Origin of the sequence: Agromyces cerinus subsp. cerinus (assembly GCF_900142065.1) — a bacterium.
Lineage (GTDB): Bacteria > Actinomycetota > Actinomycetes > Actinomycetales > Microbacteriaceae > Agromyces > Agromyces cerinus.
In genome coordinates this window covers 857,455-912,761 of record NZ_FSRJ01000001.1, presented here as the reverse complement: position 1 = coordinate 912,761, position 55,307 = coordinate 857,455, and the positions used below count along the sequence as shown (strand labels likewise).

At 68.8% G+C, this 55,307-nt stretch carries 56 protein-coding genes and 1 tRNA gene (1 of these 57 running past the window's edge); 26 read left to right on the top strand and 31 right to left on the bottom strand.

The annotated features are described in order from the left end of the window. Positions 1-74 precede the first annotated feature (74 nt). The gene (locus tag BUR99_RS04095) at positions 75-560 is read left to right on the top strand and encodes a nucleoside deaminase (RefSeq protein ID WP_074259031.1); all 486 of its coding nucleotides are present in this window, start codon (positions 75-77) and stop codon (positions 558-560) included. Positions 561-731: 171 nt separating this feature from the next. Then, positions 732-1,517 (top strand): metal-dependent hydrolase, encoded by a 786-nt coding sequence (locus BUR99_RS04090; protein WP_074259030.1) that lies wholly within the window; start codon positions 732-734, stop codon positions 1,515-1,517. 65 nt (positions 1,518-1,582) lie between these two features. Here the strand turns inward: BUR99_RS04090 and BUR99_RS04085 are convergent, their stop codons facing one another. From BUR99_RS04085 to BUR99_RS04075, 3 genes are read right to left on the bottom strand one after another with little or no spacing between them, the layout of a single operon-like run. After that, positions 1,583-2,521 (bottom strand): winged helix-turn-helix transcriptional regulator, encoded by a 939-nt coding sequence (locus BUR99_RS04085; protein ID WP_074259471.1) that lies wholly within the window; start codon positions 2,519-2,521, stop codon positions 1,583-1,585. Between the two features lie 13 nt (positions 2,522-2,534). Next, positions 2,535-3,479, bottom strand: a complete 945-nt coding sequence (locus tag BUR99_RS04080) for an NAD(P)H-dependent flavin oxidoreductase (RefSeq protein ID WP_074259029.1) — start codon at positions 3,477-3,479, stop codon at positions 2,535-2,537. Next, positions 3,476-5,089 (bottom strand): class I adenylate-forming enzyme family protein, encoded by a 1,614-nt coding sequence (locus BUR99_RS04075; RefSeq protein WP_074259028.1) that lies wholly within the window; start codon positions 5,087-5,089, stop codon positions 3,476-3,478. Before BUR99_RS04075 ends, BUR99_RS04080 begins: the two co-directional genes overlap by 4 nt. Positions 5,090-5,127: 38 nt before the next feature. On the opposite strand from BUR99_RS04075, the gene BUR99_RS04070 reads away from it, so the two are divergent. The 7 genes from BUR99_RS04070 to BUR99_RS04040 all read left to right on the top strand — a co-directional run bounded on the left by BUR99_RS04070 (position 5,128) and on the right by BUR99_RS04040 (position 14,352). Then, on the top strand, positions 5,128-6,327 hold the full coding sequence (locus BUR99_RS04070) for a thiolase family protein (protein ID WP_074259027.1): 1,200 nt from the start codon (positions 5,128-5,130) through the stop codon (positions 6,325-6,327). Further along, positions 6,320-6,814, top strand: a complete 495-nt coding sequence (locus BUR99_RS04065; RefSeq protein ID WP_084183569.1) for a PaaI family thioesterase — start codon at positions 6,320-6,322, stop codon at positions 6,812-6,814. The genes BUR99_RS04070 and BUR99_RS04065 overlap by 8 nt, the downstream gene beginning before the upstream one ends. A 33-nt stretch (positions 6,815-6,847) precedes the next feature. After that, positions 6,848-8,566, top strand: coding sequence for an aldehyde dehydrogenase family protein (locus BUR99_RS04060; RefSeq protein WP_084183568.1), 1,719 nt, complete (start codon positions 6,848-6,850; stop codon positions 8,564-8,566). Between the two features lie 19 nt (positions 8,567-8,585). Beyond that, positions 8,586-10,052, top strand: a complete 1,467-nt coding sequence (locus tag BUR99_RS04055) for a carotenoid oxygenase family protein (RefSeq protein ID WP_074259025.1) — start codon at positions 8,586-8,588, stop codon at positions 10,050-10,052. An 84-nt stretch (positions 10,053-10,136) separates the two neighbouring features. Further along, entirely contained in the window at positions 10,137-11,873 is a 1,737-nt protein-coding gene (locus BUR99_RS04050) for a class I adenylate-forming enzyme family protein (RefSeq protein ID WP_074259024.1), read from the top strand. After that, positions 11,870-13,051 (top strand): thiolase family protein, encoded by a 1,182-nt coding sequence (locus BUR99_RS04045; protein WP_074259023.1) that lies wholly within the window; start codon positions 11,870-11,872, stop codon positions 13,049-13,051. The genes BUR99_RS04050 and BUR99_RS04045 overlap by 4 nt, the downstream gene beginning before the upstream one ends. Positions 13,052-13,110: 59 nt before the next feature. Further along, complete coding sequence (locus BUR99_RS04040; protein WP_074259022.1) at positions 13,111-14,352, top strand: acetyl-CoA acetyltransferase; 1,242 nt, start codon at positions 13,111-13,113, stop codon at positions 14,350-14,352. Positions 14,353-14,373: 21 nt separating this feature from the next. Here BUR99_RS04040 and BUR99_RS04035 read toward each other — a convergent pair whose 3' ends face one another. The 3 genes from BUR99_RS04035 to BUR99_RS04025 are packed head-to-tail and all read right to left on the bottom strand — an operon-like array spanning position 14,374 to position 17,455. Then, positions 14,374-15,453, bottom strand: a complete 1,080-nt coding sequence (locus BUR99_RS04035) for a phosphotransferase family protein (protein WP_234980726.1) — start codon at positions 15,451-15,453, stop codon at positions 14,374-14,376. After that, entirely contained in the window at positions 15,450-16,673 is a 1,224-nt protein-coding gene (locus BUR99_RS04030) for an acyl-CoA dehydrogenase family protein (RefSeq protein WP_074259020.1), read from the bottom strand. Before BUR99_RS04030 ends, BUR99_RS04035 begins: the two co-directional genes overlap by 4 nt. Then, on the bottom strand, positions 16,670-17,455 hold the full coding sequence (locus BUR99_RS04025) for an SDR family oxidoreductase (protein WP_074259019.1): 786 nt from the start codon (positions 17,453-17,455) through the stop codon (positions 16,670-16,672). Before BUR99_RS04025 ends, BUR99_RS04030 begins: the two co-directional genes overlap by 4 nt. A 117-nt stretch (positions 17,456-17,572) precedes the next feature. Between BUR99_RS04025 and BUR99_RS04020 the strand changes: the two genes are divergently transcribed. The 3 genes from BUR99_RS04020 (at position 17,573) to BUR99_RS04010 (ending at position 19,675) form a co-directional block, all read left to right on the top strand. Continuing rightward, on the top strand, positions 17,573-18,202 hold the full coding sequence (locus BUR99_RS04020; RefSeq protein WP_074259469.1) for a TetR/AcrR family transcriptional regulator: 630 nt from the start codon (positions 17,573-17,575) through the stop codon (positions 18,200-18,202). 97 nt (positions 18,203-18,299) lie between these two features. Next, on the top strand, positions 18,300-19,085 hold the full coding sequence (locus BUR99_RS04015) for a tyrosine-protein phosphatase (RefSeq protein ID WP_074259018.1): 786 nt from the start codon (positions 18,300-18,302) through the stop codon (positions 19,083-19,085). A gap of 116 nt (positions 19,086-19,201) precedes the next feature. After that, positions 19,202-19,675 carry a hypothetical protein gene (locus tag BUR99_RS04010; RefSeq protein ID WP_143231431.1) on the top strand — a complete coding sequence of 158 codons (474 nt, stop codon included), beginning with the start codon at positions 19,202-19,204 and terminating at the stop codon, positions 19,673-19,675. Between the two features lie 12 nt (positions 19,676-19,687). On the opposite strand, the gene BUR99_RS04005 is transcribed toward BUR99_RS04010, so the two are convergent. Further along, positions 19,688-21,163, bottom strand: a complete 1,476-nt coding sequence (locus BUR99_RS04005; protein WP_074259016.1) for an MATE family efflux transporter — start codon at positions 21,161-21,163, stop codon at positions 19,688-19,690. A gap of 195 nt (positions 21,164-21,358) precedes the next feature. Between BUR99_RS04005 and BUR99_RS04000 the strand changes: the two genes are divergently transcribed. After that, positions 21,359-21,550: a hypothetical protein gene (locus BUR99_RS04000; protein WP_074259015.1), complete on the top strand. Its 192-nt coding sequence runs from the start codon at positions 21,359-21,361 to the stop codon at positions 21,548-21,550. Positions 21,551-21,583: 33 nt separating this feature from the next. Here BUR99_RS04000 and arfB read toward each other — a convergent pair whose 3' ends face one another. Next, a complete protein-coding gene (gene arfB, locus BUR99_RS03995; protein ID WP_074259468.1) occupies positions 21,584-22,021 on the bottom strand; it encodes an alternative ribosome rescue aminoacyl-tRNA hydrolase ArfB in 438 nt (145 codons plus the stop codon). A 117-nt stretch (positions 22,022-22,138) separates the two neighbouring features. On the opposite strand from arfB, the gene BUR99_RS03990 reads away from it, so the two are divergent. Further along, on the top strand, positions 22,139-22,531 hold the full coding sequence (locus tag BUR99_RS03990) for a nitroreductase/quinone reductase family protein (protein ID WP_159440947.1): 393 nt from the start codon (positions 22,139-22,141) through the stop codon (positions 22,529-22,531). A 66-nt stretch (positions 22,532-22,597) separates the two neighbouring features. Here the strand turns inward: BUR99_RS03990 and BUR99_RS03985 are convergent, their stop codons facing one another. The 4 genes from BUR99_RS03985 to BUR99_RS03970 form a co-directional block, all read right to left on the bottom strand. Next, entirely contained in the window at positions 22,598-23,764 is a 1,167-nt protein-coding gene (locus BUR99_RS03985) for a hypothetical protein (protein ID WP_143231429.1), read from the bottom strand. Continuing rightward, positions 23,761-25,317, bottom strand: a complete 1,557-nt coding sequence (locus tag BUR99_RS03980; protein ID WP_074259012.1) for a sulfatase-like hydrolase/transferase — start codon at positions 25,315-25,317, stop codon at positions 23,761-23,763. The genes BUR99_RS03985 and BUR99_RS03980 overlap by 4 nt, the downstream gene beginning before the upstream one ends. Positions 25,318-25,364: 47 nt before the next feature. Continuing rightward, a complete protein-coding gene (locus BUR99_RS03975; RefSeq protein ID WP_074259011.1) occupies positions 25,365-26,168 on the bottom strand; it encodes a trimeric intracellular cation channel family protein in 804 nt (267 codons plus the stop codon). A gap of 638 nt (positions 26,169-26,806) precedes the next feature. Next, positions 26,807-27,646, bottom strand: a complete 840-nt coding sequence (locus BUR99_RS03970) for an alpha/beta fold hydrolase (RefSeq protein WP_074259010.1) — start codon at positions 27,644-27,646, stop codon at positions 26,807-26,809. A 47-nt stretch (positions 27,647-27,693) separates the two neighbouring features. Here BUR99_RS03970 and BUR99_RS03965 point away from each other — a divergent pair, with 47 nt between their 5' ends. The 3 genes from BUR99_RS03965 (at position 27,694) to BUR99_RS19850 (ending at position 31,665) form a co-directional block, all read left to right on the top strand. After that, a complete protein-coding gene (locus tag BUR99_RS03965) occupies positions 27,694-30,549 on the top strand; it encodes a helix-turn-helix transcriptional regulator (RefSeq protein WP_084183565.1) in 2,856 nt (951 codons plus the stop codon). Between the two features lie 115 nt (positions 30,550-30,664). Further along, positions 30,665-31,489: an alpha/beta fold hydrolase gene (locus BUR99_RS03960; protein ID WP_074259009.1), complete on the top strand. Its 825-nt coding sequence runs from the start codon at positions 30,665-30,667 to the stop codon at positions 31,487-31,489. Positions 31,490-31,494: 5 nt separating this feature from the next. Next, positions 31,495-31,665: a hypothetical protein gene (locus BUR99_RS19850; protein ID WP_200802659.1), complete on the top strand. Its 171-nt coding sequence runs from the start codon at positions 31,495-31,497 to the stop codon at positions 31,663-31,665. Positions 31,666-31,702: 37 nt separating this feature from the next. Here BUR99_RS19850 and BUR99_RS03955 read toward each other — a convergent pair whose 3' ends face one another. The 3 genes from BUR99_RS03955 to BUR99_RS20205 are packed head-to-tail and all read right to left on the bottom strand — an operon-like array spanning position 31,703 to position 34,204. Then, the gene (locus BUR99_RS03955) at positions 31,703-32,701 is read right to left on the bottom strand and encodes an ATP-grasp domain-containing protein (protein ID WP_074259008.1); all 999 of its coding nucleotides are present in this window, start codon (positions 32,699-32,701) and stop codon (positions 31,703-31,705) included. Further along, positions 32,698-34,044, bottom strand: coding sequence for a peptidase MATCAP family protein (locus BUR99_RS03950; protein WP_234980725.1), 1,347 nt, complete (start codon positions 34,042-34,044; stop codon positions 32,698-32,700). The genes BUR99_RS03955 and BUR99_RS03950 overlap by 4 nt, the downstream gene beginning before the upstream one ends. Further along, positions 34,037-34,204 carry a hypothetical protein gene (locus BUR99_RS20205; protein WP_159440946.1) on the bottom strand — a complete coding sequence of 56 codons (168 nt, stop codon included), beginning with the start codon at positions 34,202-34,204 and terminating at the stop codon, positions 34,037-34,039. The genes BUR99_RS03950 and BUR99_RS20205 overlap by 8 nt, the downstream gene beginning before the upstream one ends. A 339-nt stretch (positions 34,205-34,543) precedes the next feature. On the opposite strand from BUR99_RS20205, the gene BUR99_RS03945 reads away from it, so the two are divergent. Together BUR99_RS03945 and BUR99_RS03940 are read left to right on the top strand one after the other, a co-directional pair. Beyond that, positions 34,544-34,930: a hypothetical protein gene (locus BUR99_RS03945; RefSeq protein WP_074259007.1), complete on the top strand. Its 387-nt coding sequence runs from the start codon at positions 34,544-34,546 to the stop codon at positions 34,928-34,930. 45 nt (positions 34,931-34,975) lie between these two features. Next, positions 34,976-35,302 (top strand): DUF7882 family protein, encoded by a 327-nt coding sequence (locus tag BUR99_RS03940; protein ID WP_074259006.1) that lies wholly within the window; start codon positions 34,976-34,978, stop codon positions 35,300-35,302. A gap of 43 nt (positions 35,303-35,345) precedes the next feature. On the opposite strand, the gene BUR99_RS03935 is transcribed toward BUR99_RS03940, so the two are convergent. Beyond that, positions 35,346-35,618: a hypothetical protein gene (locus tag BUR99_RS03935; RefSeq protein WP_143231427.1), complete on the bottom strand. Its 273-nt coding sequence runs from the start codon at positions 35,616-35,618 to the stop codon at positions 35,346-35,348. After that, positions 35,615-35,779 (bottom strand): hypothetical protein, encoded by a 165-nt coding sequence (locus BUR99_RS20200; RefSeq protein WP_159440945.1) that lies wholly within the window; start codon positions 35,777-35,779, stop codon positions 35,615-35,617. Before BUR99_RS20200 ends, BUR99_RS03935 begins: the two co-directional genes overlap by 4 nt. A 270-nt stretch (positions 35,780-36,049) precedes the next feature. Here BUR99_RS20200 and BUR99_RS20380 point away from each other — a divergent pair, with 270 nt between their 5' ends. The 3 genes from BUR99_RS20380 (at position 36,050) to BUR99_RS03925 (ending at position 40,121) form a co-directional block, all read left to right on the top strand. Continuing rightward, the gene (locus BUR99_RS20380; protein ID WP_200802658.1) at positions 36,050-36,214 is read left to right on the top strand and encodes a hypothetical protein; all 165 of its coding nucleotides are present in this window, start codon (positions 36,050-36,052) and stop codon (positions 36,212-36,214) included. 693 nt (positions 36,215-36,907) lie between these two features. Beyond that, a complete protein-coding gene (locus BUR99_RS03930) occupies positions 36,908-38,557 on the top strand; it encodes a SulP family inorganic anion transporter (RefSeq protein ID WP_084183564.1) in 1,650 nt (549 codons plus the stop codon). Positions 38,558-38,672: 115 nt separating this feature from the next. Beyond that, positions 38,673-40,121: a DUF1254 domain-containing protein gene (locus tag BUR99_RS03925; RefSeq protein WP_084183677.1), complete on the top strand. Its 1,449-nt coding sequence runs from the start codon at positions 38,673-38,675 to the stop codon at positions 40,119-40,121. A gap of 283 nt (positions 40,122-40,404) precedes the next feature. On the opposite strand, the gene BUR99_RS03920 is transcribed toward BUR99_RS03925, so the two are convergent. Next, on the bottom strand, positions 40,405-40,863 hold the full coding sequence (locus BUR99_RS03920) for a DUF6325 family protein (protein WP_074259003.1): 459 nt from the start codon (positions 40,861-40,863) through the stop codon (positions 40,405-40,407). Between the two features lie 268 nt (positions 40,864-41,131). On the opposite strand from BUR99_RS03920, the gene BUR99_RS03915 reads away from it, so the two are divergent. Both BUR99_RS03915 and BUR99_RS03910 read left to right on the top strand, forming a co-directional pair. After that, a complete protein-coding gene (locus BUR99_RS03915; RefSeq protein WP_074259002.1) occupies positions 41,132-41,455 on the top strand; it encodes a carboxymuconolactone decarboxylase family protein in 324 nt (107 codons plus the stop codon). A gap of 169 nt (positions 41,456-41,624) precedes the next feature. Beyond that, positions 41,625-43,898, top strand: coding sequence for a winged helix-turn-helix domain-containing protein (locus tag BUR99_RS03910; RefSeq protein ID WP_074259001.1), 2,274 nt, complete (start codon positions 41,625-41,627; stop codon positions 43,896-43,898). Between the two features lie 113 nt (positions 43,899-44,011). Here BUR99_RS03910 and BUR99_RS20495 read toward each other — a convergent pair whose 3' ends face one another. The 12 genes from BUR99_RS20495 to rplU form a co-directional block, all read right to left on the bottom strand. Next, on the bottom strand, positions 44,012-44,353 hold the full coding sequence (locus tag BUR99_RS20495) for a hypothetical protein (protein ID WP_234980724.1): 342 nt from the start codon (positions 44,351-44,353) through the stop codon (positions 44,012-44,014). Next, entirely contained in the window at positions 44,239-44,553 is a 315-nt protein-coding gene (locus BUR99_RS20715; RefSeq protein ID WP_455423297.1) for a DUF7507 domain-containing protein, read from the bottom strand. Before BUR99_RS20715 ends, BUR99_RS20495 begins: the two co-directional genes overlap by 115 nt. Before the next feature lie 155 nt (positions 44,554-44,708). Then, positions 44,709-44,784, bottom strand: a tRNA-Ala gene (locus BUR99_RS03895). Between the two features lie 93 nt (positions 44,785-44,877). Beyond that, positions 44,878-45,252, bottom strand: a complete 375-nt coding sequence (rsfS, locus tag BUR99_RS03890; RefSeq protein WP_056009113.1) for a ribosome silencing factor — start codon at positions 45,250-45,252, stop codon at positions 44,878-44,880. 34 nt (positions 45,253-45,286) lie between these two features. Beyond that, positions 45,287-46,396 carry a hypothetical protein gene (locus BUR99_RS03885; RefSeq protein WP_074258998.1) on the bottom strand — a complete coding sequence of 370 codons (1,110 nt, stop codon included), beginning with the start codon at positions 46,394-46,396 and terminating at the stop codon, positions 45,287-45,289. Between the two features lie 35 nt (positions 46,397-46,431). Further along, entirely contained in the window at positions 46,432-47,031 is a 600-nt protein-coding gene (gene nadD / locus BUR99_RS03880; protein WP_074258997.1) for a nicotinate-nucleotide adenylyltransferase, read from the bottom strand. Between the two features lie 16 nt (positions 47,032-47,047). Further along, the gene (locus BUR99_RS03875) at positions 47,048-47,269 is read right to left on the bottom strand and encodes a hypothetical protein (RefSeq protein ID WP_074258996.1); all 222 of its coding nucleotides are present in this window, start codon (positions 47,267-47,269) and stop codon (positions 47,048-47,050) included. A 51-nt stretch (positions 47,270-47,320) separates the two neighbouring features. Then, positions 47,321-48,589, bottom strand: a complete 1,269-nt coding sequence (locus BUR99_RS03870; protein WP_074258995.1) for a glutamate-5-semialdehyde dehydrogenase — start codon at positions 48,587-48,589, stop codon at positions 47,321-47,323. Positions 48,590-48,598: 9 nt separating this feature from the next. Then, complete coding sequence (gene proB / locus BUR99_RS03865) at positions 48,599-49,417, bottom strand: glutamate 5-kinase (protein WP_074258994.1); 819 nt, start codon at positions 49,415-49,417, stop codon at positions 48,599-48,601. Continuing rightward, the gene (gene obgE / locus BUR99_RS03860; RefSeq protein WP_074258993.1) at positions 49,414-51,015 is read right to left on the bottom strand and encodes a GTPase ObgE; all 1,602 of its coding nucleotides are present in this window, start codon (positions 51,013-51,015) and stop codon (positions 49,414-49,416) included. Before obgE ends, proB begins: the two co-directional genes overlap by 4 nt. A gap of 72 nt (positions 51,016-51,087) precedes the next feature. Beyond that, positions 51,088-51,345, bottom strand: a complete 258-nt coding sequence (gene rpmA / locus BUR99_RS03855; RefSeq protein ID WP_056009138.1) for a 50S ribosomal protein L27 — start codon at positions 51,343-51,345, stop codon at positions 51,088-51,090. Between the two features lie 18 nt (positions 51,346-51,363). Continuing rightward, positions 51,364-51,672, bottom strand: a complete 309-nt coding sequence (gene rplU / locus BUR99_RS03850; protein WP_074258992.1) for a 50S ribosomal protein L21 — start codon at positions 51,670-51,672, stop codon at positions 51,364-51,366. Positions 51,673-51,938: 266 nt separating this feature from the next. Here rplU and BUR99_RS03845 point away from each other — a divergent pair, with 266 nt between their 5' ends. Then, entirely contained in the window at positions 51,939-52,232 is a 294-nt protein-coding gene (locus BUR99_RS03845) for a DUF4031 domain-containing protein (RefSeq protein WP_074258991.1), read from the top strand. Here the strand turns inward: BUR99_RS03845 and BUR99_RS03840 are convergent. Then, positions 52,221-54,917, bottom strand: a complete 2,697-nt coding sequence (locus BUR99_RS03840; protein ID WP_074258990.1) for an Rne/Rng family ribonuclease — start codon at positions 54,915-54,917, stop codon at positions 52,221-52,223. The two genes, BUR99_RS03845 and BUR99_RS03840, sit on opposite strands and share 12 nt — an antisense overlap. Before the next feature lie 273 nt (positions 54,918-55,190). Between BUR99_RS03840 and BUR99_RS03835 the strand changes: the two genes are divergently transcribed. Further along, a protein-coding gene (locus BUR99_RS03835; RefSeq protein WP_074258989.1) for a vitamin K epoxide reductase family protein crosses the window boundary here: on the top strand, positions 55,191-55,307 show its 5' end (the start). It continues 510 nt past the right edge of the window; 117 of the gene's 627 nt are visible here — the first part of the coding sequence; the start codon lies at positions 55,191-55,193; its stop codon lies beyond the right edge, outside the window.

Genomic DNA, 55,307 nt, shown 5'->3' with positions numbered 1-55,307 from the left:
GGCATTCGCGGCGCGTTCACATCGAATCCGAAGACACGGTTCCGCGGCACCCCGAATCGCGGCAGACTCGATCCGTGGGCATCACCGACGAAGACCTGGCGTTCCTCGAGCGCGCCGTCGCACTCGCTCGAGAGGCCGCGGCCGACGGCGATGGCGCCTTCGGTTCCGTGCTCGTCGACGACGCCGGCGTCGTGCGTTTCGCCGACCGCAATCGCGAGACCTCCCTCGGCGACGAGACGCGGCATCCCGAGTTCGAGATCGCGCGTTGGGCGGCGACGAACCTGACGGGTGCCGAGCGGGCCTCCGCCACCGTCTACACCTCGGGCGAGCACTGCCCGATGTGCTCCGCGGCGCATGCCTGGGTCGGGCTCGGGCGGATCGTGTACGCGGCTTCGGCGGCGCAGATCGCCGAGTGGCGCCGAGCGGCGGGCATGACGCCGTCTGCGGTCGCCGTACTCGCGATCACGACCGTCGCGCCGGGACTCGTCGTCGACGGCCCGGTCGAGCGGTTCGCCGGCGAACTCCGGTCGTTGCTCGTCGGCGCGGCTCCGGCGTCCTGACCTGCCGCATCGGTCGAACGCGACCGCTCACCCGGCTTCGAGGGCCGGTGTCGGCGCGGGGCGATACGGTCGGTTGAGTCGGTCTCAGACCGTGGAGTGACGAGCGGTGTGCGCACGTCGAGTACCCGCATCGGGTGACGATGCACGCCATCGAAAGGACCACCCGCCGCGATGAAGGGCGTCAACCATGCCACGAGCGGCGCCGCCGCCTGGATCGCCGTCACGGGCGCGATGCCGTACCTCACGAGCGGTGCATACCCGCTCGACCCGGTCGGGGTCGTCGCGGGATCCTTCATCTGCGCGGGTGCGGCGCTCCTGCCCGATGCCGACCACCACAGCGCCACCATCGCGCAGTCGGTGCCGATCCTCGGCCGGCTCACCGCCGGTGCCGTGGGGGCGGTCGCCGGCGGTCATCGCTACGGCGCGCACTCGCTCATCGCGGCAGCCGCCGTCGGTGTCGGCGCGTGGGCGCTGACGCTCCTGACGCTGACGACCGATCGACTCGGCACGTTCTCGGTCGGCATGATGATCGGCTCCGCCGCGCTCATGTGCTTCGCCGTGAAGGCCCGCGACATGGTGAACTCGTGGCTGACCGCATGGTCCATCGGCGCGGTGTTCGGGCTGCTGCTCGTGCTGCTCGCACCCGACAGCGTCCAGTGGTTCCCACTCGCCGTCGTGGTCGGGTTCGTCGCGCACCTCGCCGGGGACTTCCTCACCACCGGCGGCCTGCCCGGCCTGCTCTGGCCGATCATGCCGCGCCCGCCGAAGTTCTTGCGACGCACGCCGATCATCAGCCGCATCTGGCGCCCGAGCGGGCACGTCGCCCTGCCCGTGCTCGGCGACACGGGGTCGGTGCGAGAGGTGGCGCTCGGAACGGGCCTCGCGCTCTACGTGCTCATCGGGGTCGTGCACGAGACCGTCCGCTGGTTCGGCATCCATCCCGCGGCGCTGCTCTGACACGGGGGCGCGAGTCGCGATTCGCACGCCCCGAGGGTTCGGAGCGATGCGTGGCCGGCGCCGCGTCAGACTCGGTTCGCCGACGCGTCCGCCAGCTCGAAGTGGACCGCCGTTCGCACGAGCTCCTCGCCGCACTTCGAACACAGCAGCACCGGCGCGAGCGGCGAACCGCACTGGACATGCCGGATGGTCAGCTCGCGGCCCGACTCCGACGCGTACCAGCGCTGCGCCCAGTCGACGAGGATCGCGAAGACCGGGAAGAAGTCCATGCCCTTGCTCGTCAGCCGGTACTCGCCCTCGGATGACGGCGCGTGCAGCACGCCCGCCGCCACGAACCGCCGGAGCCGGTCGGACAGGATCGACTGGGCGATGCCGAGCTCGGCCTTGAAGCCGTTGAAACGACGGACACCGAGGAAGGCGGCCGCGAGGATCGCCGTGCTCCAGCGGTCACCGAGGATCTCCATCGTCTCGGGATAGTAGGACAGCGCGTCGGCAGCGCTCGCCGACTCCTTCGCCCGGCGGTGCAGGCGAGGCACGCTGATCTTCGCGAACTCCGCCTCGGCGCCGCGCTCAGCGGTGGTGTCGCGAGCCGTGACGGGAGCGGTGTCGCACACGCCGCAGCCGAGGACGGGCAGGGTCGCCTGTCCGCACACGTCGTGCATCAGCACCGGTGCATCCTCGGCACCGGGGACGGACACCTGCTCCCATCCCCAGATCGCAAGCAACAGGCGCCAGAGCTCGAGCGCACGCGGCGTCAGCAGGTATTCCTCACGGGTCCGGCCGTTGTCGTCGTACGGGACGCGCTCCATCAGCTCGGCTGCGACGAGATCGCGCAGGCGAGCGGCCAGCGTCGATTCGCTCAGCCCGAGCTGTGCCCGCCAGTCGCCGAAGCGGCGGGTGCGCAAGACGAAGGCCCGCTGCAGGATGAGCAGCGTCCAGCGGTCACCGAGGGTGAGGAGCGCGATTCCGATCGCACTCCCGCTCGTGGGGATGGTCGCCGTCACTCCGTCAGCATAGTCAGCGCGCCCCCACGAGCCCGGCAACCCGATCCCAGGCCGCGCCGTACTCGACCACCAGTCGATCGACGACGTCCGCGGTGGTCTCGATCGCATCGATGTTGTCGAGGCCCTGGCCGGCGGCCCACGTGTCCTTCCACCGCCGGACGTTCGAGATCTCCGACGAGTAGTTCCGTGCGGTCGGGGCATCCGCGTCGGGGTCGATGCCGACCGCTGTGAGCGAGGCACGCAGCCAGGACGCCGGGGTGCCGGTGATCGCAGCGGAGACGACGAGATCGTCGATCGAGCTGCCGACGACCATCTGCTTGTGTCCCTCGACGGCGATGCTCTCCTGCGTGGCCAGGAAGCGCGTGCCCATGTAGACGAGATCCGCACCGGCGGCGACGGCGCCGGCGACGCCGGCTCCGGTCGCCACGCCGCCGCCGACGCACACGAGGCCGTCGAAGCTGTCGCGCACCGCCGCGATGAACGGCAGCGGTGAGAGGTGACCGGTGTGGCCGCCCGCACCGGATGAAACGCACACGAGCCCGTCCGCCCCGGCGTCGGCGGCTTTGCGGGCCAGCTTCAGCGAGACGACGTCGGCGAGCACGAGGCCCCCGTAGGAATGCACGACGTCGACGACCGGGCGCGGAGACCCGAGCGCGGTGATGACGACCGGCGGGCGGTGCTTCGCCACCATCTCGAGATCGTCGCCGAGGCGCGAGTTCGTGGAGTGGGTGATGAGGTTCATGGCCCACGGCGGAGCATCCGGCCCGGTGCCGAGGGCCGTCGTGATCTGTTCGAGCCAGTTGTCGAGCTCCTCGGCGGTGCGGCAGTTCGGCGTGGGGAACGAACCGACGATGCCGGCGCGGCTCGCCGCGATGACCAGGTCCGGCCCCGAGACCAGGAACATGGGGGCGGCCACCACCGGGAGGCGCAGACGCTGGAGCAGTTCGGAGGGGGTCATGTCGTCGGGAGCCTTTCGTCGGATGCGCCGGAGAGCGGATGCTCCGCGGCGATGAGCTGCGCGGCGATGGCACGGCGATCGAGCTTGCCGGTGGCGCCGAGCGGGAGCTCTGCGTGGAAGTGACAGGTCTTGGGTCGCTTGTGCGGGGCCAGGCGGTCGAGGCGGTCGTGGAGCTCGGCCCGCTGCGAGGCATCCAGATCCGCGCCGGAGGTCGTCGTGTACGCGAGCACGATCCGCTGCCCCCACCGCTCGTCGGGGAGCCCGACGGCGACGGCGTCGCGAAGGCCGGGGCTCGACAGCACCGCCGACTCGATCTCCCCGGGGTAGACGTTGTATCCGCCGCTGATCAGCATGTTGTTCCTGCGGTCGGCGAGCACGAGGTACCCGTCCGTGATGACTCCCACGTCTCCGGTGAGGAGCGCCGTGCCGTCGAAGGACTTGCCGAGATCGGTGCGCTCCTCGGCGTTCCAGTACCCGGGGGTCACCATGGGACCGCTCACCGCGACCTCGCCGAGCTCCGACGGGACGGGCCCCGTGTCGGCGGATCCCCCATCGCGCCGGATCTCGATGCGGGCATCGCCGACGATGCGCCCCGCGGAGGCGAGCAGCTGCGGCGTGTCACCCAGGCCCCGGGCGTGATCCGCGATGCCGAGCACGGTGAGCGGAGGGATCGCTTCGACCAGGCCGTAGTACTGCACCAGCCGGTCGGTGAGGAGCTCTGCTGCACGACGGATCTGCGCGGGCGGCATGGGAGCACCGGCGTACGCGAGCATCCGGAGGCGCGCGAACGATCGGCGATCCGGCTCGGGCAACTGCGTGAGCGCGTCGACGACGCTCGGCACGAGTGCGAGATGGGTGATGCTCGCGGCCGCGACGAGTTCGGAGATCGCCGCGGGTGTCGGATGGTGCGCCATGACCTGCCGGGCACCGAGGGCGAGCATCGGGAGGATGAAGAGACCGCTCGTGTGGATCGCCGGACCCGCGTGCAGGTAGGCATCGACGTCGCCGGTCGGCTCCACCACGTGTCGCAGCATCGCCCGCATCGAGGCCAGCCGCATGCCATGCGTGCGCAGCGCACCCTTGGGCATGCCGGTCGTTCCGGACGAGTAGGCCAGGCCGACCACGTCCTCCGGATTCGGCGCGACGAGGCGTGCGCCGGGCGACCCGTCGTCGATCAGCTCCGCGAGCCCGCCGTCATCCGCCCGCACCCTGATCTCGCAGGCGACGTGCTCGGTGATGCCGGCGCCGTCGCCGCCCCGCAGGCGACCGTCGGCGATGAGGCCGCGGGCGCCGCTGTCGTGGTGGATGCCGCGCCACTCGCGTGGCCCGAGGCGCGGGTTCAGCGGCACCCGGACGAGCCCGGCCAGGGCCAGCGCCATCTCGCTCACGAGCAGCTCGCAGCCGTTGGGCAGCGCCTCGAGCACCCGATCCCCCGGACGCAGTCCGCTGCGCAGCAGGCCGTCGGCGAGGCGTCGGGCGCGCTCACGGAGTTCGGTGAAGGTCAGCGAGCCCGTGGCATCCTGCACCGCCACCCGATCGCCGTGACGCTCGGCGGCCGCGTCGAGCACGTCGCCGACGGTTCGCGCTCCGTCCAACACCTGCGTCGTCATGATCGGTACTATAAGCGAAGTTCACTGGGAGGTGATGCATGACGACGACGTCGGCAGAACAGAACCACGCGTACATCCTCGATGCCGTCCGCACTCCGTTCGGGCGCTTCCGCGGCTCGCTCTCGCACATCCGGGTCGACGACCTGGCCGCGATCCCCGTGCGCGCGCTCGCCGAACGCAACCCCGCAATCACGCACGACGGCATCGACGACGTGATCCTCGGCGACGCGAACGGCGCGGGCGAGGACAACCGCAACGTCGCCCGGATGGCCGTGCTGCTGGCCGGACTGCCCGTCACGACGCCGGCATCCACCGTCAACCGCCTGTGCGGCTCCGGCGCCGAATCCATCGTGCTCGCCTCGCGGGCGATACGTGCGGGAGAAGCCGACCTCGTCATCGCCGGCGGAGTCGAGGGCATGAGCCGGGCACCGCACGTGCTCGCGCCGATCGACGACCGACTGCCGACGCGGCCCGAGCTGGTCCCCACGACGGTGGGCTGGCGAATGGTCAATCCGCTCTTCCCGGCGCCGTGGGTCGCCTCGCTGGGGCGGTCGGCCGAGCTGATCGCCGAAGAGCTCGGCATCGGACGCTCAGCCCAGGACGACTGGGCGCTCCGCTCCCACACGCTCGCCGCGACCGCATGGAGCGAGGGATTCCACGACGGCGGCGTCGTCGAGTCGGTGGGACTGCTCCGGGACGAGTGCATCCGGCCCGACACGAGCGCCGCCGCGCTGGCGGCGCTGTCCCCCGCATTCTCAGCCGGCGGCTCGGTCACGGCGGGGAACTCCTCGCCGCTGAGCGACGGTGCGGCGGCGACGCTGATCGTGTCGGGCCGACGCGTCGCCGAATCCGGCACGAAGCCGCTCGCACGCATCCTCGGCTCCGCCGTGGTGGGCGTCGATCCGGCGCGGTTCGCGCTCGCACCCGTCGACGCCGTCGAGAAACTCCTGCACCGATTGGGCCGCACCCTCGACGACATCGCCGTCCTCGAGATCAACGAGGCGTTCGCTGCCGTGGTGCTCGCGTGTCTCCACCGGCTCGCCCCACCGGCCACGGTGCAGGTCAACCCGAACGGCGGGGCGATCGCGCTGGGGCATCCGCTCGGCGCCTCCGCCGCCCGTGCCCTCGTCGACTGCGCAGGGGCGGTCCGCGCGCGCGGTGGCGGCATCGGCATCATGACGGCCTGCATCGGCGTCGGGCAGGGCATCGCCGTCGCCGTGGAGGTCGACGATGAGTGACGACCGCGCACCACGCCCCACTCCGGTGGCCGCCGCCACCGGGCTCCCCGACCCCGCCGAACTGACCGCATTGGGAGTCGGGCGCCTGCCCGGCCTTCTCGGGATCGAGGTCACCGCCGTCGAGGCGGGGCGCATCGACGCCCGCATGGAGGTGACTCCTGCGGTGCTGGCCCCCAACGGCTACCTGCATGCCGCCTCGGTGGTCGCGCTCGCCGACACCGCCTGCGGACTCGGATGCCGCGTCGCGCTGCCGGCCGGAGCATCGGGGTTCACCACGGTGGAGCAGAAGACCTCGTACCTCGGCACCGCGCGCACCGGCACCGTGCGAACGGAGGCGGTGCTGGTGCACGGCGGCCGCCGCACGCAGGTGTGGGACGCCGAGGTCTTCGACGGCTCCGGCAAGCGCATCGCGCTGTTCCGCTGCACGCAACTGGTGCTGTGGCCGGAACCGGAGAATGTGGAAATCACCCCTTGCCCACCCACCTAACTTCTCTTATGGTACTTGCCAGAGGAGTTCTCAATGATGACGATCACCACAGCACAGGCGTCGACCTGCTCGCCCGCCGAGTTGGCGTCCCGACACCGCCGCCTGCTCGCCGACGCCGTCCGGGCCGTCGCTGCGCGCACCGCGTTCAGCGCGTTCACCGGCCGCGAGCCGTCCGGCCCGCAGGGCGACGAGGCGACGGCACTGTTCTCGGCGCAGCTCGAGACGCCGCTGGACCTGCCGGGGCACATCGGCGTCCCGACACTGCAGACCGACGAGGTCTCGCCATGGACGCGACTCCCCCTCGGCGTCAGCTACCCCCGCGCCGAGGCGCCGGCGCTGATCGAGCACGCCCGGCAGGCGCAGGCCCCGTGGAGCGCCCGCACGATCGATGAGCGGGCCGGCATCTGCATCGAGATGATCGAGCGGATGTTCGCAGCCAACGTCGTGCTCGGACTCGCGGCGATGCACACGACCGGTCAGGGCCGCGGCATGAGCCGGTCCGGCAGCGGAACGAATGCGCTCGACCGCGGTCTCGAAGCCGTCGCCGCAGCATGGCAGGTGCTGTCCCGGGTGCCGACCGCTGCGTCGTGGGAGCAGACCTTCGGCGCCGAGCTGGTCGCGCTCGAGAAGACCTACCGCATCGTCCCGATGGGGCCCGCACTCGTCGTCGCCTGCGCGAGCTTCCCCGCCTGGAACGTCTACCCCGCGGTGTTCGCGAACCTCATGGCCGGCAACCCCGTCATCGTCAAGCCGCACCCGTCGTCGGTGCTGCAGATGGCGCTCGCCGTCGAGATCATGCGCGAGACGCTGACCGATGCGGGCTGCGATCCCGACGCCGTCCAACTCGCGGTCGATTCGGCGGCGGAGCCGATCACCTCGATCCTCGCCACCCACCCGAAGGTCCGCATCGTCGACTTCACCGGCTCGGCCCGGTACGGCGCCTGGGTCGAGGAGCACGCCCGTCAGGCGCGTGTCTACTCCGAGACATCCGGACTCAACGCCGTCGTCCTCGACTCCTTCACCGACACGGATGCCGCGCTGCGCGCCGTCGCCGGCGCGATCTCGCTGTTCTCGGCGCAGATGTGCACCGCACCGCAGAACATCTACGTCCCGGAATCCGGTGTGGTCACGCCCGAGGGCGTCCTCTCGGCGGACGAGCTCGAACAGGGCCTGATCGACGCTGCGGCGGCGATCGCCGAGAGCCCGAGACGTGCCGCCGCGGTACTCGGCGCCATCCAGTCCGAGCGCACGATCGACGAGATCGCCGACCTCACCGCCACGCTGCGGGCACGAGCACATGTGCTGAGCGAGCCACGCAGCTGGGCCGCCCCCGAGTTTCCGCGGGCCCGCACGAGCACGCCCCTGATCGCGCGGGTCTCGCTCGACGACGAGGACCTGTTCGCACACGAGTGCTTCGGCCCCGTCGTCTTCCTCATCCGGGTGCCCGACGCGCGCACCGCCCTGCAGCGCGCCGCCGCCGATGCCGCCGCCCACGGAGCGATCACCGCCTTCCTCTACTCGACCGATGAACCCCTGATCGACTCCGCCGAGGAGGCGTTCGCGGCCGCCGGCGCGTCGCTCACGATCAACGTCACCGGCGCGATGCCGATCAACTTCTCCGCCGCCTTCAGCGACTTCCACGTCTCCGGCCTGAACCCTGCAGGCACCGCCACGCTCACCGACGACTCGTTCGTCACCGGACGCTTCCGCGTCGTCCAGTCCCGTCGTCCGCTGCGCCCGTCGCACAACTGAGATCCGAGGTCATCGAAACATGTCAACGCACACGCCCGACCAGCCCATCGCCGTCGCCCGAGCCATGGGGGCGGACAGCTCCTTCGACAACCCGTACCTGCTCGGCGTCTACGCCCCCGTGCAGACCGAGCTGTCGCTCGAAGACCTCGAGGTCATCGGCGAGGTGCCGCGCGACCTCAACGGCGTCTACCTCCGCAACGGCCCCAACCGCCGTTTCGACGCTCCCGGCCGCTACCACATGTTCGACGGCGACGGCATGATCCATGCCGTGCACTTCGACGGCGGCAAGGTGCGCTATCGCAACCGCTGGGTCCGCACGAAGGCGTTCCACGAGGAATCCGCCGCCGGAAAGTCGTTGTGGACCGGCCTCATGGAGAACCCAGAGGGCAATCCGTTCGGCAACGGGCACGGCCTCGGCATCAAGGACTCGGCGAACACCGACGTGATCTTCCACCGCGGTCAGGTCCTCGCCACCTGGTACCTGTGCGGCGACCCCTACGCCGTGGACCCGCTCTCGCTCGAGACGCTGGGTGCGCAGGACTTCCTCGGCACGTTCGCGGGCGACATGATGGCGCATCCGAAGGCCGATGAGCGCACCGGTGAGCTGCTGTGGTTCGACTACGGGCCCGACATGAACTACATGCGCTACGGCATCATCGGCCCCGACGGCACGCAGACGCACCTGACCCAGGTCGACCTGCCCGGCCCACGGCTGCCGCACGACATGGCGATCACCGAGAACTACACCGTGCTGATGGATCTCCCGCTCGTGCAGGACCAGGAGGCCCGCCGCAACGGCAAGTACCGGATCTTCTACGACAAGTCGCTCGTCTCGCGTTTCGCGGTGCTCCCCCGGTACGGGTCCGGCGCGGAGGTGCGCTGGTTCGAGGCCAAGCCCTGCTACATCTACCACGTCGTCAACTCGTGGGAGGAGGGGACGAAGATCATCATGGAGGTGTGCCGGGTGAAGAATCCGCAGCACCAGTCCACCTTCGAGCACCCGCTCGCCAACATGCTCGCGTACATGCGACTGGACGCGCAGCTGTACCGCTACGAGTTCGATCTCGTCACCGGTCAGACCTCCGAGCGCCCCATCGACGACCAGAACATCGAGTTCCCCAGCATGGACCAGCGCATCGTCGGCGTTCCGCACCGCTACTCGTACAACATGAGCCTGGCGAACGAGCCCACACTGCTCTTCGACGGCATCGTGCGCTACGACTCGCAGACCGGCGAGAAGGAGAGCTACCAGTTCGGCGCGGGACGCTGGGGCTCGGAGAGCCCGTTCGCTCCTCGCGACGGGTCCACGAGCGACAGCGACGGCTACCTGGTGACCTTCGTCAACGACGAGATCGAGGGCCGCGGCGAGATCCTCGTGCTCGCCGCGGACGACCTCGCCGCTGGACCGGTCGCCCGCATCAAGCTCCCCCAGTCCGTACCGGCGGGGTTCCACGCCACGTGGATCCGCGCAGACCAGCTCGCCTGAACGCCCGACCAACCGATCACCACGTCGGTCCCCGACAGAGCTGTCGGGGACTGACGCCCACCCGAACAGGTAAGGAAGCCCCCAATGTCCGAACGTCGTCTGAACCTGCACCCCCAGTCCCGCGTCGATCGTCTCGTCGAGGACGGCCAGTGGACCCCCGAGACCATCGACGGGATGTTCCGTGCAACGGCCGCCCGGCGCGGCGACGCGCTCGCGATCGTCGACCCCGCCAACCGTGCGGCACTGGCGGGCGGCGCGGCACGGCGTCTGACCTGGCGCGAGGTCGACAGCGAGGTGACGGCACTGGCCGCTCGGCTCGCCGAAGCGGGAGTGAGTCGTGGTGACACGATCGGCGTCCAGCTCGCCAACGGCATCGAGCTCACCGAGATGCTCGTCGCCGCGTGGACGCTCGGCGCCACGGTGTCGCCGCTGGCGATGCAGTACCGCGATCACGAGATCACCACGATGGGGAACGCAGCCGAGTTCGACTGGGTCGTCGCGGCGCGCGCCTTCGGCGAACGGCACCCGGCCGACGACTTCGCGCGCCTGCGCGGCGAGCTGCCGAGCGTCCGCGGCGTGTTCAGCTACGGGCTGCCCGACGACGCCCTCTGCGAGGACAGCACCGGTGTGACCCACCTGTTCCCGACCTCGGCAACCACCGCGGACGAGGCGGCCGTCGCCGCCTACCGCGCAGCCGACCCCAACGACCCGAACGACTGCGTGACGATCTGCTGGACCTCCGGCACCGAGGGCGTGCCCAAGGGCGTCATGCGCGCCCACTACGACTGGCTCGTCTTCAGCATGGTCTGCCAGGACGCCTCGGCCACGACCACCGACGATGTGATCCTGAATGCCTTCCCGATGATCAACATGGCCGGCATCTGCGCGATGCTGCTGCCGTGGGTGCGCACCGGCTGCGTGCTCGTGCAGCACCACCCGTTCGACGCCCCGACCTTCTTCGGCCAGATCGCGCGCGAACGCGTGACGTACACGCTCGCACCGCCGGCGCTGCTGTCGATGCTGCTGCACAACGAGGAGCTGCTGAGCAGGATCGACCTCACCAGCCTGACCCGGATCGGATCGGGTTCCGCGCCGCTCAACCCGGCGATGGTGCGGGGATGGCAGGAGCGGTTCGAGATCCCGATCATCAACTTCTTCGGCTCCAACGAGGGCGTCGGCCTGCTCTCGAGCAGCGTCGACCTGCCGAGCCCCGACGACCGGGCCAGGTTCTTCCCGCGCTACGGCGCCGAGGGCACCGACTGGTCGATGCAGCTGTCCAAGTGGGCCGACGTCAAGATCTACGACCTCGAGACCGGCGACGAGATCACCGAGCCCGGCCGTCCGGGCGAACTGCACATCAGCGGCCCGCAGCTGTTCGCGCGCTACCTCAACGCCGAGACGCTCTCCAACCCGTTCGACGAGGCGGGCTACCTCAAGACCGGCGACATCTTCGAGATCGCCGGCGACGAGGGCCAGTACCTCCGCTACGTCGACCGCGCGAAGGACATCATCATCCGCGGCGGCATGAACATCGCGCCCGTCGAGCTCGAGACGCTCATCATGAAGCATCCGGCCGTCGCAGACGTCGCGGTCGTCGGCGACCTCGACGAGACGCTCGGCGAGAAGGTCGCGGCGTTCGTGGCGCTGCACCCCGAGACCACGCTGGACCTGCCGGAGCTCGTCGAGTTCCTGCGCGAACAGCACATCGCCTCGTACAAGCTGCCGGAGAACCTGCGCGTGGTCGAACTGCTTCCGCGCAACCCCGTCGGCAAGGTCGTCAAGACCGAGCTGCGCAAGGTCCTCGCCGAGGCGCAGGCGTGAGCAGGGCCCTGATCCTCGACGCCGCGCGCACGCCGCGCGCACGGGTTCGGCGCGGCGGCGGCACCCTCGCCGGGTTCTCACCGGCCGAGCTGCTCGCCGTCGTCCTGCGCGAACTCACCGCACGCGGGCTGCCCGACGATCGCGTCGATGACGTGATCGTCGGGGTGAGCACGGTCGTCGGGGAACAGGGCGGAAACGTGGGCAGGGTGGCGGCGATGCACGCCGGCTGGTCCGACGCCGTGCCCTCCGGTGTGGTCTCCCGCCTGTGCGGTTCGGGGCTCGACGCCATCGCCTCCGGGGCCGCACAGGTGCGTTCCGGTGGTGCGGAGCTCGTCGTCGCAGCGGGCGTCGAGTCCATGTCGCGCGTGCCGATGCTCGCCGACCGGCCCGCGTTCGCCATCGACGAGGCAGAGGGCGAGGCGACCGGGTTCGTCTCCATCGGCGTCTCAGCGGATGCCGCGGCGATCCGGGCCGGCTTCAGTCGAACGCAGCTCGACGAGTACGGCCTGCGGAGCCAGTTGCGCGCGAGCGCCGCGCCGGCGTGGGAGTCGATCGTCCCGGTGACGACACCCGCGGTCGTGCTGGATCACGACGAGGGCGCACGCCCAGACACCACGTTGGAGTCGCTGGCCGCGCTGGAACCCCTGTTCGCGGACGACCCGTTGTGGGAGCGCGTCGAGCGGCACCTCGGCATCACGACCGGCCCCGATCGCGGCCGACACACGGTCGGAACCGCTCCGCAGTTCTCCGACGCCGCCGCCGCGCTCGTGCTCGCCTCGGAAACCGGGGCGCGGCAGTCGGATCGGGCGCCGATCGGAGCGGTGCTCGGCTGGGCTCAGGCGGCGGTCCGCTCACCGGGCCTCGAGGCGACGGTACCCGCGAGCAGGAAGGCGCTCGACCAGGCAGGGCTGCAGGCGAGCGAGCTCTCGGTCGTCGAGGTGAACGAGTCGTTCGCAGTTACTCCCTTGCTCCTCACCCGCGAACTCGGGCTGCCTGCCGACCTGGTGAACGCGCACGGCGGCGCGATCGCCGTCGGCCACCCGCTGGGCGCCTGCGGCGGTGTCCTCGTGGCGAACGCGTTGGATCAGCTGCGCAGGATGGGCGGCGGCTACGGCCTCGTCGTGATTCCGGCGGCGCTGGGTCTCGCGACCGCCGTCGTCGTCGAATCCTTCGCGTGAGGGCGCCTGCGCCCGCACGCAGCTGACCGAAAGACAGATCCCGACGGGAGTCGAAGCAGATGAGCAGCACACGAGGCGTGTACCTCCTGGGTGGAGCCCAGACGGACTTCAAGCGCAACCTCGCCGCAGAGGGCGTCGATGATGGGGTGTTCTCCCTGATGCAGGAAGCCGCGCTCGGCGCCGTCGCGGATGCCGCGATCGATCCGGGCGACATCCAGCGCGGGCATGTCGGCAACCACTCGAGCGAGATCTTCACCGGGCAGTCGCACCTCGGCGCGATGCTTCCGGCGGTCATGGAGGAATGGCGACAGCTGCCCTCATCACGCCACGAGGCGGCGTGCGCGTCGGGCAGCATGGCCGCGCTCGGCGCGATGGCCGACATCGAGGCCGGCTTCTACGACGTCGTCCTCGTGGTCGGCGTCGAGCAGATGCGCAACGTTCCCGGCACCGTCGCGGCGAACCACCTCGGATGCGCGAGCTGGCGCTCACGAGAGGATCTCGGCGAGCTCGCCTGGCCGACGGCGTTCGACCGCATCGCCGACGAGATCTCGCGGCGCCACGGCGGCATGACCACCGAGCACCTCTCGAGGCTCGTGCAGAACAGCCGAGCGAACGCACGTCGCAATCCGCTCGCGCAGACGCGCGACTGGGTCGAGACCGCGGCGTCCTTCGCCGACGACGACGAGACGAACCCGATCGTGCAGGGCTCCCTGCGCAAGAGCGACTGCGGGCGCATCAGCGACGGTGCGAGCGCGGTGGTGCTGGCCAGCCGCGAGTACGCGGAGCGCTGGCGCGTGGAGCACGGGTACAGCGGCCTGCCGCCGCGCATCAAGGGCTGGGGGCACTCGACCTCGTCGATGGCGCTCGACGAGAAACTGCGCGCCTCCGTCGACAGCGAGTATCTCTTCCCGCACCTTCGGGCCGCGATCACGGACAGTTACCACCGTGCCGGCATCGCGGGTCCCGGCGACCTCGACGCCATCGAGCTGCACGACTGCTTCTCGATCAGCTCATACATGGCCATCGACCACCTCGGCATCACCGAACCGGGCAAGGCCTGGCAGGCGATCGAGGACGGCCGGATGGAGATGGACGGATCCATCCCGGTGAACCCATCCGGCGGGCTGCTCTCCGGCGGGCACCCGGTCGGCGCCACCGGAGTGCGGATGCTCAACGATGCCCGCCTCCAGGTGCTCGACCAGGCCGGCGAGACGCAGGTCGAGGGCGCCAGGAACGTGGCCACACTGAACTTCGGCGGCAGCGTCGCGACCGTGGCGAGCTTCGTCGTCGGACGAGACTGACGACCGGGCCCTGCACGTCGCTCAGCCCTCGATCAGCCTGGCCGACTCCCTGACGAGCGCGGGCACGCCGTCGGCGAGCGTCGGCGCGAACCGATCGCCCGGACGTTCGCCGTTCAGCCACCGCGTGTAGATCGCCTCGCAGAACACGGCGGCCTTCCACAGCGCGAGAGCCTGATACCAGCGGAGGTCCGACAGGTCGAGGCCCGTCGCCGCGCCGTACCGCGCCGCAAGCTCCGCCCGTGACGGAGAGCCGAGGCGGCGGGTGACCGGCGTGAGTTCGAGCGGGGTCGTCGCCGCCCCCGCCTCCGCGTACGTGGCGAGGAAGTAGCCGAGGTCGGCGAGCGGGTCGCCGACCGTCGCCATCTCCCAGTCCAGGATCGCCAGCACCCGCGGAGGGGCCCCGTGCTCGAACATGAGATTACCGATGCGGTAGTCGCCATGCACGACCGAGGCGCGCTGACTCTTCGGCGTGTTGGCCGCGAGCCAGGACGCCACGGACGCGATCTCCGGTACCGAACGCCGTGTCGAGGCATCCCACAGCGAGGAGAACAGGCTCACCTGCCGCTCCAGATAGCCGTCGGGACGACCCACGCGCTCGAGGCCGCCGCTGCCCACGTCGACGCCGTGCAGCGTGACCAGGGCATCGACGGCTGCGAAGGCGGTGGCCCTGCGCTGCTCCGGGGTGTCGAGCCCGGCCGGCTCGTCGTCGGTGATGACGACCCCGTCGAGGTGGTCCATCACGTAGAAGGGCACGCCGAGCACCGAATCGTCCGCGCACACGGCGACGATGTCGGGCACCGGGATGCCGGCGGCCTTCACGAGCAGCTGGATGCGCGACTCGCGCACCATGTCATGGGTGGACTTCGGCAGCGGCGGCCGAGGTCCGCGCCGGAGCACGAGCGAGCGCTCCCCTCGGCGCAGCAGGTAGGTCAGGTTCGAATGGCCCTCTCCGATGCGCTGCCACGAGATCGCGCCCGAGCCCAGCCCTTCGGCATCCAGGAACTCGGTCAGTGCATCGAGCACCAGCAGCGGCGGGAGCGCCAGGGCCGCGGCATCCGCTCCGGTGGCGACGACCTCCACCCCGTCGGGCGTCGAGATCACCAGACATCACCGTCGACGACGTCCATCCTGGCGGCGCCGGCGGCGACCTCCTTGCGGCGGCGGGAGGATGCACGGCGGGAGATCGCCCACTTGTGCGTCTCGTTCGAGCCGTCGTAGATGCGGAACGGTCGCACCTCGTTCATGTACGACGCGAGGGGCAGGCGATCGGTGACGCCGTCGCCGCCGCAGAGCTGGATCGCTCGATCGATCACCCGGAAGACGGCCTCCGAGCAGTGCACCTTGGCGATGGACGAAAGGGCGGATCCGGCCTTCGGATCGCGTTCGAGCAGGGCCGCGGTCTTGGTGATGATCGCATCGGATGTCTCGATGTCGATGACCGACTGCGCGATCATGTCCTGCGCGATGCCCAGGTCGGCGATGCGGTGTCCGAAGATCTCGCGCGCCTCGGCCCGGTCGAGCACGATGTCGAGGGACCGTCGAGCGAGGCCGAGCCATCGCATGCAGTGGGTGAGGCGGGCTGGGCCGAGCCGCACCTGCGCGTATCGGAATCCCTCACCCGGCGCGCCCAGCACGGCGTCGTCGGCGACGAAGCAGTCCTCGAGGTGCACGTGCGGGTGCCCGCCCGCGATCGCGCGGTCGATCGCATGGATCTGCTGCCCGACCCTGATCCCCGGATTGTCCATGTCGACCAGCAGCATCGTCGCCCCGGCCGGCACGCCGTCACCGGCGTCGTTGCGGGCCATCACGATCGAGAAGCCCGCCACCTCGGCGCCGCTGATGAAACGCTTGTGGCCGTTGATCAGCCAGCCGCCGGCGACCTTCACCGCCTCGGTGCGCAGCGCGTCCGGGTCGGATCCGGCGCCCGGATGCGGCTCCGTCATCGCGAAGCACGACCGCACCTCGCCCGACGCGAGCGGCGCCAGGTAGCGCTGCTTCTGGGCCTCCGTCGCGATGATGCCGAGCATGTGCATGTTGCCCTCGTCGGGCGCCATGCAGTTCAGCACGCTCGGCCCGATCGGCGAGTAGCCGGCCTCTTGGAAGATGGGCGACCAGTGCTCGATCGGCACTCCTTGCCCGCCGTACTCGCGAGCGACATGCGGAGCGAAGACGCCCGCGTCCTTGGCTGCCGCCATCAGTGCGTCTCGCAGCTCCTCGCTCAACCGCACGTCGGGCCCGGGCTCGGCGGGGATCACGACATCGCGGATGAAGTCACGCGTGCGCAGGCGGAGCGCCTCGACGTCCTGCGCAGGCGCGCTCACGCCGCTCCTCCGGCCGAGAGGAGTCCGCCGTCGAGCACCAGGGTCTGCCCGGTGACCCACGCGGAGTCGTCGCTCGCGAAGTAGGCGACGGCGCCGGCGATGTCATCGGGGGTTCCGAGGCGCGCGAGCGGATAGGCGGCGGCCACCTCCTCCTCCTTGCCTTCGTAGAGCACGCGGGCGAACTGGGTCTTGACGACCGCGGGGGCGACGGCGTTCACGCGGATGTCGGGGCCGAGTTCGGCCGCCAGGGTGCGCGTGAGGTGGATGAGCGCGGCCTTCGTGATGCCGTACATGCCGATGCCCTCCGACGGAATGAGACCGGTGACCGAGGCCACGTTGACCACCACCCCGCGCCGCGCCGCGAAGCCGAGCGCCTCGTGGTGGTAGGCCGCCTGCGTCCACGCGAGGGTGCCGAGCACGTTCACCTCCACGAGCTTGCGCGCACCGGTGAGGTCGAGGTCGATCAGCGGCCCGTAGACCGGGTTGATGCCCGCGTTGTTCACCAGGATGTCGAGGCCGCCGAACTCGCCGGCGATGGTCTCCATGACCTCGGCCCGGTGCCCGGGGTCATCGCTCCTTCCTGCGACGAAGATCGCCGTGCCGTCGGGAAAGGACGCCGCGGCATCGGCGAGCGGTTCGGGCTTCCGGGCCGTGATGCAGACCCGGGCGCCCTCGGCGGCGAGCCGCCGGGCTATGGCGAGTCCGATGCCGCGGCTGGCACCGGTGATCAGGGCCGTCTTGCCGGCCAGTCGATGAGCGTTGACTGCGTTGTCGTTGTCCATTTGCATCCGTTGTGGTCGAACCGAGCGAGCGTTCGGTAGCCTCAAGTGTCACGAGACGCCAGCGGGGTGTCAACCCCTCTCATGGCATGATTCGATCCAGCAGACGAGGAGGTGGCGATGACCGGCGATCAGGAGACTGCCGCGCGGATGGACTGGCGCGATTTCGACGAAGACCCCTTGCCACCGCTGTTGCGAACCGCCGTGCAGACCTTCGTGACGCACGGCTACCACGGCACCAGCACGCGCACGCTCGCGTCGGCGGCGAACATGTCGGTGCCCGGCCTGTACCACCACTTCCCCTCGAAGCAGGCGATCATCGTGGCCATCATGGATCACGCCATGGCCGACCTCTGGCGTCGCAGCGAGGCCGCACTCGCCGAGGCCGGCGCAGACCTCGAGCAACAGTTGCAGCTGCACATCGAGTGCCTCGTGCTGTTCCATGCGCACCGCAAGGAGCTCGCGTTCCTCGCCGCCACCGAACTGCGCAGTCTCGAGCCCGTCGCCCGTGCCAGGCACATCGCCGCCCGCGATCGCCAGGAGCGCATGCTCGTCGAGATCCTGCGGGCCGGCGCCTCGCACGGCGTCTTCGTCGCGCCCGACCCTCGCCAGTCGGCTCGTGCGATGATCACGATGTGCACCGGCGTGTCCCAATGGTTCGACGCCGCCGGCCCGCTGTCGGCCGTCGAGATCGCGGCGGACTACGCCGGGTACGCCGAACGCATCGTCGGCCGGGAGCACCGGCCGTGACCGCTCGGCCGGCGCGTCGACCAAGGCTCCCCAGCCACCTCGGCCACACGCGCCGATGACACGGCGCATCGTCGCGCGCCGCGTTACGGTAGCGACCATGACGATCGACGGGTTCTACAACTTCCGCGACACCGGCGGAATGCCGCTCACCGCCGGAGGCACGACGCGGTCCGGCGTGCTCTTCCGCTCCGACGCCCTCTCGGGCCTGACCGACACCGGGCTCGCCGAGCTCGCCGCCACCGACATCGGCGTCATCGTCGACTTCCGCACTCCCGATGAACGACAGGCTGCGCCGGACCGCATTCCGACATCCCGGCCGTTCACCGTGGTCGAGCTCGCGCTGCTCGAAGGCGCCATGGCGGACATGGCACAGCAGTTCTTCGCCGACGGCGCAGCGCCGTCGGCCGAGGCGCTCGCCGACGCTGCGGCGTCGGTGCCCACGCTCGGCGGCCTGTACGTCGGCATGCTGCAGCACGGCGCCGCCCAGTTCGCCGAGGTCGCGCGCCGCATCGCGGCGTCGACCGATGATTCCCCCTCCGCGGTGCTCGTGCACTGCACCGCCGGGAAGGACCGCACGGGCGTGGCCACGGCGCTCATGCTCGATGCGGCCGGCGCGGAGCGCACCGCGATCGTGGCGGACTATGCGGCATCCGAGGAGAATCTCGCCGGCCCCTGGGCCGATGGCATGCTGCAGATGATCGCGTCGTTCGGACTCCCCCTGACCCCCGAGCTGCGGAACCTCGTCACCGGCACCCCTCCCGACGCCATCGAGCAGGCCCTCGCCTGGGTCGACACCGAGTACGGCGGCAGTGCGGCCTACCTCGCCTCGGGCGGGCTGACGACCGACGAGTTGGCCGGCCTCCGGGCGCGCATCGCCGACTGACGTCCGCCGGGTATCCCTCTGGTCGCATCTCGACGGCGAGCGAAGTCGGCGATCTCGGACGAGCCCGGGCCGGCCCTGACCCGCCCTTTACCCTCGGCCGCGTTAGATGGGTCACCATGGACGCACCACTTCGCTCGAGCAACCTGATCGACGCCACGCCTCGGATGAGCCCCCTGCAGAGCGGCATCCTCTGGTTCGTGCTCGTGGCGGGCACGTTCGGCGGCCTGCTCATCGCCGCGAACGTCGCGTTCGGGTCGCAACCGGTCGGCGACCGAACGGAATACGCGTACCGGCTGTCCGCGCTCGACCCCGACGTTCGGGCGCTGCCCGTCGTGCAACGCATCCCGGAGTCGGCTCTCGACATCCGGCTCGTGTGGAATCCGGCGACGGGCGCCGCGGCAGCAGCCTGGAACACGCCGGCGGATGCAGTCCCGCCCGAGGGGTGCGCAGCCGTTGCAGACCCGACACCCCCGGTCTTCGCCGAACGCATCGTCCGTCTCGGCGCCGAGCCGCCCGACGGCCTCGACTGCGACGGCGTGATCGTCGTCGTGCATGGCGGCGCCACCTACGCATGGACGGTCCCGCACTGACCGACTCGGGAGTCAGGCCGAGGTCGCCTTCCGGGGCACGTCGTCGAGGTCCTGAACCGGGATCGACCCGGTGACCACCGCGTCGACGTTCATGGATCCATCGACCGGTCCGACGATCGGAATGGGCGTGGTCGGCGTCGGAGCCAGCGGCTCGACCCGCATCCTGCCGAGTCGTCGATGCTCGATCATGTAGGCGGGAACGAGCAGCGCGATCGCACCGAGCCACGCAAGCGGGTTGCTCCACACCACGCCGACGAAGCCGAACGCCGATCCGAGCACGATCGCCGCGCCGACCCGCATGACGAGCTCGACCACGCCGGTCACGGTCGGCGCCACCGTTCGCCCGAGACCCTGCAGCACGCCGCGCAGCACGAACAGCACGCCGAGGGCCGAGTAGGTGAAGCCGTCGACGACGAGCATGTACGCCGCGGCATCCACCACCGCCTCGGATCCGTCGCCGACGAACACCCGCACCAGCTGTTCGCTGAAGATGATGAGCGGGGCGCCGATGACGATGGCGGCGCCGATCGACATCCAGACCGCCTGCACCACGCCGCGTCGGATGCGGTCGGGGCGCTGCCCGCCGAGATTCTGGGCGGCGAACATCGACGCCGCGAGGCCGAGCGACGACAGGAGCGCCACCGCGATCGAATCCACTCGCGATGCCGTCGTGTACGCGGCCACCGCATCGGCGCCGAGCTCGTTCAGCGCGACCTGCACCGTGAGCGTGCCGATCGCGATGATCGAGGTCTGGAAGCCCATCGGCATGCCCAGGCGCAGGTGCTCGACCATCTCGGCACGCGACACCCGCCAGTCGGCGCGACGCACGTGCAGCACCGGAATCCGGCGGCGGATGAACTCGAGGCACAGCACGACCGACACAGCCTGCGAGACGACCGTTGCGAGGGCGGCCCCGGCGACGCCCCAGTCGAGCGGGCCCACCATGAGCAACACGAGCCCGATGTTCAGCAGGCACGACAGCGTCAGGAAGACGAGCGGGGTGCGCGAGTCGCCGATCGCGCGGATCACCGCAGACAGGTAGTTGAAGAACATCACGGCGGATGCCCCGACGAAGCTGATCTGCGCGAACACCGTCGCCTCGGCGAGCAGTTCCTCAGGCGTCTGCAGCAGTTGCAGCGCCGGGCCCGCGATGAGCGGCGCCCCGATCGTGAGGACGACGCTCATGGCGCCGGTCAGGAGTGTGCCCGCCGCGACCGAACGGCGTACGGCACCGAGGTCACCCGAGCCGAACGCTTGCGCGGTCGGGATCGCGAAGCCCGAGGTGACGCCCCACGCGAATCCCAACAGCAGGAACAGCAGTGACCCGGTGGCTCCGACCGCCGCGAGCGAGTCGATGCCGAGCTGCCTGCCGACGACGATCGCATCGACCACCTGGTAGAGCTGCTGCACCACGTTGCCGATGAGCAACGGAACCGCGAATACGAGGATGACCCGCCACGGGGCGCCGGTGGTCAGGTTTCTTGCCATGCGGATCTCAACGGGTTCGGGGCGGACGGTGACGTGCGATGTTTGCGTCGCCATGGGAGTATATCCGGTCGCGACCATGGTGCTGCGACGGTCGTCCCGTTCTGCTCGGCGCCGTCGAATTCGGCGAACGCCGACGTTCGGAGCAATGGTCGGGAGCGGTGCCGGCGGCGTATCGTGTGGCCAGGAGGTCGAGAGATGACTGACAGGACTTCGAACGCCGGATGCTTCGCCGGCGGCGGTGCGATCTACGGTCTCGGCATCATCGGGGCCTGGGTGTTCTTCTTCCAGCAGGCCGATGCGTTCTGGGCCTTCATCTGGGCGTTCTTCCAGGGCATCTTCTGGCCGGCGTTCATGGTGTACGAGGTGTTCCGGACGCTCGTCGAGTAGCGCGTCCTCGGTGCTCGGGCCGCCCGCGGTCGGCTAGTCGTGAGGCGGGCGACGCAACTGCTTGACGTCGGTGCGCCGCTTGTTCGCTGCCAAGCGCCGTTCCTTGGCGCCGCGACTCGGCTTGGTCCGACGTCGCGACGGTGACGATGGCCGCAGCGCATCGGCCACGACGGCGGCCAACCGGGCGCGCGCGGCATCCCTGTTGCGCAATTGCGCACGATGTTCGGATGCTGCGATCGTCAGCACTCCGTCGACGAGGCGACTGCGCAGATTCTCGAGGAGCCGCTCCCGCTGGAGTGGAGCGAGGATGGTCGAGCCTGCCACGTCCCAGCTGAGCTCGACTCGGGAATCGGCAGTGTTCACGCCTTGCCCGCCAGGACCCGACGACCGCGAGAACCGCCAGGACAGCTCGGACTCGGGGATGGTGAGTCCGGCGTCGATCCGAAGACCGGGGCGGTGAGCGGCGGGCATGGTTCCATCATCCACGTCTGCGCGTGAGATGAGCCAGCCCACGGATCGGCCGTCGTTCGTCGGAAGATTCCGGGCTGCCCCTGCGTTGTCGGTTGCATGGGTTGGAATGACGATGTCATGGAGACGTTCCGCAGCAGCAAGGGCACCGAGAATCACTGGGGTCCGAAGCTGATCATCTTGCACTCGATCGGGGCGAAGTCGGGCGAGACGCATCTGAATCCCGTCGTCGGCTTCCGCGACGAGCATGGATGGCGCGTGGTGGCGTCGAAGGGCGGCTCGCCCGAGAATCCCGCCTGGTACTACAACCTGCGAGCGAACCCGTCATTCGAGATCGAGGCGCTCGTGGACGGCGAGATCGTGACGGTGCCGGTCATGGCGACCGAGATCACCGGCGACGAGTGGCGAGAAGCGTACAGCGCGATCGTGGCCGAGGAACCGCAGTTCGGGGGCTACCTCGAGAAGACCGATCGACGGATTCCGGTCATGCAGCTCACCCCTCGTACGGACTGACCACCCGTTTCGTACCGATCGCGCAGCCTCCTCAGGGAGATCTGCCGAAATGCGCGAGCGAGGCACTCATGACGAGGGTGGGGCCGCCGCCCTGAGCACAGCTCCCTGATCGGTCGGATCGAACCCGAGGGCCAAGAGCGCAGAGGCGCCAGCTGCCCACTCCTGGATCGCCTCGGAGCCGACGGCGCCCTCCGCCCAGGCGATGGCGATCGACGTGTCGGGTGGAATGAGCGCACCGATCCGCTTCAGGCGCCGGGCTGAAACGCCTCGACCTGCCCAGAGTCCATAGAGCGCACCCGCCGCGAGGCCGAACACGGTCCAGAGGATGCCGGTGACCACCGTGTCGTCGATGAAGCGGAGGACGCCGCCGTCGCCGGTGAAGCCCACGATCGCTCCCCAGACCAGACCGAATGCTCCCCAGACGAGCGCGTCGGGCCCCGACAAGGCGCTGCTCCCGTTCGTGGGATCGATGACTCGGCGGCGACCGTGCCCATTCGCCTCGATGAACAGCTCGACCTTCGGTGTCGACGGATCGGGATGCTTCGCGGAGACCGAGCCGGCCAGGGCCTTCCGCGCCCCGTGTTCGCCCGAGAATCGCACGAGCAACATGCTCAGGGCTGTAATGCCGGGCGACGCCCCGATGGGCGTCGTCGCACCCTCGGCCGAGCCGGCCGTCACGGCATCCGAACGCTGCGCCGCTCCGCCGTACAGGCGCACCGACAGCGATGCCGTGAGCGCCGCAACGCTCACGCCGGTCGGCTGGGATGATGACGCCCACGCCAACACTCGCTCGGGGTCTGTTCCCCGCACGAAGGCGACGATCGCTGAGGACTCCGCCGGGAGCGCTGTGCCGATGCGTTCGAGCTCATCTTTGGTGAGCAGGTGCTCGAATAAATAGGCGTAGACGCCACCGCAGATGAAGCCGGCGACCGCCCACAGCACGAGACTGTCCACACCCCCGGCGAGGAGCCCGAACACGCCCCAGGTCAGCGCCGGAGTCAGAGCGCCAGCCAGTGTCCGCCGCGGATCGTGCACCTGCGCCGTGTGTTTCGCGTCGACCTTCAGGACCACGAGGTCGAGGACCTCGTCGCCGCTGTGCTTGATCCGCTGTTCGAGGCTCGCCCGCGCATGACCCGCATCCTTCTCGTGCGCGAAGCAGATGAGCATCACGCAGACCTCCGCGGGCATGCCCGTGGCATCATCGGGACCGGCGCCAGTCCTGTCGCTGTTCATCCTGACTGATGCTCCATTCCGTGGGACGGGTCGGGAAGCTCGTCATGCGTCCTCACCAGGGTGGTGATGTACTGCATGATCGGGCCGATCTGCAGGTGGGTCTGCGGTACCAGTTCTCCAGGCTTCGGCGGCAGGTACGGATCGGGCGTGCCCGGCTTGATCGGCGGCTCGATCATCAGGGTCTTCAGAAACGCTCCGGCGGCCGCCGCCATCGGATGCACCACCCAGCCGTGGGCGAAGTCGACCTGATGCTCTTCACGCGGGTCCCATTCGAGGTTGTAGAGAATCGGCATGTTCAGCGGCGTCCACGTCGAGTAGAAGTCGTCCTGCTTGATGAGGTGCATCTTCCACTGACGCCATTTCACCGCCTGCAAGCGGTCGCCCTGGAGGCAGATGATCGTGTCACGGCCCGACTCCTCCGCGTCGCCCAAGAGAAACGCGGACATGTCCATGCCGTCGATCTGCCGGTCGTCGGGAACGGCGGCGCCGCCCGCCTTCACGAGGGTCGTGAAGAAGTCGACCTGGTGCACGATCTCGTTGCTCACCTGGCCGGCCGGCACCTTGCCGGGCCAGCGGACGATGCACGGAGTGCGGTTGGACCCCTCGAGCGAGGTGAAGAGCCCGCCGCGCCACGGCCCGGAGAACCCGTTCCACTCCCCGCCCGCGGGGTCGGGATCGATCATCGGCGACCGATACGTCGTGTCGGCGCCGTTGTCGGAGGCCCACACGACGATCGTGTCCTCGGCGAGGCCCAGTTCCTCGAGCTTGTCGAGGATCACACCGGTGAAGTCGTCCATCTGGGTGAGGATGTCGGCCCAGTTGCCGCGCTTCGTCTTCCCGGCGTACTCGGGATCGGGGATCGGCGGGATGTGCACCTGCGTATACGGGAGGTACACATAGAACGGCGTGTCATCCTTGGCTGACCGCTCCATGAAGTCGCACGCCCATTCGGTGATCTTCCGGTCGAATCCGGCCCGGAACTCGGCGTCGTACGTCGCCAGAACCTCCGATTTCTCGCCCTTCCTCCGCGCGTAGATCGGCTCGGGCGCCAGCGGGATCTGAGCCGGACCCGCGTAGGGTGCCGAGGTGACCGGGCCGTTCGGGAAGTACGACTGCATGGTCCAGAAGACCTCGTCCGCGGTGCGAGGGCACCAGACCGCCTCGTCGAATCCGAAGTCCACTGGGCTGCGCTGCTCGGGATCGCTTCCCAGGTGCCACTTCCCCCACATGCCGGTCGCATATCCGGCGTCGGAGAGGAGTTGTGCGATGGTCAGCTCCCAGCGCGTCAACCCATCGGCCCCACCGGTGATCGGTACCGTCTGAGTGCCGGACCGAATCGCGTGGCGGCCCGTCAACGTGGCAGATCGGCTCGGCGTGCACTGCGCCTCCACATTGTGGTTCAGCAACTGCAGGCCTTCGGCGGCCAAGGCATCGATCCGTGGCGTCGGGGCGCCGCGCAGGATCCCGCCGCCATAGCAGCCGAGCTCGCCCCACCCGAAGTTGTCCCAGAAGAAGAAGACGATGTTCGGCTTCTTCGAACCGTTGTCGGTCATCTCAGATCCATCCCCTCGTGATCGTGCATTCCCGAACCAGACCTTCGCTAGTCCTTCGTTTGCGTGCTTGCCGCACTGGGAGGGTTGCCATCGACGGCCAAGCCCAGATACCGGAGTTCTTCCTGCGATTTGCCGGCGAGCTTGCGCCCGAGGAGCGGTCGGCGGTCAGCGTGGACGTGGAGGCCCGCGGGCTCAGTAGCCAGCGGTTCTTCCCACCCGACATACAGCGCCACCACTCGGAAGACGAACCCGAAGGCGAATGCGATCAGGACGGTCCACCAGTACGACATGCCGGTGGCGTCGAGCAGGATCCAGAGCAGGCTCGTGCCCGCGGCCGTGACGACGAACCACTCGCTGCGGACGAACTGTTTCGGCGGAACACCTGACGAGACGTCGATGAGCCAGCGTCCGGCCGTCGATGCGATCACACCCATGGCGACGGCGCCGAGGATCGGGTAGCCGGCCTCGCTCGCCTTTTGCGCACCGATGATCGCGTACCACGGCAGTGAGAACGACGTCATGAACTGGAACAGCCCCTCGCGGAAGAGCTGCCCGCGGGAGTAGGCGATGAAGTACCCGAGCACGCCGGCCGCAACGCAGAGCGTGATGTACGCCGGATTCGTGAAGGCCGATGGTGCCGTGTCGAGAATGACATCACGGGTCACGCCACCTCCGATGCCACCGAGCAATGCCATCAGGATGATGCCGACGAACGTGAAGTTCCGGTAGTGATCCGGTCTTCGGGCGAGAATCGCACCGTTCAGAGCATTGGTGGTCGCGGCGATGAGGTCGACCAATGTCGCATCGCCGACGAACGTCCATGTGCCCAAGGTGAGCTCGAACTGATGCATGGACTGCCCTCTCCCCTCACGAGACGTGCATACTGCCCGATGCGGCCAGCCGGCTGGGAGCGGCCGCACCCGACGACGGCATGGGAAGCGGTATCGACCAAGCTCGGCGTCGCTTCTGCGGCATCAGCTCCTGGGCAAGTGAGGCGAGTGTGGTCGGGTGCTCCTGCGGCGAAGGGCGATCCGGCGCAGGCTCCGCGTTCACGACGAGTAGCGGATCCATTGCTCCCCCCAAGGTCGCAATCCTGCCGCGAGCACCCCGCGAGGCTTTCTCATGAACGAGTTGCTGGCTCTCCGAAAGTAGGGTAAACCGAACGACATCGTCAAGAGATTTCTCGGCGCCTGGGCCGATGGTTCGGGCCCAAGGTGCGGGTGCACGGTTTTCACCGTTCCGCCTCGGTGGCGGCACGATCGAAGGGTTCCTGACAGCCTCCGACGGCGCGTCAGGCGGACGTCTCCTTGGTCGGTTCCGTCGGCGACGTGGGAACGAGGCGTCGGACGTTGTGCATTCGCGGTCGCTTCGGCCGTGCCCGATCGCCTGCGCCACTGCATGACGGATTTCGCCGCTTCACCGCACGAGCCGCGCTGCAGTCAGCCGCGGAATCCGCTCGCCGGAGAGCGAACGGATCCCGCGAGCACGCCTACTCCGCGGCGTCGAGGATCACGCCGGTGACCTCGCCGGGGTGACTCATCATGGCGACGTGCGAACTGTCGAGCTCGAGCGTCGTGGACCCGGCACGCTCCGCCATCGCGCGTTCCGCCTCCGGGGGGATCGTGTTGTCCTGCAATGCGACGATGTACCAGCTCGGGATCGTCTTCCACGCCGGTTCGCCCGAGGGAGTGAAGAGTGCCTGCAGGGCTGCCGGTCGCTGCGAGGCGGCGAGCACGGCCGCCTGCTTCTTGGGCAGATCCGCCGCGAACAACTCCCGGAAGAAGGCGGGATCGATGTATCCGTCGGCGTCGCCCTCGGGCGCGCCGGGATACGGGCGGATCACGAGGTGGTCGGCGAGCTCGGAGTGGCCGCCGCCCAATTCGTTCGCGTCGATGAGACGTTCGCCGGCATCGAGCGCGTACGCCGCGACGTAGACGAGCGACTGCACGTTCGGGTTGCCGGTCGCGGCGTTGGTGATCACCGCTCCCCCATAGGAGTGCCCGACGAGCACGATGGGACCCTCGATGGTGGCGAGGATCGACTTGACATAGTCGGCGTCCGTCGTGAGTCCCCGGAGCGGGTTCGACACGGCGAGCACGGTGTAGCCGCGCTTCTGGAGGCGTTCGGTCACCTCGTTCCAGCCCGAGGAGTCGGCGAAGGCGCCGTGCACGAGCACGATGGTCGGCTTGGGCTGGGGAGCCGGACGGCGTGCGTCGTCATCGGCGGCGGCCGGCAGCGCGACCGAAACCGCGGTCACTGCTGCAACGCCGACGAGCGCGAGCGCGACGCGCAGCGGCCTGGTGATCCGGCGAGGTTGCGACGGATTCATGGTGGTCTCCTCACAATTCGGTGGGCGACGGCACCGGATGCCCCGGAATGAGTCCTGCCGTCGCCTCATGCTGGCGCGCGCTGCCGAGAGCCGAACCACGTGGTGCGCGTAGTCGTCGCCGATGCTGGCGCGGCGTTCAGCGGTTCCACTACCGTGAATCCATCGATGCATCGACCGCTCAGATCCTCGGACGATCCCGCGAGCTCGATCGCGCAGGCTCGCTCATTTCGGGTGCCCGCAATGGGCGCGGAAGTGCTCTGCTCGTGGTCGGCGATCCCGGCATCGGCAAGACGACCATCCTCGACGAGGCATGCCGGATGGCGGGTGGCGTGCAGGTCATCCGAGCCGACGGATACGAAGCCGAGTCGTCGATGCCGTATGCCACGCTGCAGCGGCTCGGGATTCCGCTCGCGGCGCATCTCGGCGCGATTCCGCCGCGGCAGCTGGCCGCATTGCGGATCGCGTCGGGGCTCGACGAGGGACCACCGCCCGACCGGTATCTCGTCGGACTGGGCGCGCTCTCCCTCCTCGACGCTGCGAGCGCCGCCCGACCGTTGCTCTGCGTCGTCGACGACGTGCATCTCGTGGATCACGAATCGCTCGACGTCCTCGCCTTCGTCGCTCGTCGGCTCGAGGCCGAATCCATCTCGCTGCTGCTCGGGACTCGGCCCGACGCACGTGTCGACCTCTCGGCGGCCGGAGTGCCGCGACTCCGGCTCGAGGGGCTCGACACGTTGTCGGCGGTGGAGCTGCTCACACGGTCGGCGAGCGATCCCGTCGACCCGCTGCTCGCGGTGCAGATCGCCGAGGAGACGGGAGGCAACCCGCTCGCGCTGATCGACTTGAGGCGCGACTTCACGGCGCATCAGCTCGTCGGTTCCTCGATGGCGCCGGTACCGGTGCCGGTCGGGATCCGCCTCGAGACCCACTATCTCCGGCATGTCGAGGCATTGCCGCGCGAGACGCAGCTCTGGCTGCTCGTCGTCGCGGCCGAGTCCACCGGTGATGCCGCACTCATCGGTGGCGCGGCGGCGCTGCTCGGGCTCCCGGCGGATGCCGCGACGGCGGCGGAGCGCGCACGGCTCGCGTCGGTTCACGACACCGTGGCCTTCCGGCATCAGCTCGTTCGCGCCGCCGTCTACAACGGGATGCCCGACGCCGACCGCCGTCGAGTGCATCGGGCGTTGCGAACGGTCGCGAGCGGCATGGGGCGCCATGAGATCGCGGTCTGGCATTCCGCGGCGGCGACGCGGGGCACCGATGAGGCCGTCGCGCTCGAGCTTCAGCGCGCCGCCGACATGGCCGGAGGTCGCGGCGGCACCGCCTCCCGCGCACGACTGCTCGCGAGGGCCGCCGACCTGACTCCCGATGGCTCGGATCGCTGCTCGAGGCTGCTCGCTGCCGCTGAAGCCGCGGCGGGCGCGGGAGCGGCGCAGCTCGCGCTCGAGCTGCTCGAACGGGTCGACGCCGAGCGCGCCGACCCGGTCGTTCTCGGCCGGGTGCTGTCGCTTCGGGCGATGCTCGCGCTGTTCGTCGCGGACGCAGACGGCGTGCGGGGTGGAACCGCGACCCTGCTGCAGGCCGCAGGGCTGTTGCACGGGCGTGCCGCCGAGCTCGAACAGGGCGCCCTCCTGCACGCGTTCCAGCTGGAACTGACTTCGGAGTGGGCGGTGCAGTCGAACAGGCTCCCAGAACTCGGCCGCCGTCTCGGCCGTGGCGCACAGGTCGCCGAGGGAGTGCGGTCGATCGGGCTGAGCGCGCTGAGCGCTCACATCCTGCTGCCGTACGCCGAGGCGGCGCCCGAGATGCGCGCCGCAGTCGACCGGCTCCTCGATGCCGATGATGCAGAGCTGCTCGAGTTCGGCACCCTCGGTGTGGCCCTGACCATGGCGCTCTGGGACGAGCGCGCCTGCGTGACGCTGCTCGAGCGCACGGTTCGGGTAGCGCGGGATGCCGGCGCGCTCCGGGACCTCGACTCGACGCTCTGGGTCCTGAGTCTCATCGAGCTCGTTCGCGGCGACCCGGCAGCGGCCGGTGGCTACATCGAGCAGGTCCGGGAACTTCGTCGGGCGATCGGGTACGACGCCGAGCAGGTCGTCAACGGCGCGTATCTCGCCTGGACCGGTGCACCGGTCGAAGCGGTGGAGCACGTCGCCGCGGGCGCGCTCGCCAGTGGCTTCGCCGGAGTTCGAACGCTGACGATGACGGGCCTGAGCATCCGGGAGATCGCCGACGGACACTATCGCGACGCGTTCGAGCGGCTTCGGCCCATGGTCGGCCGCAACCATCTTCAGGTGACCTACCAGCAACTGCCGGAGTTCGTGGAAGCCGGGGTGCGGAGCGGGCACCCCGAAGAGGTACGTGCCGCCGCAGAGCGACTCGTCGCATTCTCGCTCGCGAGCCCGACGCCGTGGATCCTCGGGGTCTCCGAGCGCTGCGTCGCACTGCTCGCCGACGACGATGCGTCGGAAGCGCACTATCTCACGGCGATCGACCACCTCGGGCAGGCGACCACGCCCGGCGACCTCGGCCGCGCCCACCTCGTGTACGGCGAGTGGCTGCGCCGCGTGAAGCGGCGCCGCGACGCGCGGGAGCAGTTGCGGCTCGCACTGCCGATCTTCGACCGAGTCGGTGCGCCGGCGTTCGCCGGGCGCGCGCGCCGTGAGCTCGAAGCCACCGGTGAACATGTCACTCGGCCCATGACGGCGAAGAACGACTGGGCCGCACTCACGCCGCAGGAGGCATCCGTGGCGAGGCTCGCGGCCGCAGGGCAGACGAATGTCGACATCGGCGCCCGGCTCTTCATCAGCGCGAACACCGTCGACTACCACCTGCGCAAGGTGTTCCGGAAGCTCGAAGTCACGTCGCGCCGGCAGCTCGCCGAGCATCTCGACGGAAGCTGAATCGGATGCCGCGCCATGACTACGCACGCCACGTGGTTCGAGTGCCGGCGACCCTGCACGAGTATCGAGGCATCCGCGAAGCGACAGAACGCTTGCGACGCACTGGGAGGCGCTCATGCCCTACATCACCGCCGACGACGGCGCACAGATCTTCTACAAGGATTGGGGCAACGGCGGCAGCCCGGTGATCCTCAGCCATGGGTGGCCGTTGAATGCGGATGCCTGGGATGCTGCGGCTCGATTCCTCGCCGAGCACGGCCACCGGGTCATCGCCCACGATCGTCGCGGGCACGGCCGGTCGAGCCAGACGTGGGACGGCAACGAGATGGACACCTACGCCGACGACCTCGCGCGCCTCATCGAGCACCTCGACCTCGACGAACTGACGCTCGTCGGGCATTCGACGGGCGGTGGCGAGATCGTGCACTACCTCGGCCGTCACGGCAGCGCCCGTGTCGCGAAGCTCGTGCTCGTCTCCGCGGTGCCTCCGCTCATGCTCGCCACCGACGACAACCCCGAAGGACTGCCGATCGCCGTGTTCGACGGAATCCGGGCCGGCGAGGCATCCGACCGTTCGCAGTTGTACCGAGACCTCGCCGATGGGCCGTTCTTCGGCAACAACCGCAACAACGACGTCTCGCAGGGGGTGCGGGACGCCTTCTGGCTGCAGAGCATGGCGAGCGGGCACCGTGGCGCGTACGAGTGCATCGCCGCGTTCTCGGCAACGGACTTCCGACCCGATCTCGCGAAGGTCGCCGTGCCGACACTCGTCATCCACGGCGACGACGACCAGGTCGTGCCGTTCGAGGTCGGCGGCAAGCGCTCGGCCGAGATGATCGACGGTGCCACGCTGCTCGTCTACGAGAACGGCGCTCATGGGCTGCCCGACACCGAACGCGACCGGCTGCACGCCGACCTGCTCGCCTTCATCGACGGCTGACCTGCATGGAGCTGACGCGTATCGGCGGCCCGACCGTGCTCGTCGAACTCGACGGCTGGCGCATCCTCGTCGACCCGACCTTCGACGCGCCGGGCCGCCGGTACGCCTTCGGCTGGGGCACGGCCTCGACGAACCGTGAACGGGCGCATGAGGACTGGGGTGAAAGGTGGCGCTGACACCCGCATCGCCGCCGACATCGCTCCTACAAACGGCTCAGGACCCCTGGTTCGCGCGGCGCTCCAGAGCTTCGATGACGGTCTCGGCGATGTCGATGTCGTAGAGCCTCTCGATGCTCTGGAACCCGCCGGGACTCTCCGCGTTGATCTCCACCACATGGCCGCCGATCACGTCGATGCCCACGAGGAACATGCCATCGGCGACGAGCTTGCCGCCCATCGCCTCGACGATGCCGAGCTCGTCCTCACCGACCTCGAGGGGAACCGACCGACCGCCGGTACTGATGTTCGCGCGCGGGTCGTTGCCGGTGGGCACACGTCGGAAGGCGGCCGGCGTGCCGTCGCGCTCGAGGATCCGGCCCTCCAGCAGAAAGATCCGGGCATCGCCGTCCTTGGCCCCGTCGATGAACTCCTGGATGATCGCGTAGCCGTCCTGCAGGACCGCCTCCGTCATCTGCGCGAGGTTGGTCTCTCCCGGGCCCTCGATCATGAAGACGTTGCGGCCTTTGGCCCCGTACAGCGGTTTGACGACGCAGTGGCCGACTTCGTCGACGAAGCGCTCGATCGCCTCCGGATTCCGTGTCACCAGCGACCGTGGTCGGACCTTCTCGGGGAACTCCTCCAGGTAGAGCTTGCTGGTCGCTCGGTGGAGAGTGTTCGGGTCGTTGACCACCGTCACACCTCGCTCCGCGAGCATCTGTCCGAACACCACGCCCATCGGGCTGGCCCACGGGCGCTCCTGCAGGTCGTCGATCGACTCGTTGCGCAGGACGAGCGCATCCAGGTCGTCCATGATGATCCGCTCGGCGTCGCGCGCCTTGATCCGCTCCATGAAGCTCGCGAGCGTGTCGTCGCTCTTCCACCTCGCGGCGCGAGCCATGGCCGCGAACTGCCCGTCGCTGCTGCCGTGCTCGAGGTCCCCGACGCCGACGTACCAGGTCTCGTGCCCGCCCCTGGCCGCGGCTCTGGCGAGGCGGGTGGTCGTGTACTCGTCCAGCTCGGTGTCGACGTCGTTGACGAGAAATGCGAGCCTCATGCTGCCACGTCTCCCTCGTAGAGGTCGGTGACCGTCGCGCCCGCACGCAACCTCTCCAGACGCTCTTGTGCGCCGGGCACGTCCAGCCAGCGTGGCCGAATCCACGGCGCGTCGAGCACCTCGCGGTCGAGGAGGTCCTGCACCAAGGGGATGTGGTCCAACGCGAGCTTGCCGACGAGCAGGACGTCGAGGCGGCTGCCCTCGGCAAGTGCGTCGAGGATGCGTGTGATCCCGCGCAGGTAGATCGCGTCCTTCACCGAACCGCCCCCGACGACGACCCGGATGGCGATGGACCACGCGGTCCGTGCCGGTATGCGGTGGTCGGTCCGCAGCGACTCGAAGATGTCCAGGAAGTCGGCGCCGTCGAGCATCTTGCCGACCGCGACCACTCGCGCCGCGAGCACCCGCAGCCGCCGTGGGTCCAACCCGCCGGTCAGGTACTCGGCGAGCACGGCGAGGCCCTCCTGGGTCTCGTCGTAGCCGGGAAGCCCGATGGTCAGCAGCGTCAGTGGCTGCCGGGCACCGTTCTGGTAGGTCACCACGTGGGTGCCGACCTCGTGGTGCAGCAACGGCTCGACCCGGTCGGCCCGGAAGGCAGCGGACTCCGGGATGAGCAGGCGGCCGAACGACACCATCAGCTCGGAGACGTCTGCCCGTACCTCGACGCTGACCGGGAAGTCCGGATACACGGCACGGTAGCGCTCGAACTCCGCACGGGCCGCGTCGGCGAACGCCCCAGCCGTGACGGTCTGGGTGCTGGGCGCCTGCGGGGGGATGGTCTCGAGCAGTTCCTCTGCCGCCACGGCCAGCGGAGTGGCCACCGTGCCGTAGAGCTGGAGTGACCCGTAGAGGAACCGTGACGTGTCGCGGTCCTCCAACGCGGTGATCTGCCGAGCGATCTCGTCCCTCTTCGCCCGGAAGAGCGTGTGCAGCGCCGGGTCGTCCACGTTCTCGACCTCGAGGTCGTACAGGTCGCGCTGCACCAGGTCCGGGTCGAATTCCAACGGCCGCAACCGCAGCGTGGGGGCCGTACCGAAGTCACTGCGTTCGAAGTCCGCCCACGCCTCCGCCGCATTGAGTGGCGTCACGTTGACGAGCAGGTTCACGCGGCGCTCGATCTCGGTGAGCCGGGCGTCGATGTCGAGCGCGGGCGCCAGCTGCTCGGTCGGTGATGACATCTCATGAACATGCTCGCCCTCAGGATCGCCAGGGCGAGTGGCGGCATCCTCTGCGATGCCGTCGCGGGCGACACCGGCCTGCTCAGGCAACTCGAACTGCGCCGGCAGATCCTCCGGGTTCACGATCTCACCGGCATGGTCGGGCCGATCTGCGCGGTCACTCATCATCGTTCCCCGCGCTCTGGGTGCCACCGACTGCGACGGTCTCGTCCTCGATCTGGGTCTCCGCTGGAACGGTGACGTTGTCGCTCAACATGCGACGGTCATCGCTCTTCCCGCCTGAATCGTCAGCCGTCCACGACGGGGTAATCTCAGGATCGGACATGGTGGCTCCGTTCACTCTCTGATCAGACGGTAGGCGTGTCGCCGTCGCGACGTCGAGGCCTTGCCTTCTGGCGCGAGTTGCACTACGCGGAGGAGTAGCGGGGCCATTTCGGGCGACGTACCTGTGAAAGATCCGAACGACCGCCTTCCCGTCGCCCGACTTTCTGCCCTCGGCCAACTCTCTGACGTATCAAATAGCTCAGCGAATGCGGATGCACCCTTGATCAGCGCAACATGAACCGGTCAAGGCTCGGGCGTCCATCGAGGCGACCCTCACGACGTTGCAACGCTCGTGTCAAGCCCCTTTCCTCCAGCCGACCGGCAGAGCAACGTTGCCTCCATGAAGAATGACAAGGACGCCGACCTCGACGCACGAGTGCGTGCCGAGGAAGATGAGTTTCGCGACGTCATGCGTGCAGGCGCACCTGATTCCGGCACCGGTGACGACACCGCAGTGGATCGCAATCGGCAGGTCGAGCAGGATGGCACGGTGATGGACGGCGACAACGCCTCCGACCAGTCGAAATGGGAGGGCATCATCGCCCAGACTCGCGCAGATCTCGAGGGCCAGCGGGCGGAGCAGATCCGTTCGGCTCTCTCGCAACGAGTCAGAGACGCGAAGCTCGATGTCTCCTCCGAGGAGATCGACCGCGCCTCGACCGAGATTGCAATGGCCCCAAACCGAGGCGATCTCCTCAGTCGCAACTCCGAAGGTGGACGCGAGTGAAGACCATGTCCCAGATCGATCACGCACGGCACAGGCTCGAGTGACATGGGCCAGCTCATCTACGGCACCGGCACTCGCTACGACATGGAGGATCGAACGCTGTCGCACGTGAAGGTCGCAGTCGGCGCGAAGCTGCGCCGCCACGAGTCCTTCTTCCTGAGTTGGATCATCCCCGCCGACCATGGGTCCGGACGAGTCAGCATTTGGTTGTCCGACAGCATCCCGCTGCAATTCCATTTCAACGGCAACACGCCGCCGGAGCTCAACCGAACATGGGTGAAGGCCCTCGAGCTCACAACTCTGAGCGACCGCGGCATGATCATCCTGCCCGAGGGCGATGCGGAGGCATTCATCACCAGCCACCCGGCTTGAGGCCACCGGCATGAGCACCGGAAGGCACTCGGATGACTGATCGTCAGTTCCAGTCGACGGAGTGCATCCATCCCGCTATGTAGGCGCGCTCGTTCTCGCCGAGCCGCACACCGAGCTGCGGCGCATGGCCCGGGTCGAGTTCGCAGAGTTCGTAGATGCGACGAACGACGACGGCTCGAAGCGGCGCGTGGACGTTCTCCAGCACCTCTCGCCGCAAGGGTCGTTCGAGCATGGGCCACCACAGCCCAATCGGGGGAAGTCCATTCGTATGGGCGACGCGTTCGTGATGCGGTACGTCATCGAGGACGGAACTCATTGCGCCCGCTCCTCGCGAAGGCGACCGGTCTCGGGGTCGCGGACGACGACGTGTTCGTTCGGGTCGGCATCCTCATCGGCATGTTGATGCTGCTCGGCCGCTTCGACGGCCTCGTCGAGTTGGTCCGAACCGCTCGATTCAACAGGGTCTGGATCTCTCATTCTCGTGCTCCTCGTTCATACGGCCTCATCATCGGGGCCGCCATTTCGAAGGTACGCGCGAACCGATCCGACCTGAAGGGATTGACTTTCGGCCCGGATTCCGCCTGCGGCTCGGTCGATCTTGAACACCCCCGCGAGATGCGAGGCGACACGTCGTCAGTGAGCGCGAGATGTCAACCCCCTCCCCTGAAGCTCCGCCCGCCCATAGCGTTTCGATCATGTGGAGTCCCGGTCACCTCGATGTCTCCGGGAGAAGCGAAGGGAACGGTCATGAACATCCTGCTGATCATCGTCGTCATCGTCGCCGTCATTCTGGCGATCACGGGCGGTCTCGTGCAGTCGCTCAACTTCCTGCTGTGGGTCGGACTCATCCTCCTCGCCATCGCCGTGATCAGTTGGCTCATCCGAATGATCGCCGGCCGCAACAGCGTGTGAACGACGAGCGCGGCGGGCGCCGCTTCCACTCGATGTGAGCTGTGGCATGCGTCCACCTCACGAGTACTCCGGTTTCACTCAGGCCCGTTGCCTGCATCGAATCGTGCACGGTACCGATCCTCTGTTTCTCGAAGCAACCGGTCGCTGAGCGCGCCGACGAACTGGACTTCGGCCAACAGGGGTTCACAATAAGACGGCGTCCAACCATCGTGGAGGACGCGTCGCGTGGGCGTACGGGCTGCAGCGGGATGCGGGGCCACCTGCTCGCGATTGACTGATCGAAGACGAGGGCAGGATTCTCCGATCGCGTCGGCGGCCTGGTCGAAGAACTCGCCGGTTGGCGCAGTCTGCTCGCCTTCGTGCCGTCGAGGGCAACTCGAGTCGAACGGCAGCGCTCTCAGAGCCATCCTCCTCATCGTCTCGTTCGTCGCGATCGGTAGCGGCATGGCACAGTTCTGAGCGCATGTTCCGCGCTGCCCGTCCCTCGCCGATCGGATCAGATCGGATCGATGATGGTGCTGATCGCATGACACGCATGGGTGGTCCTGTCGATAGCTTCGCTTCATCGTCGATCAGAGAGAGGAGCAGCGTGAGTCATCCTGCGTCCGAGAGGGTGGCTTCGATTCGGCCCTGCCGGCTGCAATGAGGACCGCCAACCCGTCCCACCCGCATCCTCGAGGTATCCGCCGACTGATGCAGCGCGGTTCGCTCCGAAAAGATGCGGTCGCCGGGCTCGTGCTCGGCGTCGAAAGCGTGCCCGATGGCCTCGCCAGCGGGTTGCTGGCGGGCGTGAACCCCGTCGCAGGACTCTACGCCTACCTCTTCGGCATGGCCGGCGCCGCTTTCTTCACCAGCAGTTCGTTCATGGCCGTGCAGGCGACCGGCGCAATGGCGCTGATCGTCAACGACACCGATCTGGCCTCGCGCCCCGATCCTGAGCGTGCGCTCTTCACGCTCGCGATACTGACCGGTGTCGTCATGCTCGTCGCGGGTCTGCTGGGCGGCGGCCGCCTGCTGCGCTTCGTGCCGACCGCGGTGATGACGGGGTTCGTCACCGCGGTCGGCGTCAACATCGTGCTCGGCCAGCTCGGCGACCTCACCGGCGCGGAGGGGTACGGTGAGAATCGGCTTACCCGCGCGATCGACCTGGTGCTGCACGTCTCGCGATTCGACATCCCGACCCTCATCGTCGGATTGCTCACCATGGCACTCATCCTGCTCCTGACACGCACCCCGCTGCGCTCGCTGGGGCTCGTCGTCGCCGTCGCCGCGGGGTCCGTCGTCGCCTGGCTGCTCAACCGAAACGGCTTCGATGTCGTCGTGGTCGCCGACATCGCTGAGATTCCCGCCGGCCTCCCCATGCCGACGCTTCCAGATCTGGAGGAGGTCTGGTTCCTCATCATTCCCGCGATGTCGCTCGCGTTCGTCGGCATCGTGCAGGGAGCGGCGGTCTCCGCCGGCGTGCCGAACGCCGACGGTCGCCCTGCCGATGCCAATCGCGACTTCGTGGGCCAGGGCGTCGGAAACCTCGTTTCCGGCCTGTTCCAGGGCATGCCCGTGGGCGGATCGATGTCGGCCTCGGCCCTGTACGTCGCCGCCGGAGCCCGCACCAGGCTCGGACTGATCATGGCGTCCTCGGTCATGGCGATCACGGTGCTCTTCGCCTCGGGCGTCGTCTCGCAGGTGGCCATGCCGTCGCTCGCCGCCCTGCTCATCGTCATCGGCATCGGCTCCATCAAGCCCGCGCAGATACGGTCGGTCGCCAATACGGGTGTGCTCCAGATCACCGTGATGGCGGTGACGTTCTTCCTGACGCTCATCGTGCCGCTGCAGTTCGCGGTGCTGATCGGCGTCGGGCTCGGCATCATCCTCTTCGTCGCCGAGCAGTCGAATCAGCTGCGAGTACGTCAGATCCACTTCGAAGGCGACGGTCGTCGGCGTGAGTCTGCACCTGCGGCGACGATCGGGGAGAACGAGGTCGTGGTCGTGCAGCCGTACGGCAGCATGTTCTTCGCGAACGCACCGAACCTGGCGGCGCAACTCCCCCGCGTCGATGCCGCGACCCGCGGTTCGGTCGTCATCCTCCGGCTTCGAGGCATCGACCAGATCGGGCTGTCGCACGTCGAGGTACTCAGGCGTTATGCGACAGAACTCGATCAGGCCGGTTCGCGGCTCGAGATCATCGTGACGAGCGATCGAGTTGGCTCGACCCTCGCGGCGGGCGGCTTGACGGCGATCATCGGCGAAGCGGCCGTGCACCGTGGTACGGAGTGGCAGGGCGACACGCTCAGATCCGTGTACGCGGACGCCCTCGAGCGGGTCGGCAGGCACGTCGACGAATGACCGCAGGCGCGCCCTCTGCAGTGCCACCGCGCCCACGACTCGCACGATGTGCGTGATGGTGTCGCCACATTCCTCTGCCACAATCACGAAAGTATCGACCGATGAGGGGATGAACATGGCGATCGAAGGCACGACCGTGGCGGGGTTGACGAAGGAGCAGCTGGCGGAGGAGGTGACGCATGTCTCGACACCCGATCGGCTGTCGACGCCGTTCGGCGATCTCGAGTTCTTCGACGGGGTGCCCAAACCCGAGTCGGTGCAGTCGATCTTCGACGGCCTCGACCTCGTTCGCGGCATCACCGCGTTCCTGAACACGGTGCCCGGCGCATCGCTCGTCGCCATGCGGCGCGGTCTGCGCGTCGTCGGCGTCGACTCGCCGGACAAGATCGGCTACACCGACCCGAGGTGCACCTCGACCCCCATCTTCCTCACGCCGAACACCGAGACGACGTACGGCATCACGTTCCTCGACCTGAAGGCGTGGGGGCCCACCGTCGTCGAGGTGCCGCCGCAGTCGCTCTGCGTCGTCGACGACTTCTGGTTCCGCTATGTCACCGACATGGGTATCGCGGGCCCGGACCAGGGCGCCGGCGGCAAGTACCTCTTCCTCCCGCCGGGCTACGACGGCGAGCGGCCCGACGGCTACTACACCTACGAGAGCCCGACGTTCACGAACTTCCTCGTGATCCGCGCCCTGGGCGGGGTCCCTGCCATCAAGCAGTCGCGCATCTACCGGCTCAGCGATGCCGGCGCCGCGCCCGAGAACGCGTTCGTGAACATCGCCGAGCAGTCGTTCAACACCGTCCACTCGAATGACTTCTCGTTCTTCGAGGAGATCGCCCAGCTCGTCGCCGAGGAGCCGAGCACCGCGCTCGACCCCGAGCGTGCGGGCACCCTCGCGACGCTCGGCATCCGGCACGGCACGCCGTTCGTACCCGACGAGCGCCTCCGCGGCATCCTCGACGATGCGGCGCGTATCGGCGCGGGAATGTCGCGCGCCATCCTCTACAAGCCCCGCGACCCCGAGTCGTTCCGTTGGGAGGGCTCGTCGTGGAAGAACGCTTTCGTCGGCGGCAGCTACGAGTTCCTGAACGACGGTGCCCGCAACCTCGATGCGCGCACGCTGTTCCACTACGCGGCGACGGTGATCACCCCGGCCATGGCGCATGCGCAGGTCGGGGCGGGCTCCGCCTACATCTACACGGCGGAGGATGCCGACGGCGCCCTCCTCGACGGGGCCGAGACCTACTCGCTGACGATTCCCGCGAACCCGCCGGCGAAGAACTTCTGGTCGGTCGACGTCTACGACACGCAGACCCGTTCGCTGCTGCAGTCTGCGGCGTACCCGGCGGTGGCGAGCCTCTCCGAGGGCCTCCAGGCCGAAGCCGATGGCTCGTACGTACTGTGGTTCGGGCCGGCCGCTCCCGACGGCAAGGAGTCCAACTGGATCCCCACGCTCCCCGGCAAGTCGTGGTGGCCCGTGCTGCGCCTCTACGGCCCGCTCGAGCCGTGGTTCGAGATGACGTGGCAGCTGCCGGAGATCGTCCGCGGGCAGGGGTCATGACGAACCCGCGGCCTCGCTGACCGACCCGCGGCCGACAGAAGCGGGTGCCCGACGTGTCGGGCACCCGCTTCTGTCGTAGGCCGTGTCCGGTGTGCATGCTCCCCGACGCGGTGGCGATCGGCGTCAGATCCGGCGACGACGCCCTGGTGTGACGGCCGCCGCGACGACGGCGGTGCGGGCCACGGGCGCTCGCCCAGGTGTGACCGCGGCGCCGACGACGGCGGCCTTCGCCACAGGTGCTCGTACGACTCCGACACGGCCGATGCGTGCTGGTCTCAGCATTTCAGTCTCCAACCTTCTCGAGTTCGGCATCCGCCTCGAGCGAGGCGATGATGTCCTGCATGGGGATGCGGCCGTCCGCGATGAGGCGGCCGCCAGCCCGACGTGCGGCGGACGCGAACGGCGCCGCCCACAGGTTCTCGTAGACGATCACGCCGGCAATGCTGCCGGGATCCATGGCGGCAGCGAGATTCTCGATGTCCTCTTCGGCGAGCAACTCGGCGAGTTCCGCTTCGAGGCGAGCCAGTGGTCCGAGGTCCTCCACATCCGAGAGTTCCAGTGCGTCGATGGTGCCGTCCTCGGCCTTCTGGAGAATCAGCATGTCGATCAGCCGGATGGTGCCGGCGTCGACGAGTCTGACCAGTTCCTCGGCCATCTCCCCCGAGAAGTTCGACTCGCCGACGGGGAACTCCACGATCACGAAGTCCACTGGTCCGAGCCCGTCGAGTGACGATTCAGTCATTGCATTCCTTCCGGTCATCCTTTCCACCTCGTTCGGCGACCCAGGTCGTCGCACGCAGTGGTCTCCAGACCACCGTGCTCGATCCCCGACGAACGAACGTCGTCCGTTGTGCATGATCTTCGCCGATCGGCATGTCGCAGATCATGCGCAGAGCACGAAGATCTTCCCGGGACTCGGGACAGAATCATGCGATCTGCGTGGTGGATCGGGATGCTGTAAAGCTTCTGCTTGACCATCGATGCCGGGCGACGCGGATGGAGGATGCACCGTGAACGATGCCGAACGCTTGCGCCGGTTCATCGTCAACGCAGACGGCGTAAACGGGGATAGAACGACCTCGAGCCGGAGGCTCGATCGTCGCACCATTGCCCTGGTCCGACTGGGTGCGCTCTGCGCCATCGGCGCACCGACTCTGTCGATTCGGGCCGAGGTCGATGCGGCGATCGCCGCCGGCGTCACGGACTCAGAGATGATCGACGTCGTCGCCGAGATCGTTCCGATCGTCGGCCTGCCGCGAGCGGTGTCGGCCGCTCCGAGCGTCGCCCTGGCTCTCGGCTACGACCTCGACCTGCTGACGGATCACTCCGCGTAGTCATTCATCAGCGGAGACCGGCGACCATGTGACCGCGATGCACTTTGTTGAGGCACGCCGATGGTCTCCTACTCCCGGATCGGTTCGTCGGATCGGTAGGATCTGAAAACCGACACAGCGCGTTCGGGTGTGCGTTCACTGCTGAAGTCCGTCGATGGGGAGACAAGAGATGGTGACCGCTGAACGCGAACTCAGGGACCTGATCCTCGAAGTCAAGACCACAGGTCCTGACTTCGATCCGGCCTTCGTGCACCGCGAGGATCTCATCGAGAGTGTCAGATCTGGTCCGTCCCGGCTGGTCACCGTCACCGCGCCCGCGGGCTACGGGAAGACCTCGTTCCTCGCCGAGTGGCGACAACGCGAAGACCGCGCCACCGGCTGGCTCACGCTGAGCAGCGACGACGACGACCCCGCAGCGCTCATGCGTCTCCTGACCCGTGCCTGCTCGCCCTTCACACCCGTCGCCGCTTCACTCGACGAACAGATCTCGACCGCCGATCGTGGCGTGCTCGGCCGGATTGCACCGGTGCTCGCGCGCGCCCTCTCCCAGTGCGAGCATCCGTTCGTTCTGTTCATCGACGACACCCACGTGCTCGGATCCCTCGACTCGATCGACGCGCTCAACGTCGTGCTGGCAGGCGTGCCGGCGCGCTGCCAGGTCGTGCTGGCCAGCCGGCACCGGCCGACCTTGTTCGCCCGCGGACGCGTGGCAGCATCGGCTGCCCACGTCACGGCGGAAGATCTCCGCATCGATCTGTCCGGGGCCGCCAGGATCGCCGAGGGCGCAGGCGCACAGGTCTCCCCCGAGATGCTCGGGAGCTGGGTCGAACAGAGCGGCGGCTGGGCGGCGGGGTTGCACATGTGCGCGCTCCTGTCCCGGAGCAGGCCGTTGGCATCGATCGGGGACCAGGATCTACTCGCCGACTATCTCTACCGCGAGTGCTTGCGCGAGCTGCCCGACGACATCCGCCGGTTCCTCGTATCCACATCCATGCTGAGGTCGCTCGTTCCCGCAATGTGCGATGCGGTGCTCGAACGCACCGATTCCGCGAGCATCCTCCGTGATCTCGAAGCTCGTCAGCTCTTCATCACCGCGGATCCCCAGCGCCGTTCCTATCGACTTCACCCGTTGTTCAGCGAGTACTTGCAGGCCGAACTCCATCTCGACGCCGGTTCGACGGTTCCCGACCTGCACCGGCGGGCATCCGACTGGTGCCAGGAGCATGGTCTGCTCCCGGAGGCGATCAACCACTCGATCGCAGGAGGTGACTTCGCGACGGCATCCTCGCTCGTGGCACTCGCCGCGCTCAATACGTACACCGCAGGCGAAACGACGACCCTCGGGCGGTGGATCGGGCAGATCGGCGACGCGAACCTCCTCGCCAACCCGTTCGCCGTCGTGGTCGTGACGTGGTACTCGCTGCTGTCTGGTACCGACGAGGCCGCGCAGAAGTGGGCGTCGCTGCTCGGCAGCATGCCGGACGGCGCTCCTCGGGTCAACGGCATCGATCTTTCGTCGGCGAAAGCCATGGTGCGAGCCATCACCATGAAGCGCGGACTGCGGCAAGCCCTTGCAGACGCCGAGTTCGGGGTTCAGGCTGAGGCCGTCGAGAGTCCGTGGCGTGATCCCGCGCTCCAGATCCTGGGAAGCACGCTCCTCCATTCGGGGCACGAGACCCGAGCGCGCGAAGTCCTGCTGGAGGCCATCCACACGGCCGAGGTGCACGGCAACCCCGCCACGATCGTCATGTGCGAGATCGAACTCGCGCAGCTCGCCATCGACGGTGACGACTGGACGGCGGCCGACGCGCACGTGCAGCGAGCACTCGACGCGATACAGACGAGCAACATCGACGGCTACATCATGTGCGCGTATGCGCATGCGGCCGCTGCCTACTCCGCGCTGCACGCCGGCAGACGGACAGCCGGGCAGAAGTTCCTCGCGCTGGCGATGTCCGAGCGCGGCCGGTGCGGAAGTGCGGTGCCCTTGATCAGCATCCCCACTCGCCTCTTCCTCGTCCACGCGAGTTTGCAGACGGGCGACACCGACGCCGCCCGGATGCTGCTACGCGAAATCAAGGAGATCCTGCCGCCGCGCGGGGGCCGTGAGGCATTGGACGCTCGCGTGGCCGCGGCGGTACTCGCCACCGATGAGAAGGAACGTCTCGGCCGACACGCTGCGTCGACAGCACTCACGGTTGCCGAGCAGCGCGTCCTCCCCTACCTTCAGACGCACCTTACCCTCGCGGAGATCGGGAAGCGACTCTACGTCTCGAGGAACACCATCAGCAGCCACGTGTCCTCGATCTTCCGCAAGCTCGCGGCATCCACCAGGGCCGAGGCTGTGGAAAACGCAACCACTTTGGGGTTGCTCGGCGGACTGAGAGCCGCCTCGTTCGAAGAGCATGTGTCGATGACAACGACGCCGAACTCCGTCATGTGAAGCTGTGCAGGGGTGACGAGTGTGTGTTCGCGCCGATCACGAGGCTCCCGCCACCGGGCGTTACGAGGAGCTGGTCACCTCCATGCGAATAGGGCGCTGCGAGTCGGTCGGTCTCACGACGTCCGGCGGCGACTGACGAGCACGATCAGCATCAGCCCGAGGAGTGCCGCCAGCGCGCCGCCGACGATGCCCGCGATCGGCAGGTCGACACCCGTGGTCGGCATGGCGTCGGCCGGCTGCGCCGGCGGGCCCGCGGGCGGCGTCGACCTGACCGTGGTGCCCGTGTAGTTGGATGGGTCGTCGTCGGTGACGACGAGCTCGGTTCCGGGTACCTGACCTATCACCGCGCCGATGTTGACGTAGGGGCCATCGATCGCGACGCCCGACGCCATGCAGGTGAACGACTCCCCCGGCGCGAGCGGCCCGCGAACACGTTCGAGTCGGTGCCGTCGCACGAGATCTCCGAGGCGTCCACCAGGTCGTCGGTCACGACGACATCGGTGAGCGGCACGTTGCCCGTGTTGGTGACGACGTACATCCACTCCACGTCGCCGCCGACGGCGACGAGCACGCCGGGTGCCTCGTCGGCTGAGCTAGTCCCCGAGACTCTCGATGAAGCGAGCCGCCGGAGAGGTGACGGAATTGATGTGCTCATACTCCTCATGAGTGCGGCACAGATCCTGAATCCATCGTCTGAGGTGATCGGTTGTGGATACCTGCGAATCTCGGGGCGAATTCAACACGGCCCCAAGCCCCAAGGGCACTTTCAAACCAGAAAACCCCCGAAGAACCGGAGTTCTTCGGGGGTATTGGTGGATCTGAGGGGACTCGAACCCCTGACCCCCTGCATGCCATGCAGGTGCGCTACCAGCTGCGCCACAGACCCGTTCTGCCTCGCTTGAGGCAACGAATTGAGCTTACACCAGCCTCCGCCCGGAGACGAAATCGAGGGACCCTCGACCGGTGAAGCCCGCTCCGATCAGCTGCTCGCCGCGAGCAACGGCGCCACGGGAAGCGCCGGACAATCAGCCCAGAGGCGCTCGAGACCGTAGTACAGCCGCTCCTCCTGGTGGAACACGTGCACGACGAGGTCGCCGAAGTCGAGCAGGATCCAGCGCCCGACCTGGTGGCCCTCGCGACGCTTCGTCGGCGTGCCGGCACGGCCGAGCACGTCTTCGATCTCGTCGGCGATCGCGATGACGTTGCGCTCGGAGTTGCCGGTGACGATGAGGAACACATCGGCGAACGGGATCTGGCGCGACACGTCGAGTGCGACGAGGTCGTCGCCGCCCTTCGAGTCGGCCGCACGCGCTGCCAGCGCGAGCGTCTCGAGGGCCTGGTCGGATGCAGTCATGCGCTCACTTCCGGTGCGTGGTGGTTGTCTCGGATCAGAACAGCCCCGCGACGGCGCCGATGACGAGGGTGGCGACGACACCGAGTGCGAGCACTCCGGCGGTCACGGCGAGCACGAGCGGAACGTTCATGCCCTCCTTCTTCGGCGGGGCGATCATGGCGCGGGCTGCGCCTTGAGTACTGATGGCGCGCGTCGCTGCGACGGGTGCCGCACCGGTGCCGACCTCTTCGATCTGGTCGAAGAGCCGGTCGACGTCGGAGGAGTCGATGCGACTCGGGTGCACGCCCGTCGCGCCGTAGGAGCGCGGCAGGTCGATCGACCCGGTGGCGATGATCTCGCCGCTGGACGCGAGCGGGCTGCCGCCGAGCGAGCCGTGGTCGGGCAGCGTCGGCAGGATCAGCGCGTTGGTGGTCGTCGGAACGCCGTGGCTCACGCCACCGCGCGACAGCAGCTGGTCGAACGGCTCTGCCGACTCCACCGGGGCGTTCAGCTGCGAGGTCCAGTGGCCGACCGCGGGCGACGGCGAGGCCTCGTCGGGGTGAAGCGGATGCACCGGGCTCGCCCCCACCGGGAACGACACGGCGACCCCGGGCTGCTGCTGCGACTGGGGCGCCGGGTCGTCGATCTCGTCGTCTTCGAGGTCGAACTCGTCGAGCTGGTTGCCGTCGAGCATCGCGCGAAGCTCACGGCGGGTGAGCGTGCGCTCAGGCGTCGTCGCCTCGTTCAGGCCGAACTGCTGCGACTGGTGCTGCTCGGCGACGGGGCGCGGGTACGACGCGGCTTCGACCGGCTGCTGCACAGGTGCCGCTGGCGCGGGGGCCGGTGCGGGGATGACCGGACGCGGCGCGAAGGGGCTCTGCTGCGGAACGGGCGCGGGCGCAACGGGGAACGAAGCCGGCTCGCCGAAGCCACCGGCCGGGCGCGGTGCCGCATACGCCGGGCTCGTCGCTGCGACCGGCAGCGAGGGAACCGGCGCCGATTGAACGGGGGCGGGGACCGACTGCACGGGAGCGGGCTGCACGGGAGCGGGCGGCAGCGACTGCTGCGGTGCGACCGGCGCGCCGGGAACGGGAAGCGTGTGCCCCGCGGCATCCGGGGTCGCCGAAGGCTCCTGCTGCTCCAGCAGTCGCTCGCGTTCGCGCATTTCGCGGCGCGTCAGCGGCGGATCCTGCGACGACGTCATACGACACTCCGGTAGAGATGGTGCTTGGAGATGTACTGGACGACCCCATCGGGCACCAAGTACCACACCGGGAAACCCCGGCGCACCCTGCTCCGGCAATCGGTCGACGAGATCGCCAGAGCCGGAACTTCCAGCAAGCTTACGTCTTGCTCCGGCAATCCCGAAACGGACAGCACATGTCCCGGACGACTCACAGCAACGAAGTGCGCGAGATCCCAGAGTTCCTGCACGTCTTTCCAGGAGAGGATCTGCGCGATGGCGTCTGCGCCGGTGATGAAGTAGAGGTCGGCGTCGGGGCGTTCGCGGCGGATGTCGCGCAGCGTGTCGATCGTGAACGTCGGCTTCTCGCGATCGATGTCGACCCGGCTCACCGTGAACCGCGGGTTCGACGCGGTCGCGATCACCGTCATCAGGTAGCGATGCTCCGCCTGGGTGACGTTCGACTTGTAGCTCGGCTGGCCGGTCGGCACGAAGACGACCTCGTCGAGGTCGAGCGATTGCGCGACCTCACTCGCCGCGACCAGGTGGCCGTGGTGAATGGGATCGAACGTTCCGCCCATGACTCCGATGCGAGGCCGGCGCTCCGCGACCGTCATCGCGCGCTCGCCAGCCTCAGTGGCCGCCGTGCTCGTCTCCGGCGTGACGCGCGGCGTAGGCCGCGGCCTTGGCGGCGTGGCGGTTGGCCACGTCACGGTACGAGGCGACGACGAACCCGAGGGCGGCGAAGATCGTGAGCGCGATGAGACCGTAGACCCAGGACTCCATCGGCAGCTCTCTCGCGTGCACCGTCTCGGTCAACACCGTCGCGGTCTGCACTGCGGTGACAAGGCTCATTCGCCGTTCCTTTCGAATCCTGCGGGTCGTGCTCCAGACAGTCTAGCGAGGTCAGCCGCGCACATGTCCGGCACCACGCACGATCCACTTCGTGCTGGTCAGTTCGGGCAGCCCCATGGGGCCGCGCGCGTGCAGTTTCTGCGTGGAGATGCCAACTTCGGCGCCGAATCCGAATTCGGCGCCGTCGGTGAACCTGGTCGAGGCGTTCACCATCACTGCGGCCGCATCGACCTCGTTGAGGAAGCGCTCGGCATTGCCGAGATCGTTCGTCACGATCGACTCGGTGTGCTTCGTCGAGTAGCGGCGGATGTGCGTCATCGCGTCGTCGATCGAGTCCACGACGCCCACCGAGATGTCGAGCGACATGTGCTCGGTGGCCCAGTCCTCGTCGGTGACGGGCTCCACCTCGGGCCGGATCGCGCGGACCCGCTCGTCGCCGTGCACGGTGACACCGGATGCCTCGAGGCGTGCGAGCACCGGCGGCAGCAGCCGTTCGGCCGCGTCGACGTGCACGAGCAGTGTCTCGAGCGCGTTGCAGACGCTCGGCCGCTGCGTCTTCGCGTTGTGCACGAGGTCGACCGCCCAGTCTTCGCGGGCGCTCTCGTCGAGGAACATGTGCACGACGCCGGCACCGGTCTCGATGACGGGCACCTTGGCCTCGTCGACCACGGCGCGGATGAGTCCGGCGCTGCCGCGAGGGATCAGGACGTCGACGTAGTCGCGCGCCTGCATGAGGTGCCGGGCACCGGCACGGCCGAAGTCGTCGACGGTCTGCACGGCGTCGGCGGGAAGGCCGGCCCGGTCGAGCGCGTCGCGGAGCACTCCGAGGAGCACCCGGTTCGTCTGCTCGGCGGCGGTGCCGCCGCGCAGCACCACGGCGTTGCCGCTCTTCAGCGCGAGCACGGCGATGTCGATCGTGACGTTGGGCCGGGCCTCGTAGATCGCGCCGATGACGCCGAGCGGCACCCGGATCTGGTCGATGCGCACGCCGTTGGGCAGGGAACGGCCGCTCACCGTGTCGCCGACGGGGTCGGTGAGCCCGATGACCTCGCGCACCGCGTCCGACAGCGCGGCGACCCGTCGTTCGTCGAGCGTGAGCCGATCGAGCAGGCCCGAACCGAGCCCGGCGGCGCGACCGGCTTCGAGGTCGAGGTCGTTCGCCCCGATGATCTCGGCCGAGCGCTCGGCGAGCAGCACCGCCATCTGTTCGAGCGCCGCGTCCTTCTCAGCGGTCGAGGCGCGGGCGAGGCGCCGTGAGGCGTCTTTCGCCGCGGCGAGTCGGGTGTCGATCACCGAGACGTCGAGGTCGGGCTGGTCCATGGTCCCAGCCTAGGCGAGCGGGGTATCGCGCTCCGTCGTGTGACGTCGGGGCGCCGGGTCGAACCAGGTGCCGATGTCGGCACCTGCGAGTGCCTCGGCGACGAGCGGCGTCGCCGTGATCAGCACGGACGCGCCGGCCTCGGCGGCGATGCGAGCGGCCGAGACCTTGGTCTCCGCTCCCCCGGTGCCGACTCCGGCGCGACCGGCGGAGCCGATCTCGACGCCGGCGAGCTCGTCGCCGTAGGGTACGTGATCGATGCGACGCGCGCCCTCGAGGTGCGGCGGCTTCGTGTACAGGGCGTCGACGTCGGAGAGCAGCACGAGCAGGTCGGCGCCGATCAGCTCGGCGACGAGGGCCGCGAGCCGATCGTTGTCGCCGAAGCGGATCTCGTGCGTCGCGACGGTGTCGTTCTCGTTGACGATCGGCAGGATGCGGAGGGCGAGCAACCGGTCCATCGCGCGCTGCGCGTTCGACCGGGGAGTCGGGTTCTCGAGGTCGCCCGCAGTGAGCAGCACCTGGCCCGCGAGCACGCCGTAGCGGTCGAGGCTCGTCTGGTAGCGCCACATGAGCACGTTCTGGCCGACCGCGGCCGCCGCCTGCTGGGTCGCGAGGTCGGTGGGCCGCCCGTCGAGGCTCAGGAACGGGATGGCCGTCGCGATCGCTCCGGAGGAGACGAGCACGATCTCGGCGCCCCGCGCATGGGCCGCGGCGAGAGCATCGACCAGCGGACCGATCTGATCGGAATTCTCACCGCTGATCGACGATGAGCCGACCTTGACGACGATGCGTGATGCTGCGGGGATCTCTGCGCGGCTGGCGGGGGTCATTCCCGATCCTCGCCGCTCGAGTCCTTCCCGGCTTCGGCGTCCGCCACGGGAGCCGCCTCGGCACCCGCAGCAACCTCGGCGTCGGTCTGCTCGTCGAGCTCGTTCCACATGCCGGCCGTGCGCTCGCGCTCGAGCTCGGCGCGAGCTTCGGCCTTGGCGTCCATGCGCTCGTAGTACTCGCTGCGTCGCTCGGCGCGCGTCGCACGACGATTCTCGTCGAGCCGGGCGTCGGTGCCGCGCGGTGCCGTGATGAGCTCGGCCGTGGAGGTGAGCGTGGGCTCCCAGTCGAAGACGACTCCCGCGCCCTTGCCGATCACGACGGTCGAACCGGCATCGGCGCCGGCGCGCACGAGCGCGTCTTCGACGCCGAGCTTCGCGAGGCGGTCGGCGAGGAAGCCGATGGCCTCGTCGTTCGTGAAGTCCGTCTGCTGCACCCATCGCTCGGGCTTCTGGCCGAGTACGCGGTACATGGTGCCGTAGCTGCCGCCCTCTGCGCGCACGGTGAAGCCGGGGTCGTTGGAGGCCTTCGGCCGCATCACGATGCGCTCGGGCGCCGGCGGCGTCGCAGCCTCGGCGTCTGCACGAGCGGTGTCGACGAGCTCGCCGAGGGCGAATCCGAGCTGGCGGAGGCCCTCGTGACTGACGGTCGAGATCTCGAACACGCGGTAGCCGCGCGCCTCGAGGTCGGGGCGCACGAATTCGGCGAGTTCGCGCGCCTCGGGCACGTCGATCTTGTTGAGCGCGATGATCTGCGGGCGCTCGAGGAGCGGCAGCTGGCCCTCGGGCACAGGATACGCGGCGAGCTCGCCGAGGATGACCTCGAGGTCGGAGATCGGGTCGCGGCCGGGCTCGAGCGTCGCGCAGTCGAGCACGTGCAGCAGTGCGGAGCAGCGCTCGACGTGGCGGAGGAACTCGAGTCCGAGGCCCTTGCCCTCGCTGGCGCCCTCGATGAGGCCGGGAACGTCGGCCACGGTGAAGCGGTGATCGCCCGCCTGGACGACGCCGAGGTTCGGGTGCAGCGTCGTGAACGGGTAGTCGGCGATCTTCGGTCGAGCAGCCGACATGGCGGCGATGAGGCTCGACTTGCCGGCCGACGGGTAGCCGACGAGCGCGACGTCGGCGATGGACTTGAGCTCGAGCGTGATGTCGACCTCGTCGCCGAGCGTGCCGAGCAGGGCGAAGCCCGGGGCCTTGCGCTTGGTGGTCGAGAGGGCGGCGTTGCCGAGACCGCCGAGGCCGCCGGCCGCCGCGACGAAGCGCGAGCCGGGCTCGGTCAGGTCGGCGAGTTCGACGCCGTCGGTGTTCTTGACGACCGTGCCGACGGGCACGGGCAGTTCGAGGGTCTCGCCGACGGCACCGGCGCGGTGGTCGCCCATGCCGGGCTGACCGTTCGCGGAGGAGCGGTGCGGACGACCGTGGTAGCCGAGCAGTGTCGTCACCTGCGGGTCGGCGATGAGCACGATGTCGCCGCCGTTGCCGCCATTGCCGCCATCGGGGCCGGCGAGCGGCTTGAACTTCTCACGGCGGACGGAGACGCAGCCGTTCCCGCCATGTCCGGCACGCAGGAACAGCGTCACCTCGTCGACGAAGCTGACCATGCTGCATTCTCCAAACCGAGTAAAACACGCGAGGGCGGGCCGAAGCCCGCCCTCACGATGAACGTCGATCGACTATTCGCCGACCGCCACGATGTTGACGACCTTGCGGCCGCCCTTGTTGCCGAACTGCACTGCACCGGCCTCGAGCGCGAACAGGGTGTCGTCGCCACCGCGACCGACGCCTGCGCCCGGGTGGAAGTGCGTGCCGCGCTGGCGGACGATGATCTCGCCTGCGCCGACGACCTGGCCGCCGAAGCGCTTCACGCCGAGGCGCTGCGCGTTGGAGTCACGACCGTTGCGAGTGGAGCTTGCTCCCTTTTTGTGTGCCATTTCGCTTCTCCCGGGCCCTTACTTGATTCCAGTGACCTTGACGCGCGTGAGGTCCTGACGGTGCCCCTGACGCTTCTTGTAGCCGGTCTTGTTCTTGAACTTCTGGATCACGATCTTCGGACCGCGGAGGTCGTTGAGGACCTCGGCCGTGACCGTGACCTTCTCGAGCGCCTTGGCGTCGGAGGTGATCTTGTCGCCGTCGACGAGGAGCACCGCGGCGAGCTTGACGTTGCCGTCCTTGTCTGCCTTGATACGGTCCATCGTCACGATGGTGCCGACTTCGACCTTCTCCTGCCGACCGCCGGCGCGCACTACTGCGTAAACCACTACTCGTACCTATCTCTGGGGAGCCCGAGGGCCCCGACTGTCTGATGGGGTGTCACTGCGCGGTCGCCCCAGCGGGAAGAAGGGTGGTGACTGGCAGAAAACTGATGTGCAGGCGATTCTGGAACTCGGAGAACCGGGTTCTGGAGACCTGCGGATGGGCGCACCGTGATAAGCGGCGGCACCAACGGTCGAGTTTACCGGATGTCGCGGGGCCGGTCAAACCACCGCCACCGGCGAGTCGCGGGTGCGACGCGTAGGATCGGCCCATGACCGTGCTCATCGACACGCCGCTCTGGCCGAAGCACGGCACCGTCTGGGCTCACCTCGTCAGCGACGAGTCCATCGACGAACTCCGGGAGTTCGCTGAGAGAACCGGGCTGCCGCCGAGATCGTTCGATCTCGACCACTACGACGTGCCCGTCGAGCGCTACGACGATCTCGTCGCCGCGGGCGCGGAGCCGGTCTCGCCGAGGGAGCTCGTCGCGCGCCTCCGGCGGAGCGGACTGCGCGTCACGCCGCGTGAACGGCGTGAGCGCGCAGCCCGGTCGTCACTCGGCTGAGTCGGATGCCGCGGAGTCGCCCGAGCCGTCGGCCCGGGTGATCACGGGCTGGCCGCCGGCGGTCGTGCTGAGCGCCGCGGTGGAGACGCGACGGCTGCGCGTGCGCCCCTCGCCGGCCTTCTTCGGAGCGGGAAGCGCGTCGAGCACCGAATCGAGGAGCACCTCGGTCTCGGCGACCCTGGCGGGGCGCTTGCGCGCCACCGGAGGCACGGGCAGGTCGAGGATCTGCGCGACCTCGGGAACCACCGGCGCCGTGGGCGCCTCGACGACCGGCGCGGCTGCAGCCGACGCTGCGGCCACGGGCTCGGAGGCGGCAGGCGCCGCGCCCTGGTCCTGCGACACCCGACGGTGACGACCGCGACGGCGACCGCCGCCCGAGGTCTCGGCCGGCTTCTCGTCGGCGTCGGCCTTCGGCGCGCGACCGGCGTCGGCGGTCGATGCAGCGGGCTGCTCCCCCGCGACATCCGCTGCCGGCTCGTCGGCCTTGTGCTCGGTGTGCGGAATCGTCGACGCCGCGATCTGCGCGAGCGCGTTCTTCACGTCGTCGGTGATCGCGTGGGTGCCGGTGTGGGCCTTGGGCTCTGCGGGCGCCTGCACGGGCTGCTGCTGCTGGTTGCCGCCGCGACCGCGTCCGCGCCGCTCGGGCTGCGACTGCTGGGCGCTGCGGTGCTTCACGACGGGCTCGTGGTGCACGATGATGCCGCGACCGGCGCAGATCTCGCAGGGCTCGCTGAAGGACTCGAGGAGGCCCAGACCGAGCTTCTTGCGGGTCATCTGCACGAGACCGAGCGAGGTGACCTCGGCGACCTGGTGCTTCGTGCGGTCGCGCGAGAGGCACTCGACGAGACGACGCAGCACGAGGTCGCGGTTGGACTCCAGCACCATGTCGATGAAGTCGACGACGATGATGCCGCCGATGTCGCGCAGGCGCAGCTGGCGCACGATCTCTTCGGCCGCTTCGAGGTTGTTCTTCGTGACGGTCTCTTCGAGGTTGCCGCCGGAACCGACGAACTTGCCCGTGTTGACGTCGACGACGGTCATCGCCTCGGTGCGGTCGATGACGAGCGAGCCGCCCGAGGGCAGCCAGACCTTGCGGTCGAGCGCCTTCTCGATCTGCTCGCTGATGCGGAACTCGTCGAAGGAGTCGCGTTCACCGGTGTAGGCCTCGACGCGTTCGAGCAGGTCGGGAGCGACCGCACGGAGGTACCGCTCGATGGTCTGGCGCGCTTCGTCGCCCTCGATGATCATCTTCTGGAAGTCCTCGTTGAAGACGTCGCGAACGATCTTGATGAGCAGGTCGGGCTCGGAGTGCAGCAGCGCGGGCGCCTGCACCTTCTCGAGCTGGGTCGAGATGTCGGCCCACTGCGCGATGAGGCGGTTCACGTCGAGCGTGAGCTGCTCCTCGGTGGCACCTTCGGCCGCGGTGCGCACGATGACGCCCTGGTTGTCGGGCAGCACCTCTTTGAGGATCTTCTTCAGGCGCGCGCGCTCGGTGTCGGGGAGCTTGCGGCTGATGCCGTTCATCGAGCCGTTGGGCACGTACACGAGGTAGCGGCCGGGCAGCGAGACCTGGCTCGTGAGGCGGGCGCCCTTGTGGCCCACCGGGTCCTTCGTGACCTGCACGAGTACGCGGTCGCCGGGCTTCAGCGCGAGCTCGATGCGGCGGGGCTGGTTCTTCTCGCCGTTCTCGGCGGCGGCCTCCCAGTCGACCTCACCGGAGTACAGCACGGCGTTTCGGCCGCGGCCGATGTCGACGAAGGCGGCCTCCATGCTCGGCAGCACGTTCTGCACGCGACCGAGGTAGACGTTGCCGATGAGCGATGCGTCCTGATTGCGCGCGACGTAGTGCTCGACGAGCACGCCGTCTTCGAGCACGCCGATCTGGATGCGGCCGCCCTTCTCGCGCACGACCATCGAACGGTCGACCGACTCGCGGCGGGCGAGGAACTCGGCCTCCGTGATCACCGCACGGCGGCGGCCGGCGTCGCGCCCGTCGCGCCGACGCTGCTTCTTCGCCTCGAGTCGGGTCGAGCCCTTGACCTTCTGCGGCTCGGTGATGAGTTCGACCTCGCGGGGCTTGCGCACCTTGACGACCGTGTTGGCGGGCTCGTCGGTGTTCGCGCGACCCTCTTCGCCACTGCGACGGCGCGTGCGACGGCGCACGGTCGACGACTCGTCGTCGTCGCGCTCGCGACCGGCGCGATCGTCACGGACCTGGTCGCGACCACCGCGGTCGCCACGTTCGTCGCGACCCCCGCGCTCGTCGCGCTCAGGTCGGTCGAAGCCCACGAGCACCGGCGGCGCGTGGAAGATCAGCGACGTCGTGGTGAGCGTCGTGGGGATCGGTGAGACCGCGACGGCCTCGACCTCGGCTTCGACGACGACCTCGGCGGAGGCAGAGGATGCCTCGGCGCCGGCGTCGACGGTCGGCGTGGCCTCGGGCGTGGTCGCCGCGTCGGCGCCGGTCACCTCGGGCGTGGCGATCGCCGGGACGACCGGGGCGACGGCATCCGCCGCTGCGGACTCGACCGTCGGCGTCGCCGGCGTCTCGACCGCGGGCGTCACCTGGGTGTCGACCGCCTTCGCGCGGCTCGCGCGCCGAGCGCCGAACAGGCCGCCGCGACGTCGGGTCGAGCCGTTGCCGGCCTCGGGTTCGTTCGTGTTCTTCTCGTTGCCTTCCACCATCTCTGGTGCACTCCTACGCCGGTTCCGACAGCCGCGCCGTCGTCCCGTACTCGTCTGGAGCGACTCCGCGCTTGCGCCGAGCCGCTGAATCCTTCATTACTGCGACCGGCAGGTTGCCTGTGTCGCCACGTCTTGCGGTGCCTTCACCGCCCACTGGATGCGCTGCATCCTCAAAGCCCTCATTGGCGTCGTGCCGGGCGCGGCCCGGACGACTCCTTCGATTATCGCATGCTCTCGCAGCTGAGGGCGGAATCGGCATGCCATAATCCGAGCATGCCGGACTCGCCCACCCGTTCCCGACCCGTCGGCCTCGCCGTCTTCCTGCTGATCGCCGGGGGCCTCGGCCTCCTCGCAGCGTTCGAGCTCTCGATCGAGAAGGTGCTCTCGCTC

Bases quoted from the DNA above. Each gene is read 5' to 3' on its own strand.
- BUR99_RS04090 (WP_074259030.1), top strand. From the start codon at position 732: ATGAAGGGCGTCAACCATGCCACGAGCGGCGCCGCCGCCTGGATCGCC.
- BUR99_RS04080 (WP_074259029.1), bottom strand. From the start codon at position 3,479: ATGACCCCCTCCGAACTGCTCCAGCGTCTGCGCCTCCCGGTGGTGGCC.
- BUR99_RS04075 (WP_074259028.1), bottom strand. From the start codon at position 5,089: ATGACGACGCAGGTGTTGGACGGAGCGCGAACCGTCGGCGACGTGCTC.
- BUR99_RS04070 (WP_074259027.1), top strand. From the start codon at position 5,128: ATGACGACGACGTCGGCAGAACAGAACCACGCGTACATCCTCGATGCC.
- BUR99_RS04065 (WP_084183569.1), top strand. From the start codon at position 6,320: ATGAGTGACGACCGCGCACCACGCCCCACTCCGGTGGCCGCCGCCACC.
- BUR99_RS04060 (WP_084183568.1), top strand. From the start codon at position 6,848: ATGATGACGATCACCACAGCACAGGCGTCGACCTGCTCGCCCGCCGAG.
- BUR99_RS04055 (WP_074259025.1), top strand. From the start codon at position 8,586: ATGTCAACGCACACGCCCGACCAGCCCATCGCCGTCGCCCGAGCCATG.
- BUR99_RS04050 (WP_074259024.1), top strand. From the start codon at position 10,137: ATGTCCGAACGTCGTCTGAACCTGCACCCCCAGTCCCGCGTCGATCGT.
- BUR99_RS04040 (WP_074259022.1), top strand. From the start codon at position 13,111: ATGAGCAGCACACGAGGCGTGTACCTCCTGGGTGGAGCCCAGACGGAC.
- BUR99_RS04025 (WP_074259019.1), bottom strand. From the start codon at position 17,455: ATGGACAACGACAACGCAGTCAACGCTCATCGACTGGCCGGCAAGACG.
- BUR99_RS04020 (WP_074259469.1), top strand. From the start codon at position 17,573: ATGACCGGCGATCAGGAGACTGCCGCGCGGATGGACTGGCGCGATTTC.
- BUR99_RS04015 (WP_074259018.1), top strand. From the start codon at position 18,300: ATGACGATCGACGGGTTCTACAACTTCCGCGACACCGGCGGAATGCCG.
- BUR99_RS04010 (WP_143231431.1), top strand. From the start codon at position 19,202: ATGGACGCACCACTTCGCTCGAGCAACCTGATCGACGCCACGCCTCGG.
- BUR99_RS04005 (WP_074259016.1), bottom strand. From the start codon at position 21,163: ATGGCAAGAAACCTGACCACCGGCGCCCCGTGGCGGGTCATCCTCGTA.
- BUR99_RS04000 (WP_074259015.1), top strand. From the start codon at position 21,359: ATGACTGACAGGACTTCGAACGCCGGATGCTTCGCCGGCGGCGGTGCG.
- arfB (WP_074259468.1), bottom strand. From the start codon at position 22,021: ATGCCCGCCGCTCACCGCCCCGGTCTTCGGATCGACGCCGGACTCACC.
- BUR99_RS03990 (WP_159440947.1), top strand. From the start codon at position 22,139: ATGGAGACGTTCCGCAGCAGCAAGGGCACCGAGAATCACTGGGGTCCG.
- BUR99_RS03985 (WP_143231429.1), bottom strand. From the start codon at position 23,764: ATGAACAGCGACAGGACTGGCGCCGGTCCCGATGATGCCACGGGCATG.
- BUR99_RS03980 (WP_074259012.1), bottom strand. From the start codon at position 25,317: ATGACCGACAACGGTTCGAAGAAGCCGAACATCGTCTTCTTCTTCTGG.
- BUR99_RS03975 (WP_074259011.1), bottom strand. From the start codon at position 26,168: ATGCATCAGTTCGAGCTCACCTTGGGCACATGGACGTTCGTCGGCGAT.
- BUR99_RS03970 (WP_074259010.1), bottom strand. From the start codon at position 27,646: ATGAATCCGTCGCAACCTCGCCGGATCACCAGGCCGCTGCGCGTCGCG.
- BUR99_RS03965 (WP_084183565.1), top strand. From the start codon at position 27,694: ATGAGTCCTGCCGTCGCCTCATGCTGGCGCGCGCTGCCGAGAGCCGAA.
- BUR99_RS03960 (WP_074259009.1), top strand. From the start codon at position 30,665: ATGCCCTACATCACCGCCGACGACGGCGCACAGATCTTCTACAAGGAT.
- BUR99_RS19850 (WP_200802659.1), top strand. From the start codon at position 31,495: ATGGAGCTGACGCGTATCGGCGGCCCGACCGTGCTCGTCGAACTCGAC.
- BUR99_RS03955 (WP_074259008.1), bottom strand. From the start codon at position 32,701: ATGAGGCTCGCATTTCTCGTCAACGACGTCGACACCGAGCTGGACGAG.
- BUR99_RS03950 (WP_234980725.1), bottom strand. From the start codon at position 34,044: ATGAGTGACCGCGCAGATCGGCCCGACCATGCCGGTGAGATCGTGAAC.
- BUR99_RS20205 (WP_159440946.1), bottom strand. From the start codon at position 34,204: ATGTCCGATCCTGAGATTACCCCGTCGTGGACGGCTGACGATTCAGGC.
- BUR99_RS03945 (WP_074259007.1), top strand. From the start codon at position 34,544: ATGAAGAATGACAAGGACGCCGACCTCGACGCACGAGTGCGTGCCGAG.
- BUR99_RS03940 (WP_074259006.1), top strand. From the start codon at position 34,976: ATGGGCCAGCTCATCTACGGCACCGGCACTCGCTACGACATGGAGGAT.
- BUR99_RS03935 (WP_143231427.1), bottom strand. From the start codon at position 35,618: ATGAGTTCCGTCCTCGATGACGTACCGCATCACGAACGCGTCGCCCAT.
- BUR99_RS20200 (WP_159440945.1), bottom strand. From the start codon at position 35,779: ATGAGAGATCCAGACCCTGTTGAATCGAGCGGTTCGGACCAACTCGAC.
- BUR99_RS20380 (WP_200802658.1), top strand. From the start codon at position 36,050: ATGAACATCCTGCTGATCATCGTCGTCATCGTCGCCGTCATTCTGGCG.
- BUR99_RS03930 (WP_084183564.1), top strand. From the start codon at position 36,908: ATGCAGCGCGGTTCGCTCCGAAAAGATGCGGTCGCCGGGCTCGTGCTC.
- BUR99_RS03925 (WP_084183677.1), top strand. From the start codon at position 38,673: ATGGCGATCGAAGGCACGACCGTGGCGGGGTTGACGAAGGAGCAGCTG.
- BUR99_RS03920 (WP_074259003.1), bottom strand. From the start codon at position 40,863: ATGACTGAATCGTCACTCGACGGGCTCGGACCAGTGGACTTCGTGATC.
- BUR99_RS03910 (WP_074259001.1), top strand. From the start codon at position 41,625: ATGGTGACCGCTGAACGCGAACTCAGGGACCTGATCCTCGAAGTCAAG.
- BUR99_RS20715 (WP_455423297.1), bottom strand. From the start codon at position 44,553: ATGAGCACATCAATTCCGTCACCTCTCCGGCGGCTCGCTTCATCGAGA.
- rsfS (WP_056009113.1), bottom strand. From the start codon at position 45,252: ATGACTGCATCCGACCAGGCCCTCGAGACGCTCGCGCTGGCAGCGCGT.
- BUR99_RS03885 (WP_074258998.1), bottom strand. From the start codon at position 46,396: ATGCGCGAACGCGAGCGACTGCTGGAGCAGCAGGAGCCTTCGGCGACC.
- nadD (WP_074258997.1), bottom strand. From the start codon at position 47,031: ATGACGGTCGCGGAGCGCCGGCCTCGCATCGGAGTCATGGGCGGAACG.
- BUR99_RS03875 (WP_074258996.1), bottom strand. From the start codon at position 47,269: ATGAGCCTTGTCACCGCAGTGCAGACCGCGACGGTGTTGACCGAGACG.
- BUR99_RS03870 (WP_074258995.1), bottom strand. From the start codon at position 48,589: ATGGACCAGCCCGACCTCGACGTCTCGGTGATCGACACCCGACTCGCC.
- proB (WP_074258994.1), bottom strand. From the start codon at position 49,417: ATGACCCCCGCCAGCCGCGCAGAGATCCCCGCAGCATCACGCATCGTC.
- obgE (WP_074258993.1), bottom strand. From the start codon at position 51,015: ATGGTCAGCTTCGTCGACGAGGTGACGCTGTTCCTGCGTGCCGGACAT.
- rpmA (WP_056009138.1), bottom strand. From the start codon at position 51,345: ATGGCACACAAAAAGGGAGCAAGCTCCACTCGCAACGGTCGTGACTCC.
- BUR99_RS03845 (WP_074258991.1), top strand. From the start codon at position 51,939: ATGACCGTGCTCATCGACACGCCGCTCTGGCCGAAGCACGGCACCGTC.
- BUR99_RS03840 (WP_074258990.1), bottom strand. From the start codon at position 54,917: ATGGTGGAAGGCAACGAGAAGAACACGAACGAACCCGAGGCCGGCAAC.